A 53,241-nucleotide genomic window follows, 5' to 3' on the forward strand; every position below is an offset into this window, starting at 1 on the left:
TCTATAAAAAGTAGTACCATCATCTGGCTTGAATCATGTGTGCATGATTCCTTATTGCATTGTTTAGTTTTCAAAGAACACTCTCGCATCAGAAGCCTTGGCTTCGTGAGGCGACTCGTTTAGTATATCTTTTTCACAAGGTGATGTCAAGAACTTTTATTTTTATTTTCAAAGCTCTAATTCAGCCTTATGTATTAAGTTATACATGGGGTCGTTACCTTCACTGTCCATCTCTGCGTTACTGGTGACGACTTGTCCTATATTACACGCTTTTTATTCTGATGTCAACAAATATTTGCAAAAAATTAAATAATTGATGAAATTATGTAAACTACCACACTGGCAATCAGGGCATTAACCACATTCATTTCTATGCCCATTCCAAAGAGATTAACCACCCAAATTGCAGCGGAGCCAACAATAAGGCCTATCACAATGTTCTTGATAATCTTAAAGGGCAACGCAATGAGCTTGCCAATGATATATACACATATTGCCAATGCAACAAATCCAATAAATGTCAGCATATTTTTGCTCCTTAATAACACGTTGCAGGCTGACATCCGCCAGCCTGCAATCAAAAATTACAATTCAATTCTGTTTTCCATTGCTCTGGAAAGAGTAACCTCATCGGCGTATTCCAAATCGCCGCCCACCGGCAAGCCGTGAGCAATCCGGGTCACCTTGACCCCAATTGGCTTCAGGAGCTTGGCTATGTACATAGCCGTAGCCTCTCCCTCCACATTTGGATTTGTCGCCATGATTATTTCCTTCACCCGGTCGTCCTGCAGTCTATTTATGAGCTCCTTGATTCTGATATTCTCGGGGCCAACTCCCTCCAGTGGCGATAACGCCCCATGAAGTACGTGATAAACTCCCTTGAAATCCCGCATCCTTTCCATAGCCGCCACATCCTGAGGCTGCTCCACCACACAGATAACCGAATGGTCCCTGGATTCGGATTTACATATACGGCACGGATCCTCATCGCTTAAATTAAAACAGACCTTGCAATAACCGATTTTTTCCTTGGCCCGCATAATAGCTCCAGCCAAACCTTTTGCCTTTTCCATATCCATGTCAAGAACATGGTACGCCAGGCGCACGGCTGTCTTGTTTCCAATGCCCGGCAGGGCACGGAAATGCTCTATTAATTCAGCCAAGGGTGCTATATACTGCATGGATTAAAACATTCCCGGAGGCAGACCAAGACCACCAGTGAGCTTGCCCATCTCGCTGGCCATCATATCGTCAACCTTCTTGGAAGCCTCGTTGAATGCTGCTGCCAACAGGTCCTGAAGCATCTCTACATCCTCAGGATCAACTGCTGCCGGGTCAATTACAATACCCTTTACTACCTTTTCACCGTTCATGGTAACCTTTACGGCACCGCCACCAGCAGTAACATCTATGGTCTTCTGCTTCAGCTGCTCCTGCATTTCGGCCATCTGCTTCTGGAGCTTCTGCACCTTCTTCATCATGCCGTTCATGTTGTTCATGCCACCCATACCACCAAACATTATCTATTTCCTCCTTAAAAAATCGAAATTTAATTTGTAAATATCATACGCTAATGCTATCAAAATATAGATTATGCGTCAAATTCAAAATCTACTCCAGCTCCTCCGGATGTACAAAGCCGTCACCGAAGACATCTACCGCCTTGTCCAGCCGTTCCTTGGCCTCATCCTCCAGCTCGCTGATGCCAAAGTCATCATCCGTTGGCGGAGGCACATCCTCCTGAATATCCCCTGCCCCAGGGTCAGGCTCCGGCACGTTGGCCACCTCCTGACAAAACAGGCTGAGATTCATACCGCTGACCGTATTGAAGGCCTCCTCGATATTTTTCCGATAAAGCCGCTCCAACAAGCCCTTAATTACTCCTTTAGGTGTACCCAGAACAAACTGGGAGCTGTTTATCCCCATAAAGGTACAATTCTGAATGCAGGCCAGAACCTGATCCTTGCCAGTAACCCGCAAGTGCTCCAAAGTCTTCTGCCAAAGCTCCATACCATCGCCGGTGATATTGGCCGCCACCTGTATCGGCTTGGCCTGTACTGCGGCCGTCTTTGCAACAGCAGGACCAGCATCCGGGCTTGCAGTTGCCCCGTTGCCCCCCGCCGCCGGAACACCGTTTTTCAGAAGTCCCATCACATGGGCCAGTTTAGCCTCCAGCTGGGCAATGCGGCTGTCCTCCACCGGCTGATGGCTGACCACTGTCTCACCGGAAGCTGCAGCCTTCATCAATACATCCCGCTGGCAAAGCTCCAGCAAGGCCGCCTCTACGGCAATCCGCGGCTGTGGTGACCACTTAACCTCGTTGGCCGCCTCATGAATGCGGCGAATCATCCAGACAATTTCCTCCTGGGTAAATCCCGCCGCCTGCTTTTTAATCTGGTCATTTTCCTGGCTGTAATAATCCACGCCATCCACCAGACCAGCAGCCTTGAATATCATCAGTCCTCGAAAATGCATGCCCAGCTCTCCAAGAACCTGCTGCAGATCCTTTCCGGCCCTTATGATTTCATCCACCATGGTGAGAACCTGGGCTGCATCTCTTGATTGCAGGCCTGTCACCAGCTTGTCCAACCATTCCTTGCCCACCAGCCCAAGAAGCTGCTGTACCCGGTCTATAGTAAGGCTTTTCTCCGACAGGGCAATGCACTGATCAAGAATACTTAAGGCATCACGCATGCCACCATCAGCCTTGACAGCAATCATCCGCAGGGCCTCATCCTCCGCCTCAATATCCATATCAGCCACAACCGTCTTCAGACGATTAAATATATCATCCACTGTAATGCGCTTAAAGTCATAGCGTTGACAGCGAGACTGAATTGTGGGCAGCACCTTGTGGACCTCAGTGGTGGCCATTATGAATACCACATGCTCAGGCGGCTCCTCCAAGGTCTTCAGCAATGCATTAAAAGCATCCTGGGTCAGCATGTGGACCTCATCGATAATATATACCTTATACCGGCCGTTAACCGGTGCAAATTTTACATTTTCCCGTAAATCCCGAATGTCCTCAATACCGCGATTTGAAGCAGCATCAATTTCAAACACATCCATGGAATTGCCGGAATTTATCCGCCGGCAGGCCTCACACTGATTACAGGGATTAATAGTAGGCCCCTGCTCACAGTTAAGTGCCTTGGCCAGAATCTTTGCCGTACTTGTTTTGCCGGTGCCCCGCGGGCCGGTGAACAAATATGCATGTCCTATCCTGCCGCTGGTTATGGCATTTGCCAAAGTCCGGCTCACGTGGTCCTGTCCCACCAGATTGGCGAAATTATCAGGACGCCATTTTCTATACAAGGCCATATAAGCCATATCCCTGCACCTCCTACACATACAGAAACATTATACCATAAAATGCTAACTTATTCAGATGGAGGTTTAGCTCCACCTGAATTTAGTTGAATTTTACCCAGGGCTTTACGGTTGCTTAGCTCCCGCCTAAAAGGAAAGAGCCTTAGCAACCGTTAGCATCGGATACTTGCCTATTTTTAGGCATAAAAAAAGCCCTACCAAAAGGTAAGGTAAAGTCTTTCCAACATTGGGCCACAGTACCCAGGCTACCTCACGGCACAGACAACGATTCACTTATCGCTGCTTCCTTCCGGACCTGACGAGGTTCATGAGGCTGCCTTGCGCGAGACCAAGACACTGCGGTCCAATCTTAGAAAGACCGCTATTTCAAGGTATAAAAATGGCGGAGAGTGAGAGATTCGAACTCTCGGTACAGTAACCCGTACACACGCTTTCCAGGCGTGCTCCTTCAACCACTCGGACAACTCTCCACTTGTTTGAATAAGTAAAAAAACTATTCAGTTGCTGTCGGCTCATCACGACAAGACATAGTTTAACAAACAAAAACTCTCTTGTCAACATTTTTTTGCAAAAAAAGTAAGGGACTTTTACATATAGAAAAGCCCTTACTCTCTCCTATAATTTTCACCTTAATACATGAATTCATCCTCTGCCAAATACAGCACAAAGGAACCAAATTCTGTGACAATACGCATAGCCACCAGACTGCTTGCTGCAGGACAAACATTACGACCGATCTTCGGCATATCCAGATCCATGTCCACATCCTGCCCGGACTGTTCCACGATATACAGACCATTTATAACATTTGCAAACTCTGCCAGGCTATCCTCCGCCATCTCATCAATCGCGGTAAAGCTTTCATTACTGTAACGCCTTGCCATTTCCAGGAAGGCCTTGTCGTTGCACAAAATGGCAGCAGACACTGAAAGCGCACCGCCCATAGTTTGAGAAACAATGATAGAATCCTCTATAACCGGTTCAGCCGGATCCGTAAGCACAACTGCATCGGTATCCATGAAGCGCTGCAAGGCACCAACAAACATCTCTGCATATTTGCCGTAAACCTCACCTACAGGATTCAGATCCTCATAGGAGCTGACAATTTTCTTTACGGCATCAACCACAGGATGAACGTCATCCGAATCGCATTCCCTGAAACACCGATTAATAGTTTTTATATCCGCCAGCTTTTCATCCAGCAGGACCTGGGCGATATTGGCCGCCTGATCTGGATTCTCAATTTTTAAGGATACTATCTGGTCCTCTGACAAAAAGCCCTTGTCCGTCAATGCCTTGGCAGCATCTTCTTCACCCGCCAATTCATCCACCTGTGCCTCTGTCAACAGACCCTTTTGGACAGCCAAAACATGCAGCTGAGGAATAGCGTTGGCTGATTTGGGCATTACATGACCGATATTGCTGGATTCCAAAACACCGGCATTTAACAAATACTGCGAAAAGTATCTATTTCCCATTCTCCTCAACCTTTCTGCGGATTCTCTCAACAGCCTGTTTAATCTGATCTGAAGTATACGGCTTCTGAATGAAATCCAAGGCTCCCAGTTCCAGAGTTTCCTTCAGCTTCTGGGATGTTCCAGCAGAAGAAAGCATGATAATAGGAATGTCAGGATTTACCTCTTTTATAACCTGGAGGGCCTCAATACCTCCAACCTCAGGCATAACGATGTCAAGGATAACACCATCGGGCTGCTCCTGAAGATCCTTCATAATGGCTTCCTTACCATTCTCTGCCTCAATAACCTCACATCCCAGCTGTTCCAGCTCTGCGCGAAGCTTCTTTCTAAGCAGTTTGGAATCATCAGTAATAAGGATTTTTAACTTATCAGCCAATTATGCCACCTCCCTTTCCCATATATGTAGATTATACCATAATTGATTAGTTTAAGTCATTTTATAAAATTCTATGTTTTAAGAAATATTCCTGCTGAATTCCTTATAAAATAAGTCAATTTTTATCATTTATTTTTCCAACGCAAAGACAGCTCCCCGATTGGAGAGCTGCCCTTAAAAAGGAATTGTGTTTATTGAAAGTTAATGTTCTGCTTAGTCCTTGCCGGCAATACCAGGAGTAGTCATGGCAGCAGGTGCCAAAATCTTTTCTACCTGCTCCTTGGTGAGCATACCCTTTTCCAAAATTACTTCTCTGATAGGACGGCCGGTAGTGTATGCTTCCTTGGCCAGCATAGCGGAATTTTCATAACCGATATGAGGCAGCAATGCAGTTACGATACCAACACTTCTGTCAATCCACATCTGGCACTGCTCCTTGTTTGGCTCCAGCTTCAACAGGAGCTTATCAACGAAGCCATCAATAGCATTGGTCAGATAGTTCATGGAATTGAACATATTGAAGGCCATAACCGGCTCCATAACATTCAGCTCAAACTGGCCATTCTCTACACCGAAGGTAACAGCCAAATCATTGCCGATAACCTGATAGCAGGTCTGGTTCAGAACCTCGGCAATAACAGGGTTTACCTTACCAGGCATAATGGAAGAACCAGGCTGACGCATTGGCAGCTTCAGCTCATAGTAACCGCAGCGAGGGCCAGAAGCCATCATACGGAAATCGTTACACATCTTGATGATAACAAGCGCAGTGTTCTTCAGTGCAGAGGAAACATCTGCGAAGCCATCAGTGTTGTTGGTGGCATCAATCATGTTCTCAGCAGTCTTGTAGGTCTCGCCGGTAACCTCACTAAGAGACTTGGCAACATTAATAATGTACTGAGGCTCTGCGTTCAGACCGGTACCAACAGCAGTACCACCCATGTTTACATAGTGAATGGTATCAAGGGCATGCTGAATGCGGTCAATACCACGACGGATGGAAGATGCATAGGAATACATTTCCTGGCCAAGGGTAATTGGAACAGCATCCTGCAGGTGAGTACGGCCCATCTTTACAATGTCCTTGTACTCCTCACCCTTCTTCTCCAGCTCATCAACCAGACGGTTCAGAGACTTAATCAAAGTCTTGCCCTTATGGTTGAGGCAAACCTTAATTGCAGTTGGGAATGTATCATTGGTGGACTGTGCCATATTACCATGATTGTTTGGAGAAATGATGTCATAGCGGCCCTTGGCTTCGCCGGTCATCTCCAAGGCACGGTTACAAAGAACCTCGTTCATGTTCATGTTAAAGGAAGTACCTGCACCGCCCTGAATAGGATCTACAGGGAACTGATCCAACAGCTTTCCTGCGATAATCTCGTCAGCAGCGGCAATAAGAGCCTTACCAATCTTCTCCGGCATACGGCCAGTGGACAGATTAGCCAGTACAGTAGCCTTCTTAACCTTTGCCATGGACTGAACAAAATCACTGTCTACCCGCTGCCCAGTAATCTTAAAATTCTCAATGGCACGTAAGGTCTGTACACCATAGTATACGTCATCTGGAACTTCCAATTCGCCTAAGAAGTCGTGTTCTTTTCTCATTTTCTTCTCTCCCTTTTACTTTGTTTTTTGTCGTTCGCGTTTTTGTATTTTGTATACAAAACTCCTTGATTTGAGAATAGCACCTTATTATGCAAATTGCAAGAGATTTTGCAAAAAATTCTGTCAATTTTTGCATAATAGGAATCATCTCCTATTTAAGACAAATATAACTTCAAACATTAATAAGCAAGTTACTTTACATAGGGAGCAAAATATGGGTCCAAATATGATTCAAATGATATTCTGCACACAAAAAGCCCCATGCGACATCTCGCGAAGTCGCATGGGGCTTGCTTTCATCTGGTGCGAATGGCGGGAGTCGAACCCACGGCCCTCTGCTTATGGTATAGATTATCACGATGCAACAGCTCATGATAGATGATGAATTTTACTACTTCTCTTGGAACACTTGGGGAATTTAGCAGTGAATTTATGAATATCCTGCCCCCGCTGTGATAAACCCCAAAATATCCTTTACAAGGTTTTGGTGTCCATTCCACAAATTCAATTCCACCGTAGCTTCCGCCAAACATTTCATCCACTACTTCCATATAAAGCTGCTGAATGTTATAGACCGGCTCCATCTTATATTCCTCCTAACATAATTGATATTCGACATTGAAGCTGCACTTCATCTTACAACCTCATTATGTCGTGGATTAGGAGTTATAGGAGTGGGTGAAAGGTCCCGAATTGGGAATAAAAAAACTGCCGCATACAGCTATGCAGCAGCTTTAGAAATCACCAGATTTCCTTCATCCATTGTCTGTAGTTTGCTTCCAAAAACTTTATGATTAAATTAAACATTCCGTAAATTTCATCACCCAGAGTTGCAAAATCCTTCTCCTTGTCGCCGATGGTCGTCATGCACACATCCATAATCAATGCGCCGTTGCGATCATAAAACAGCTTGAAGGGCTTGTAGTTCATGTTCTGGGTATTGGTCATATAAAGAAGCTGTACATCCTTATCCTGTTTCAGAGCGTTGTTAAGAATCAAAACCCTTATCACGGTAAATGCCGAGTCATCCAATATAACCATGAGAGGAAGCTGCTGTCCCTCCACCTGAATGTGGGATTGGAAGGTCACCGTATTCTGCTCGTCATCAGGTACTTCCTCCACCTGAAATACCGTAACCTCCTTCTCCTTCAGATACTTTTTAAAAACTTTTGCTTTGGTATTCATAAAAAACTCCTTCCCCGTAAGAAATCCGCCTGTCAATTTTTTAGACCGACAAGCGGATTTTCTTACTATTTGTACTATTCTTTTACTTACTTTAATATTAGATGAACTTTTAGAAGGTATAGGCTACACTAACGCTGCCCATTACCCCCTGCTTCTTGCCGACGAAGCAGGTGAGATTGAGGTCTACTCCCCATGGGTTGTCAGCACTCGGACGCATAAAGGTTCCGATTTCACCGCGGACTCTGCCGCCGCCAATATCAGCACCACGAATGCTGAGACCGTTTACACGGCCAGTGGCCTTACCGTCCATCTCATACTCATAAGCCAGACCGCCGTAGAAGTTCCACCGGTCATTCCTCTCGGTGTAGCGTGTCCCTATCCGTACCAGACTGCTGGTAACGGCATCAAGGCTGTAATCAGCACCAGCCACCGTAAAGTCTGTACCATTTCTGCGGTTGTAGAAATACTTGGCATAAACATCCAAAGAGCTGTTCTTATCCAGCTTCAGCTCCCTGCCCACACCAACATGGAAGCCGAAATAGTTAGTGTCGGTGTTGTAGCTGTAGGCATTGTTCATGTTATCCCGCAGGAGATTGTGGGCATCCTCATGAACTGTACCGGCACGGAGGCTGCCCTCCACATAGAGGCCCTTAGGAGTATACCACTTGGCCAGGAGGCCACCGCCGGTATAGCGGGTGCTGCCGTCGCCAGGCTGAGTAGCATCATTGAAGGTAGTATAGTTGCCGTTTCCATACTCGAAGAAGGCACCATACTCAAAGGAGGACTGCTTCTTCACGTTCTTGTGGCCCACTGCCAGAATTGCATTCCAGGTACTTACATCAATATGGCTGCCGGTTTCCTGGGTCAGCTTGCCGCCACCCAGCTTGGCAAAGGAAGCCACGCCGTCAGTGCCGGTATTAACAGGCAATGCCAGCCCGTCAGTAGCTGCGCCGATGTAGTCATTACCAACATTGAGAACCGTCATGGTAGCCTCTGCACCCATCAGAACGTTATGGGTCTGCTCAGTGGCCCTTACGTCTTTTACGTTGTAAACCACATTGCCCTTTTCATCAAGGGCCACCTTACCGGTTCCCTCTACTGCTATACCAATGGTAAAGTCGGAATCCTCATTGACCTTGGTTGCCTTGTTGGTCACTGTGGTCTGATCAAGAAGGGTCATGGTATCATCCTTGGCCACTACCTTGACCCCGGTGAAGGTCACCTTGTTGGCGCTTACAGTGGTATTTGACAGGTCGCTGGCAGTACCATCAGTAATGGTAACCGCAGACTTGCTCTTGCTCCAAGGAACCACGGAGAAGTCCATGGCCTCAAAGTTGGAGATATTCTTTACCAGCTGGTCGCCGCCGGTCCATGGGGTATTGTTATAACCAATATTCAGTGTATTGCCGTTGTACTGCAGATTGCCGCCTAAAAGGCCAGTGGCGGAAACATCTGCGGTACCAAAGAGATTAACTGTATTGTTCTGGGTAGTGCCGCTTACGCTGTAACCACCATATACGCCGCCATCAATGGTAACGCCCAGGGTTGCAGAAGTAATGGTATTACCCTTTACGGTGCCACCGCCAAGATTTACGGTGTTGTTGTTGGCTGTAGAGGTTCCGCCATAGCCGCCAATAACGCTGCCATTTACCGTACCACCGGTCAAGGTTACCGTATTGCCAGTAGCCGTGGTGGTGGCAAAGCCGCCGATAACGTGCTCAGTTACGTCACCCTTCAAGAGGGAAACGCTGTTGTTTAATGCCTCGTCACAGCCACCGCCGATAATACCAAGAACAGTACCTTCATGGAAGTATACCAGGTCATTGGAGGAGCGGATCTTGCTCTTGCCGCCGTATACATAGTCATCAATGGCTGCTTTCTTTACGGTAACAATATTGCCGTCAGCAGTGCCGTTCTCACTGTAGCCGCCATAAACCGCACCCTTCACTGCCACATTGCCGTCAAGGGTTACATTGTTGGAGGCTGCCACACCGGTGCCATCGGTCTTGCCGCCGTATACGCTGCCGCCTACACTGCCGCCGGATACAGTTGCCTCATTGGTGGAAACAGCACCTTCCTTGCTGTAACCACCCATTACGCTGCCACCAACATTGCTGTTGGTAACATTAACAGTATTCTGTACAGAAGTACCGCTTTCACTCTGGCCGCCGACCACGGAACCGCCTACAGTACTTCCATCAACAGTTGCCTTGTTTTCATTGGAAGTGCCCTTGCCCTCGTTCCAGCCGCCGATTACATCCTTCTCTACCTTGCTGCCGCCAGTTACAGTGGTTTCATTCTGGTTGGTATCGCCATTCTTGCTATGGCCGCCAACTACGTTGCCGCCTATCTCGCTGCCGCCGGATACAGTAGTCTTGTTTTCGTTGGAAGTGCCGTCACCGTTGGACTTACCACCGGTAACATCACCGCCCACCTTGCTGCCTTCAGTAACGGTGGTTTCGTTCTTGTTGGCATTGCCCTTTTCACTCTGGCCGCCGGTTACGTCACCATCTACCTGGCTCTTGCCTTCTACAGTGGTTTCATTGTCTGTGGAGTCGCCGTTGCCGCCGGAACGGCCGCCAGTTACGTTACCACCAATCTTGCTGCCGTTCTTGATGTCAACCTTGTTTTCCTTGGTTTCACCGTCGCCATCGGTCTTGCCGCCGTTTACATCGCCGCCGACTTCAGTGCCATCCAACGTGGTCTCATTGCCCTTGGAGCCGCCGCTGCCACCGGAGTGGCCACCGTTCACATCGCCGCCGATCTTACTGCCAGTCAGGATCACGTGGTTTTCTTCGGTATTGCCGCCGCCATCAGTCTTGCCGCCGTTTACATCGCCGCCGACTTCAGTGCCATCCAACGTGGTCTCATTGCCCTTGGAGCCGCCGCTGCCACCGGAGTGGCCACCGTTCACATCGCCGCCGATCTTACTGCCAGTCAGGATCACGTGGTTTTCTTCGGTATTGCCGCTGCCACCAGTCTTGCCGCCGTTCACATCACCATCCACTGTGCTGTCTTCCAGCGTGGTCGTGTTGCCCTTGGAGCCGCCATGGCCACCGAGGGTTTCACCACCGGTTACGGTGCCGTGGATTGTACCTCTCTTGATAATGACCTCGTTTTCCTCGGTGTTGCCGGTATCGCTCTGGCCACCGTTGGCATCACCGTCTATTTCACTGTCTTCCACATTCAGCTTGTTCTTGTTGGCATTGCCGTTCTCACTGGTACCACCGTTGGCATCACCGCCGGTGCCGTCATCGTTCTTCTGGATATGGGAGTTTTTAACCTTGGTTTCATTATCCTTGGCCTCGCCGTCACCTTCGGCCTTGCCGCCCGGAACATCGCCCTTATGAGGATTTTCGCCGTCTATTGTGGTCTCAACCTTCACGGCCTCCACAGGTGCCACCTGCTCATCAACGCCGCGGTCAACCACATACATCAGGCTCTTCGTAGCACTGTCCCAATAAGCATGGCCCTTGCCGGTCTTGCCGTTGTCCAGGGTAAAGATGCCCGCACGGGTCTTGTTGACGCTGTCACCAAAGTTGGATACCAGCTTCATGGTATCACCCTTGTTGAGAGTGCTTACCCCTGTAAAGAATACATTTTCTGCATTTACAAAGGCATCACTATAAGCGATTTCTGTATTTGGACGGGCATAGGTGCTGTTCCAGCCCAGCTTGCCAACGTTAAGGTCAGAGGCCTTGTTGGAGGATACTGTGTAGAGTACATTGCCGCCAGTGGCAGACACATTGCCCGTCACTGCGCCCTTGACAGTCAGACCCGGATTGGCTGTGTAGGTGTAATTCAGCTTGCCGGTATCCTGGGCCCCAATATTATTCAAAGTATTATTGGCCTTCACCAGTGTCATGGAATCATTGGCAGCTGCCGTCTTTTTCTGGTCATCGGTCATGGTTACACCAAAGCCGGATTTATCCAGAGTCTTTACATTGGAGAAGTTGTACATGGCCTCGTGCTTATCCACCAGCACTGCACCCTTGTTATAGGTGACCTTGCCCAGCCCGATAGTGTCTATGTAGGCCGCTCCTACGCTATACTGGAGAGCCGTACCGTCACTGCTGGCCTTCACGCCCTTGGCCTGCTTGCCGGATATGGTGATATTTTTCTCAGTTTCGCTGTAAGTGCCGCTTGGCTGATAAGCAATAGAGCTGTCAATTTTGGCATCACTAAAGAAGTCTGAACCAGCGGTCAGGATGTTATAATCATTTATCTCTATAGGAGTATTAAAGCCGCTGCCAGTAACGGTAATGCCACCGTCCAGTTTCGACCAGCTGGCATCCACGGCACCAGTAGTGGTGGAACCGTCCCACTTGGAGATATCCACGCTGTCCAGTGTCTTTTTGTTTAGTTTATATTGAACTGCATTGCCTAATGTGCTTACTGTACCGGTCAAAGTACCGGAGAGAGTAGCTGCTTTATCTATGCCATAGCTAACCTTCTGGCTTACTTGGGAGCCCTTTACTGTAAGACCCTCCTGCAGTCCATTGGCACCGGTGAGCAATTCCCAAGTAGCCTCAGCATCATTAACATTAATGGTATTTACCTTATCCCCTGTAAAGGTGAATGTCAGCCCCGAGGCATCTACGCCATTGTTTCCGACATTATTGAATGTATAGCCTGTGCCTGTAATGTTGCGGCCAGTGCCCCATTTCATTTCACCCAGGGTGATGGCATCTACGGACATGGACTCGGCATAGTATTTCAAGGTTGCGCCGCTGTCTTCCGTCTTAATACCGCCAGTTTTATTTCCTGCCAGAGTCACGCCATTTTGGGTATCGTCAGTAATCCGCTCACCGCTTTTGTAAGCCTTGGACCCGGATACGGTGCCGAAAGTGTTTGCCCCCAAGTTGTTAAAGAGGGTTTTATCTTCCGCCAGAGAAGCAAAATTCCCTGTCTCCACCGCTATGTTGGTGCCTGTCCAGCTGGTAGGAAGGTTCATATTTTGCGTACCCGTCCAGCCATTAAGGTTCATGCTGCTAATGGTACCGCCAGTAATGGTACATTTTACATCAGTGCCAGATACCCCTACTGTACCCGTACCAGTACCTTTATAGGCAACACCATTGGTGTCGGTAAATTCCGCCGCCACGCTGGCATTGGTTGGCTGGGTTATCCCCACTGTACCAGAAAGATTCTTGGCACCAGTAATAAGATTAGTAGACGCATCAGGTGCTGTTGCTGTCCCCGTAAGGGTCAGACCAGAAGCGTTGATATTTGTTACTCCAGCGAAGTCATAGGCTGAGGTGGCTTCCCGTGGGGTATCCCATTTCATATCTCCCAAGGAAACAGTATTCACATCAAACTTTTCAGCATAATAAGTCAGCTTTTTGCCGCTGTCCTCGGCCTTTACACCGCCAGCTCTGTTGCCGCTCAGAGTAACCCCATTGACCGTATCATCGAAGGTGCCAGCATTTGTATATTTGATTGAAGCGTCAATGTTAGCATTACTGAACAGGTCTGTATTTGCAGTAAGAATATCTATGGAATCACCCGGATCTAGTTGAGGTTTAGTAAAAGCCCCCTCTACTGATGTACCATCTGCTTTTTTCGTCCAGCCAGTAAGAGTAGGAGTACCCGCCGTGCCTTCCCAAGCTGCAAGATTTATACTATTAATTGACTTACCAGTGGCAGTATAGCCAATTGTATCGGCCGACCGCGTAATATTACCACTAAGGATTGCACTGAGAGTTGCTCCATTAACAGTCTTTGTAAAATATTGTGTATGGCTGATAGGGTCCAAAGCTGTCATGCCCGTAGCATTAGCCAACAGCGTCATGCTGCCGCTGACATCCTCTGGATTGGTGAAGGCAAGATTGGTTTTATCTATGGTAGTACCTGAACCAAATTTGTATTGATTGGCAGTCAATGTCCTCGGGGTTGTTCCCCACGTAACATTACCAAAAGTCACCTTAGAAATGTTATTGGCAATAGTGTACGTGATTGCAGTTCCGCTATTCGCTACGGTATGTGTACGGGTGCCATCTAATCTGACAGTAGTTGACGCCGTATCATTGGTGATATTAGTGGATTTAACATCTTTTGAGGTATATGCTTTGATATCAGCAGCCGTATTGTTGTAATTTAGCTTTATACTTCCCAGACCACCATTTGTAGCCGAAAGCAGTGTCATGGTACCATAATGGGAAATGTCAGTATCACCAAGAAGATTAGATGAACCGTGAATATCCAGTGTAACCTTATCTCCACCACCTATTGTACCAGCTGTGAGTACTGTTCTGTCCTTTGAAAAGGCAAAATCGCTGGCAGTGGCAATCTTGTCAAAACCGGCAACATTATATTTTACAACATTATTTTGGGCATTTTTCCCTAAATTAAGAGTATTGTTGGTGTAAATTGTTTGTGTACCACCAACCCTGCCTCCAAAAATCTGGGCAATATTTATTGTTCCGTTAAGGGTTACACTATTGCCTGTAGCTGTCTTACCATTAGTCTGAGCGTTCCCAGCAATAACTTCAGTGTAATCCGTATCAAATGTACCACCTGATAATATTACCTCATTGCCAGTAGCATCTCCTGTCTCAGCATATCCACCATATATATACTGAAACGATCCAGACGAAGCCGGCTTAATAGTACCATTCGATATTGTCACTCTATTTTTCTTAGCATCGACTTGACCAAATCCACCATAGATTTTACCATTAATTTGAGCAGAGCTTCCTGAAATTGTAATTTTGTTATTGAAAGCACTTGATGTATAACCGCAGCCACCATATACATCGAAGTTTACTTTACCGCCGGTGATGGACACGGTGTTTCCATTATTCGAATTATTCTCATCACCAGCAATACCATATAAACTATAGCCACCAAAAACATAATCCGCTGTGCCGGCTGTCATGGAAAGACTATTTTTGGTGACATTTGAATATAATCCTCTTGCAAGTCCTCCATAAACCATATACACTTTGGCGTTGCCGCCGGCAATCCAAATTTGCCGATTGGAAACACCCTCAGACGGGTTATTGGAGAATCCACCAGCAAGCTCATAGCTATTCCAGGCTATCATACTAGAGTTATACTTTATTTTATATGCATCACTAACCGCATAAAAAATATAATGCTCAATCGTATTATGAGTATACGTTCCAGTGTTACACCATGTATCCGAAGTAAAATCGCTCGGGCCCTGTAAAGGACCTATTTCTTTCTCTGTAGGATCTGCCTCGGCCACAGGCCCAAAAAGGCTCCCGCCGCCCAATATAAGTGCCGCCATGATAAGACGGGTCAATTCCTGCTTGCTTTTCTTGCTTTTCATATTACTCCCCTCCCTGGGCTATTTACCGCTCAAAAACACAAAAAGCCTCCCCTCAGGCCGCCGGCAAGCCGCAAGGGCTCACCAGCCTCCTGAGAGAAGGCTTATTTACATAGTTATATACTTGTTGATAAGTGTCTACTGGAGTTGAACAGTTACCCCCCCCGCGAGGACAGACTCAGGCACAAAAAAACCGCCCTGCACGTTGGTTGTCAATAGCTTCTGCGCTTTCATGCCCTGTCACTCCCTTCGGGTAATTTTAAAATACACTTATTTTTGTACATCTTCGACATTGAAAACAAAAATCCTGCAAAGTTAATAACTATTATACATAATTATCCGATGCTAACTGGTGCTAAGACTCCTTCTTCTTAGGTGGGAGTTAAGCACCAGTAACGCCCTGGGTAAAATTCAACTAAATTCAGTTGGAGTCAAAACTCCATCTGAATAAGTTATCATTTTATCGGAATAAAGGCGGGGTTTCTTAAAAAAGCTCCCAGCCGAAGCTGGGAGTCATTTGAAAATCCAAATATTAAAAATAAAAATTTTGAAAGTAGATATCCAATACAATTTTCTTTAATAAAATTTAAGGTATAAACTTGGTATAAAATGACTGTACCAAGTATTGCGGACCTCAATATTTATACGATTAGCGCAGTTATCAGCATTTACTATCCAAAATTTATAGCTATATCCTTAGGTACCATGAATTCACATCCCTTAGAAAACTAAAATATCTTTCCGTTTCTTTTACTTTTTTCGACATCAGATGACATAATCCTCTAAATCAGAGTTGCTTAGATAATAAGCCGTTCTATAATTTTATTTCTTGTGTACCTTAGATTATATTTCAACTGCTCTAATCTATCCAAATCAAAGAGTGGATTGGCTGTAAATACTTCATCTATCAGGGCATCCACCTTATCAGGAGAAAGTTTATCCAGTTCGAGGTTTGCGGTCTTTATGAGTTTTAACTGCTCCTCCTGTGTTTCCTTAAATGGCTTTGAAGGCTGCTTACGGAATTTCATCTGTTTATTGATTTTCTGATACCACAGGCTGTTTCCATTATCAAATATTGGAGCCATACCCAGGAATTTCTGAGTATTTACATCCCTAATAAAACCAAAATTACCATAGTGACGGTCTGAATTATGAATTAGATAATCAAAAGCAAACATATTATCAATTTCTTTTGGCTCCACCACTATCTCCAGTTTTTCCATGCACCTCAGAAAATGCTGATAAGAGTCCTCATGGTTAAGTTTTGGTAAGACACTTCTTACTTCCAATGCCGGTACATATTCAGTATCCGTAGTTATAAAAGTCTCACAGGTGCAATAAGCCTGCTCTGCCTCATCATCATAAACCAATTTATAGTCTACATGAGGCAACCCAAGTTCTGTCAGCAGCTTTGAAGCAAATACCTCGTTATAGGGCTGCTGGTCGTATGGCGCAGTCCCCTCTTTATACAGAATACGCTTGTTATCTTCAATGCACCAAAACTTAGGCAGTTCACCGTTTGAACTGCTGTCTGGTGAATAACTTGATTCCCCAAATTTTATTGATTTGAAACTCTGCTTTTTGAAATCGTTTTCAAACAGGTTCACATCTTCCCAGTCCAGCTCAAAGCCTTCAGGCTTGAACCAGTACTGGTCTGAAAGATTAAGGCCAAGGTTTTTAAATGAAATTGCTGCAGGTGTTTCTACACCATAGGCATTCAGCATAGCAGCCAAATCCTTGCGATTTACCGAAACACTGCGGTTATCAATCCAGTTTTTCAATGCAGAGGTGCTATCATGACTGTACTGAACGGATAATGGCAAATATTCCACATTAATTGTGGCAATCTTGTCTTGAATCCAACCAGAAACGGTATCTATATTAAAACTGCAAACAGGAATATCTTTGCACATTAAAGTTATTTTCATATAAGCCCTCCTTTCAATAATTGTTACCACAACTATTATATAATTTTTGTGACAACGGTACAAAGTCAAATTCAGTCACAACTTGTGACCGTCTTATATTCTCAAATTTAATAAGCATGATTTTCTGATAACGTACCACTTAATACTGAAACGCACTTGCAAAAACACTATAGCATCCTAGATTTTTTTTGTCGATACCGTCCACAGAGTACATATTGTACATAGTTTAATGATGTACCTATTGATGTACCAGAGCATATTTACCTGGTAAACCATGATAATTATCAAAAACATAAAAACCTCGAAACCAGTGTAAATACTAGCTTCGAGGTTATTTTCATCTGGTGCGAATGGCGGGAGTCGAACCCACGGCCCTCTGCTTAGGAGGCAGATGCTCTATCCATCTGAGCTACATCCGCAACAGTGTTATTGTACACTTTCTATATTCTTCTTGTCAATTTGAAATAAGTCTGCCGTAAAGTTGATGTCCTCCAGCTGTCTCTGTCTTGTCTCAACACCAAGGGTCAATACCACCAGTGAAACCACGATAAGCACCCCGGCAAACATCATGAATACGTTGCCAATGCCCAGCTGATTTGCCAGCATAATACCAACCAGAGCAGGGGCAATCATGCCACCGATACGGCCAAAGCCGGCGGCCCAGCCGCTGCCCAGGGCACGCATGGAGGTTGGATACAGCTCCGGAGTATAGGTATAAATAACACCCCAGGCACCAAGATTAAAGAAGGACATGGTGGCACCCCATACCAGCAGGGTGTCAGGAGAGGTGGCATTGCCAAAGAAATAGCTGGCTACACCACTCATAAGCAGGAAGATGGAAAGGGTGTACTTGCGCCCAATTACATCCACCAGCCATGCCGCACAGTAATAACCCGGCAGCTGGGCAATGGTCATAATAAGCACATACTCAAAGGTCTTTACCACCGCAAAGCCCTGCTGGAATACGATGGATGGCAGCCACATGAAGATACCATAGTAGCTGTACACAATACCGAACCAGGCCAGCCACAGCATAATGGTACGCTTCACATAGCTGGTGCCGAACAGTCCCAGAAGGCCAGGAGTCTTTTCGGTACTGCTGCCCATTTCTGCAGCTGTCAGCTCCGCATCAAATGGCTTGCTTTCCACATGGAGCTTTTTCTCCAGATCCAGAATAATCTTCTTGGCCTCATCAATCTTATTCTTGGAAATAAGATAACGGACGGACTCCGGCATGTGGAGTCTGATAAGGAACACATACAGGGCAGGGAGAGTACCAATGACAAAGGCAATCTTCCAACCAAACTGTGGAATAATCAAATAGGAAATGCAGGCAGCTACCAGCCAGCCGATGCCCCAGAAGCTCTCCAGCAGTACGATAAACCGTCCCCGCAGCTTGGTTGGTGCATACTCAGACATGAGGGTTGCAGCCACCGGCAGCTCACCGCCCAGGCCGAAGCCCACCAAAAATCTGAAGAACAGCAGGGACTCGTAGCTCCATGCCAGGGCGCACATCCCCGTGGCCAGGGCATACATCAATACTGTAATGGTAAATACCTGCTTGCGGCCAATACGGTCAGCCAGAGTTCCGGAAATAACAGCACCCAGGGCCATACCAATGAGACCGATACTTCCGATCCAGCCCATCTGCTCAGGGGCAAGGCCCCACTCCTTGGCCAAAACCGGCAGAACAAAGGCAATAAGGCCGGTGTCCATACTATCAAAGAGCCACCCCAGGCCGGTTACCAACAATAACTTATAGTGAAAGGAGCCCACAGGCATCCTTTCCAGTCTGTCTAAAATCATACATTACATCTCCTCATACAGGTGTCATGACAGTTATAAATACACTGACATAAAATTTACACCTATATAACCAAAAATGCAAGAGAAATAATTATATTTTACCAAAATTTCACAAAAATAATAAAAATCCCCTGACTCACATCAGGGGATTAAATACAAAATTTATTTTTTGGCTTTTCTGACATAGACTCTGGCATAGTCCACATCCTTCAGCAGCTGCCATTCCTCTGTCTTAAAATCCTTCTCAAAGACATTGTACTTCTTCTCATGAAGAATCAAGTACACATCCTTGTCCTCAGGAATTTCTTCCAGGGCCATGAAAGGCATTACATTCTTGGCGTTCCAGCTCTTGCCGTCCGGCAGCTGTCCCGGAATATCCGCGGCATGACTCAAGTTATATGCTATCTTGTCTCCGTAGAACACAGCCGAGGTTTTATAGTCGCCATAGAGTGTCAGCACATCATCATCCTTGATCTGGTCCTTATATACGGCCGCTACCTCCTTGTAGGAATAGCCCTTGGTATTACATACGGGAGCTGCCACCGCAAAGGTCAGCACCGCATATACCACCAGCATAACAGCTACAGTACGCTTCACCAGTGTTTCCCTGTCATAAAGATAGCAGGCCATAAGAATGGCAATTGGCAGTAAGCCCGGCAAGGTATAGGTGGTATACTTGGTGGCCATGCACTGATAGAAAATATTTACTACCAGAGCCCAGGTCAGCAGAAAGCCCGCCGGCATATCCAGCTGAGGAAGCTGCTGGCGTCTGAAGTATTTCACAATAACCGCCGGCAGAGTCCAGCACCAAGGCAGACAGCCCGCAAAGAAAATCATGATGTAATACCACCATACATTCCACTGCTCATGCTCAGACTGGGTGGCCCGCAGGAAATTGTGAACCCCCAGGAAGTTATTGATAAAATCCATGCCATGAATGACATACATGGCATAATACCAGCTGCCGGCTGTAAGAATGTACAACAGCAGACCGGAAATCCACTTTATCCGCAATATTTCCCGGAAATCTCTCCTGATACAGAGATAAACAATAATTATAAAACCAGGAAGCAATAAACCGATAGGCCCCTTGTCCAGAGTAGCCAGACCGGCCAGAATATAGCATAAATAATACCAGTTTCTCTTTCCCGTGCTGTAGCCCATATAAAAGGCCATCAATACACCGTTGAAAAAGACAAACAAGGTCAAATCAGTAATGATGGTCTTGGACAAAAGCCAATATTCAAAGCAGGTTCCCAAAATACCGGCAGCAATCAGACCAGTTTTTCTGTCATAGATGGTTTTGGCAAACAAATAAGTCAGCATAAGTCCCAGGGCACCAAACAGGCTTGGGGAAAATCTGGCCGCAAACTCATTTACCCCAAATATCTTATAGGCAGCAATCAGCTCCCAATAGAAGAAAGCCGGCTTATCATACCAGTAGTTGCCATAAATCCGTGGAGATATATAATCCCCGGAACGCAGCATTTCCAATGCAGTAAGTGTGTAATTGGACTCCACCGGGTCAGTTACCGCAATGGCCCAGTTCCCCAACAAATATAACACCAGGCCTACAATTCCAATAATAGACAGGTCCAGTTTTGTATTATCCATTAAGTACTCCTTTTATATAAATCAGACATCCACACGGCGAATGTCAGCACCCAGTCCAATGAGCTTGGACACCAGATTATCGTAGCCACGGTCAATATGATGGATATAGCCAACAGCCGTCTCACCCTCAGCCACCAGGCCGGCCAATACCATTGCAGCACCAGCCCGAAGGTCCGTTGCCTTAACCTGACAGCCCGTAAGGGAGGATACCCCCTCCACTGTGGAGGTTCTGCCATCCACCTTGATATTGGCACCCATGAGCTTCAGCTCTTCAACATGCATGAAACGGTTTTCAAATACAGTCTCAGTAACCATGCCGGTGCCTTCAGAAACTGTCAGCATAGCCATAAACTGGGCCTGCATATCCGTAGGAAAGCCCGGATATGGCATGGTCTTGATATCCACTGCCTTGGTCACCTGATCGCAGGTCACCCGAATGCCGTCAATATGTTCCTCGATGGTTACGCCAGCCTCCTTCAGCTTGGCAATAACAGGCTTTAAATGCTCGGAAATAGCATTTTCAATAAACACATCACCCCTGGTCATGGCCGCAGCCACCATATAGGTGCCTGCCTCAATGCGGTCAGGAATAATAGTGTAATTCTTGCCGGTGAGCTTTTTCACACCATCAATTTTAATGACATTGGTGCCGGCACCGCGGATTTTGGCACCCATTACGTTGAGATAATTTGCCAAATCAATGATTTCAGGCTCCTGGGCAGGATTCTCAATAATGGTCTGTCCCTCTGCCATTGAAGCCGCCATAATAATATTTTCAGTAGCACCAACACTAGGGAAATCAAGATAAATACGGGCACCCTTCAGGCCATTTGGCGCCTGGGCCTCAATGAAGCCATGACCAATATTGATCTCTGCACCAAGAGCCTCAAAGCCCTTCAGATGAAGGTCGATTGGACGGGTACCGATGGCACAGCCACCCGGCATGGAGATTTTCGCCTTGCCGCAGCGGGCCAGCAACGGACCAATTATAAGGAAAGAAGCACGCATTTTCCGTACCAGATCATACGGTGCTTCACAGCTTGTAATCTCGGAGCTGTCCACCATAAGGGTATTCTTATCCGCATCAAACTCAGCCTTAACCCCCAGCTGCTTTAAAACCTCAGCAAGGGTATGAACATCGTCAAGAGCCGGAACCTCCTCCAAGCGGCTTGGGGAATCCTGGCCCAGCAGGGTCGCAGCAATAATAGGCAGTACCGCATTCTTGGCACCGCTGATTTTCACCCGTCCCTTAAGACGCTTGCCACCATTTATAATCAATTTTTCCATTTATGTAAATCCTCCTAAAATAGGCATAGTTCTTGAACATAGCACACTTAATCATAACACGGATATAAGGCGCATGCAAGTAGGAAAAATACCCTTTTCCCTTATAAAACACGGGCTGGGAAAAATAAAAAACGGGACCGCCTAAGCAGTCCCATTTCATACTTTATTTATTTACGCTTTCGTAGATTTTCATAACATCCTGTTTGTCCATCGGGTGGAAAACACCGGCCTTTTTGGTACCATCGGAGGTACAGATATTGGCAAGCTTTTCGATTTCATCAGCATCCTTCACACCGATTCCCAGCTTGGTAAAGCTGGTTGGCAGACCAATCTGCTCAAAGAATTCCATGGTCAGTCGGATACCGGCTCGGGACCGTTCATACACGGTTCCGGCATTAACGCCCCAAACCCGTTCTGCGTACTGGGCAAAGCGCTCCGGATTATCCTCATAGACGTATTTGGCCCATGCCGGCCACATTACCGTCAGGGAGGCACCGTGGGTTACATTATACAGACCGCTTAACACATGACCCAGCTTGTGGGCAGAAAACTCCTTTTCTCTTCCAAGACCCGTAAAGCCGTTATGGGAAACGCTGCCGCACCACATTATTTCACTCATGGCCTCATAATTCTTGCGATGGGCCACGGCAATACGGCCCTGCTGAATAACATTCTTCATGAGGGCCTCGGCAACCAGATCAGTGAAAAGATTGCCCTCCGTATGGGTTATGTATCTCTCCAGGGTATGCATAAGAATATCCGCCACGCCGCAGGCAATCTGGAATGGTGGCAGGGTAAAGGTAAGCTCAGGATTCATAATGGCAAAATCCGGGCGAATGATGTCACTGTGGGCACCGCCCTTTTTGCCGGTACCATCAATGGTAAGCACTGCCGAATCACTGGTTTCGCTGCCAGCTGCCGATATGGTCAGCACTACACCAATAGGCGCACTGCTTTCTATACTGCGGCCCTTTTCCCAATATTCCGCAATATCCACATCAGGATTTGCCACGCCAACAGCCACGGCCTTGGCGGTATCAATGACGCTGCCACCGCCCACTGCCAGAATCATATCTGCATCAAAGTCGATGGCTTCAGCAGTTGCCTCTTTGGCAAAGGACAGAATCGGATTTGGTTGAACACCCCCCATGGCCTCAAATTCGATATCTGCCTCATTAAGATTATCCTCAATCCTCTTCAGGAGACCGCTTTTTTCGATACTGCCGCCCCCATAAAGCAAAAATACCTTTGTGCCACCGTACTGCTTGATTTTGTCTGCCAGCTTGTCCTCAGCCCCCTTACCGAAGACAATTTCCGTTGGACAATAAAACTCAAAATTCTGCATAAAATCCCCCCTCATATAAAAAACTGCCGACCGGCACAGACAATGCACCAGCCGGCAGAAAAATATCAGCCGATATTAAAATTACAGAGTACCGAAAATTCTATCGCCGGCATCACCAAGGCCTGGAACGATATAACCCTTTTCGTTGAGGCGCTCATCAATAGCCGCAACGTATACAGGAACATCCGGATGCTCCTCATTGATAACCTTGATACCCTCAGGAGCTGCTACCAGACACATGAGAATCATGTGCTTTGCCCCCTTATTCTTCAACTGGGTAAGAGCTGCTGCGGAAGAACCGCCGGTAGCCAGCATAGGATCTACAACAATAAGAGTACGCTCAGCCACATCACCTGGCAGCTTGCAGTAGTACTCTACAGGCTTCAGGGTTGCCGGATCGCGGTACATACCAATGTGACCAACACGGGCAGATGGAATCATATTTACAACACCATTTAACAGGCCCAAGCCAGCACGCAGAATTGGCACAACGCCTACCTTCTTGCCGGCCAGAACCTTGGCCTTGCACTTGGCCACCGGAGTTTCAATTTCAATCTCCTCCAGTGGGAAATCCCGGGTTACCTCATAGGTCATAAGCATAGCAATCTCTTCCAGCAGCTGGCGGAAATCCTTGGATGGGGTTTCCTTCTTGCGCATAATGGTAAGCTTGTGCTGGATTAATGGATGATCTACTACTGTTGCTTTAATATCAGACATATTTCTCCTCCTAGAGACTAAGTTTAATGTAATTATCAGAGTACATTAATTATAACATATTTCAATTAAAATTACTCATATAATGGATATTTCCTGCAAAGAGCCGCAACCCTGTCTCTGGCCTGGGCCTTTGCTGCCTCATCCTCAGGATTGTCCAGGGCCAGGGCAATGATATTGCCCACTTCCACCATATCCTCTTCCTTGAACCCACGGGTGGTAAGGGCCGGAGAACCAAGGCGGATACCGCTGGTTACGAACGGACTAAGCTTCTCAAATGGAATGGTATTCTTGTTGGCAGTGATGCCCACTTCATCGAGAACATTCTGGGCTATCTTGCCGGTGATGTTCTTATTGGTCAAATCTACCAGCATCAAGTGGTTGTCGGTGCCGCCGGATACAATTCTGAAGCCCTTTTCTGTAAGGGTCTTGGCCAGAGCACTGGCATTCCTGATAATCTGCTGGGCGTATTCCTTGAATTCCGGAGAAAGAGCCTCCTTAAAGGCCACAGCCTTTGCGGCAATAACGTGCATGAGAGGACCACCCTGAATTCCAGGGAAAATTGCCTTGTTGAACTTCTTGCCAAACTCCTCATCCTTGCAGAGAATCAGGCCGCCCCGTGGACCACGGAGAGTCTTGTGGGTGGTAGTGGTTACTACATCTGCATAAGGAATTGGAGATGGATGCAGGCCTGCTGCAACCAGACCGGCGATATGGGCAATATCCACCATGAGATAAGCCCCTACAGAATGAGCTATTTCAGCCAAACGTGGGAAATCAAGGACACGGGCATAGGCGGAAGCACCGGCCACAATCAGCTTAGGCTTGCACTCGTTGGCAATTTTCTGGATTTCGTCATAATCCAGCTGCTCTGTATCCTCGCTTACACCGTAAGGAACAATCTTGAAATACTTTCCGGACATATTAACAGGGCTGCCATGGGTAAGATGACCACCATCGGTCAGGCTCAGGCCCATTACAGTATCACCTGGCTCCAAAAGTGCAAAGAATACTGCCATGTTGGCCTGGGCACCGGAATGTGGCTGTACATTGGCATATTCAGCCCCAAACAGCTTCTTGGCCCGATCAATGGCCAGCTGCTCAATCACATCCACATGCTCACAGCCGCCATAATAACGCTTGCCAGGATAACCCTCTGCATATTTATTGGTAAGAACACTGCCCTGAGCTGCCATAACAGCTGCACTGACTATATTTTCAGAAGCGATAAGCTCCAGCTTATTGCGCTGGCGGCTTAATTCCGCATCAATAACCTCAGCAATCTCCGGGTCCACAACTTTCAAATCATCCATTAAGCTCATGACAGATTCCTCCTCAAAATATGGTAGGTATTATTTATTTTCCAACGCCATCATCTTGTTGATGCGGCGAATATGGCGCTCACCATGAGAGAACTCGGTAGTAACCCAAACCCGTACAATTTCCCCTGCCGGGCCATAGCCGGTCACCCGGCCACCCAGGGCCAGTACGTTGGCATCATTGTGCTCTCTGGACATGCGGGCAGAAAAAACATCGCCGCAAAGAGCCGCACGGATGCCCTTTATCTTATTGGCCGCCATGGAAATGCCAATGCCGGTACCGCACAATACGATACCGCGGTCAGCCTCACCGCTGACCACCTTGCCACATACCTTTTCTGCTATTTCAGGATAATCCACGGACTCAGCATTATAGGTGCCCACATCCTCTGTTTCAATATCCTTAAACTCGGCCAGAACCTTAAGGACCTCTGCCTTAAGCTCCACCGCACCATGGTCACAGCCAACTACGATTTTCATTATCTGAATTACTCCTTATCAAACTTTATTTTTCACACAACGCCATTGTATCATAGTTAAATGATAAAACATATTAATTTTTAGGCATCTGCACAGGCCATAATTTCTTTTTCACTGATGGCCCCGTGGCGGATAATCACCGGCTCATCCCCGGTGCAGTCCACAATGGTGGATTCAATGCCCAGATTACACGGGCCCCCATCCAAAATAAGCGGAATGAGCCCCTTCATATCGTCGTATACCATCTGTGCCGTGGTAGGACTTGGATGGGCAGATATATTGGCACTGGGCACTGCCAGAGGCACACCGGCCTCCTTAAGCACCGCCAAAGCCACCTCATTATCCGGAATTCTGATACCAACAGTATTCTTGCCACCGGTCACCCGCTTTGGAATGGTGCTTTTACGGGGCAATACAATGGTAATGGGGCCTGGACAGAACCTCTCAAACAGCTTCAATGCCATATCCGGCACCCGGGCCGCTATGTCCTGCACCATGTCCACATCCGCCACCTGCAAAGAAAAAGCCTTGTAATAAGGCCGCTCCTTGGCATCGTATAAGGCTTTTACTGCCACCTCGTCAAGACCGTTGGCCGCCAGGCCGTAAACAGTTTCTGTGGGAATTGCCACCAGCTGACCCTGACGCAGCATGGCTGCCGCCTCTTTAATGGCCTCCTGCTGCTCCGCCACATTATTTATAGAAATTATTTTTGTTTCCATAAAATCACTACCCTGTCAATTCCCGCCAAATCCTTGAGGACTTCACAACGGCCCCAGCCATGCTCCTCCCCCAGCTTCCTAAGGGAATCCGCCTGATTTATGCCAATTTCCAAGGCCAAAAAGCCGTCATCCTCTATCAGTTCACCAGCCTCAGCCACAAGGCGGCGGTAACAGTCCAGCCCGTCAACGCCGGCTGCCAGGGCAGACAAGGGCTCATAATCCTTAACATTGGAATCCAAGCCCGCCATATCCCCCTCCGGAATATACGGAGGATTGGATACTATAGCCGTAAATTTCCTGTCTTTTATTGGCTCCAGCAGATCCCCCTGGTAAAATTCGATGCGGTCAGACAGCCCCAGACACTCAGCATTTTCCCTGGCCACTTCAATGGCTCCGGGGGAAATATCCACGGTCACGGCCTTTAGCTCTGGCAGATAATTTAGCAAGGAAAGGCAAATAGCCCCGGTTCCGGTGCCAATATCTGCAATGGTTCCCAAATCATCCCGGCCGATTTTCAGGCGGGAAATCACGGCTTCCACCAAAATCTCCGTATCTGGGCGGGGAATCAGGGTAGCTTCCGTAACCTTGAAGTCCAGTCCCATAAAATCCTTGTGTCCCACAATATAGGCCACCGGCTTATGCTGTACCCGTTCCTTTATGAATACCTTAAATTGAGCCAGCTCCTCCTTCGTCAGAGGCTGGTCAAAATGAACGTAAAGATGGATACGCTCCTTCTGCAAAACATGGCAGAGCAGCACCTCACCATCTAATCTGGGGGTATCCAGCCCCGCCTTGGCAAAGTACTCCTCAGTCCATTTCAGCAATTTTCCTATTGTCCAAATTTCGTCCGCCATACGTTCCTCAAATATCTACAAAAAATTAATCTACCTGTTTCATGCGTTCCGCCTGGTCCGCTGTAATGAGTCCATTTAAAATCTCATCCAACTGGCCATCCATAACGGAATCCAGCTTATGGAGAGTCAGACCAATACGGTGGTCCGTCACCCGCCCCTGCGGGAAGTTATAGGTTCTTATGCGCTCACTTCGGTCTCCGGAGCCCACCTGACTCTTGCGGTCTGCGGCAATGGTATCCGCCTGCTCTTGCTGGGCCTGCTCCAATACCCGGGCCCTTAACACACGCATTGCCTTTTCCTTGTTTTTCAGCTGGGATTTTTCGTCCTGACACTGCACCACAATTCCCGTTGGCAGATGGGTGATACGGATAGCCGATTCAGTCTTGTTTACATACTGGCCGCCGGCACCGCCTGCACGATAGGTATCAATGCGCAGATCCTCGTTGCGGATGTCCACGTCCACCTCATCGGCCTCCGGCAGCACTGCCACCGTTACCGCCGAAGTATGAATACGGCCGCCGGACTCAGTAACTGGCACCCGCTGTACCCTATGGGTACCGCTCTCATATTTCAGCTTGCTGTAGGCACCATAGCCCTCAACAGCAAAGGATACCTCCTTAAAGCCGCCGATTTCCGTGGCATTGGCATCCATAATGTTAATCTTCCAGCCCTGGTTTTCGGCGTAGCGGGAATACATGCGGAACAAATCCCCCGCAAAGAGAGCTGCCTCTTCGCCGCCAACGCCGCCGCGGATTTCCACAATAACATTCTTGTCATCGTTAGGGTCCTTGGGCAACAGCATTATAGGCAGCTCCTGGTCCAACTCCTCCTTCCGCTTTCTGAAATCTGCCAGCTCGTCCTCCACCATGTGGCGGAACTCGTCATCATCAATGCCCTCACTGAGCATTTCCTTGTTGTCCTCAATGCCCTGGCAGACAGTCTTGTATTCACGGTAGGCCTCAATAATGGGCTGCAATGAAGAATGCTCCCGATTATATCGCTGCCACCTATTCATATCCTCCAGCACAGACGGATCGCTGATAAGGGATTCCAGCTCCAGAAACTTGTTCTCCACCGCCTGCAGTTTATCCATAATATTCATGTATATTTTCCTCTTTACCGCTTGTATATATAAAATGAACTATCAACGAAGAAACAAATGTCTTGAACAATAGGTTGAATAGCGTTACAAAACTTTTTGTTGCCATACTTCTGTATTAGTGGAAAAATCATTTGTCTGAGCGTAGCGAGTTATGATTTTTACACTATATAAATGCAAGAAAAAGTTTCAGCTATGAGACCGTGTGAAAGACATTGTTTCTATGCTTCCAGTATATAATTGCCGGTACCGGCCGGAATTTTATCCTCCGGCAGCACTGCCTTTACAGACTCAATGGCCACCTCTATCATGTCATCATCAGGCTCCCTGGTGGTCATATGCTGGAGCCACAGGCCCGGCTTAATGGCCCAGCCCAGCACGCAGTTATCGGAGTTGGCGGACAGCTTGATAATCTCATAGGAGATACCCGCCACCACCGGCAGCAGTACCACACGGCTGAGAATGCGCAGCCACAAATCCGGCCAGCCCAAAAAAGCAAAGACAAAAATACTTACCAGCATAACGATGAGCAAAAATGAGGTACCGCACCGCTTATGCAGTCTGGTATGCTTTCTCACGTTTTCAACAGTAAGGGCCTCTCCTGCCTCAAAGCAGGCAATGGTCTTATGCTCAGCCCCATGATACTGAAAAACCCGCTGGATGTCCTTCATCATGGAAATTCCCCCTATATAGCCAATAAAAATCAGCAGCCGCAGGGCCCCTTCCATCAAATTCAGAAAAACAGGATCATCGGTAATAAAGTGAAACAGCTTGGCCGCCCCAGTAGGAATGGCCACAAACAAAACCGCCGCCAGCACAAAGGCAAAAGCAATGGTTCCCGCCAGCTCCCTGTCCGTCAGCTGCTCATCCTCTTCCCCTGCCATCTGGGCAGAATAGGATAAGGAACGCAGGCCCAGTACCAGGGACTCCCCCAAGGAAACACAGCCCCTCAGCATTGGCTTTTTCAAAATCGGAAACCGCTCGCTGATGGAATTGATTGGCTTGACTTCCACTTCGATTTTTTTATCCGGTGTACGGACTGCCGTGGCAACCTTTTCCGGCCCACGCATCATGACACCCTCAATGACGGCCTGGCCGCCTACACTGATTTTTTTCTCGCTCATATTACTTTCCTCATAAATCTATATCATTTTCTGCCAATGGGCAGAAAGAACTTTTCAAAAATATTTCCACATATACAAATGAGCAGAGCATTTCTGCCCTGCTCATTGATAATTGAGTTATTACTTTGCGTAACGCTTGTTGAACTTCTCAATACGACCACCAGCTGCGATATCGCGCTGACGACCAGTGAAGAAAGGATGGCACTTGGAGCAAACATCAACTCTCAGCTCCTCCTTGGTGGAACCGGTAGTAAAGGTGTTGCCGCAACCGCAAATAACCTTTGCCTCATGGAATTCTGGATGAATACCTGCCTTCATTCTATACACCTCGCTTTTCCCCATAATTGGGAGAATTACAAGTCCTCTCTGCGAAGACTTGGTCCGACGTTGCTTCCCAAATAGGGGCAAAGCCGAAAAAATCAACTTTTTAGACGCACTGCGCCTAACTTGTGATATTATAACACACCGACTATACCCATGCAACATTTTCTGCAGAAAAAATTCTTGAAAAAAAACTGCTTTTCTACCATAATATGTAGTAGACTTTTTTGAAGCAATATTAAGTATTTGTATATAGAAAGGTACGAGGTAGACACTTTATGAACAGCAACGACCCTACAATTACCTGCAGCATCTGCAAGCGAAAGGTAGTGGCCAAAACCCAGTACGACGTGCCAATTTACGACCCACGTTCAGGCTTTTCTCTTTGTGCCAACTGCATAAAGGATATATATCACCTTATTGAGGACCACAAGGAGGAGGAAGAAGCCCAGCAGCACATTGAAACGGAAAAAGCCATCAACGAAGAGCTGAACCGTATCAGGCCTCATCTGGTAAAGGAGTATCTGGATCAGTTTATCATCAACCAGGATCAGGCCAAAAAGGTGCTTTCCGTGGCCATCTACAACCACTACAAGCGGATGAAATACGGCTTCCAGCATCCGGAGGACGACGGTGACGATATCGAAAAATCCAACGTAATTATCCTGGGGCCATCCGGCTGCGGTAAAACCGCCCTTCTCTCCCATCTGGCCCGCATGCTGGACATTCCATTTGCCGTAACTGATGCCTCCAGCCTTACTGAGGCCGGCTTCGTAGGTGCCGACGTGGAGGTAGCTGTCCGCAACCTTTATTACGCCGCCGACAAGGACATCAGCCGCTGTGAGCACGGCATTATTTATCTTGACGAATTTGATAAAATCGCCCGCAAATCCGGTGAAAACAACACCATCACCGCGGACCCGGGCCATGAAGGCGTTCAGCAGGCCCTGCTGAAAATGCTGGAAGGCAACGTGGTGGAATTCACTGCCCGTGGCCAGCGCAAGCATCCTGAGGCCCCAACCATCAAGGTGGATACCAAGAACATTCTCTTTATTGTAGGCGGTGCCTTTGTGGGTATCGACAAGATTATTGCCAAGCGCCTGAGAAAGAATGATGCCAATATGGGCTTCAACTCCAAGGTAGAGGGCAAGAACGACAAGCCAAAGTTTGATGAGCTGATTCACCAGACTACGCCGGAGGACCTGATGAAATTCGGCATTATTCCGGAAATAATTGGCCGACTGCCAATTATCTGTACCCTGGAAAATCTTGATGAGGATGCTCTGTTGCGGATCCTCACTGAGCCAAAGAATGCTCCTGTAAAGCAGTATCAGAAGCTCATGGAAATGGACAATGTACAGCTGGAATTTGATGAGGACGCCCTGCGGGCTGTAGCCAAGAAAGCCATTGAACGCAAGACCGGCGCCCGTTCCCTGAAGGGCATCATCGAAGACACCATGCTGGATGTAATGTTTGACATCCCCCGCTCCGATGACAACCGCAGGGTTACCATTACTGCAGACTGCATAAACAATGGTGCGGAGCCTACCATTGAAAAAATCTGATAATAAATAAAAGAAGCTCAGTCATGACCAAACATCGTGGTCAAAGACTGAACTTCTTTTTTATTGTTTAAAATATCAGCTTTCCGAATGACGGACCAGCTCACCCCGAAGGGCCTTTTCAATGCTTCTGTACAGCTCTTCCACATTAATAGGCTTCGTAAGATGGGCATTCATGCCATGCTCGAAGGATTGGCGTATGTCCTCATCCCGGGCATTGGCCGTCAGTGCCAAAATTGGCACCTTTTTACTGTCGGATTTTCCGGAGGTTCTTATTTTCTTGGTGGCAATCAGGCCATCCATGTACGGCATCCTTACGTCCATCAATATGAGGTCATAGGTACCCGGTGCATTGGACATGTACTGACTCAAGGCCTCCTGGCCATTTTCTGCCGTATCAACCACCATGCCCCTGGCCAGCAGCAGCTGCTTGCCAATCTCCAGATTTATCTCATTATCCTCAGCCAGCAGCACTCTCCGGCCACGGCAGATATCTTCCTCATCGTCCTTAGGCTTATATGTAGAGGTAGCCACATCCAGATCCACATTTATGCGGAAGGTGGTTCCCACACCCTTGGCACTGTCAAAGTCTATAATGCCACCCATTTTCTTGACGATATGGTTACAGATGGCCAGCCCCAACCCGGAACCGCCATAAATATTGCTGTTGCCTGTATACTCCTGGGAAAATGCCTCAAACACCTTCGGCTTAAATTCATCCTCTATTCCCACCCCTGTATCCTTTACGGAAAACTCCAGGGACTGGCGGCCATATTTCTCGGCAAGGCACTTAACACCAAGGGTGACACTGCCAAAGCGCTGGGTAAATTTAATGGCATTGTTAAGGACATTCTTAAGGACCTGACGCATTCTGTCAGCATCAAAGCGGAAGCACTTGGCCACATTAGGGTCCAGCTCCAGCTGGAAATTTATCTTCTTGGCATAGGCATCAGCCCTGGCCTTCTCTGCCACCGTATCTATAAACGGCTGGAAAAGAACTACGTCACTGTTGAGCTGAATACTGTTCTGCTCCACATGGGACAGGGCCAGCACATTTTCAATCATGTCCAGCAGTATCTTGGAAGAATCCTCTATCTTGTCAAGGCAATACTTAACATAGTCCTTCTGATCGGAGCGGTCCTTACCCAGCCCCGTCATACCCACAATGGTATTCAGTGGAGTCCGTATCTCCCGGCTCATCTGGAACAGCAGCTGTGACTTGGCCTTGCTGACAGTTTCCGCATGCTTCAAAGCCCCCCGCAGGGCATCCTGCATCTGACGGTTTTCAGTGGTAATCTCGGTAATATCCGTCTGAACCGCCACCAGAGTGCTCTTTTCCTTCCTGTCCAGATAGCGAAGGGTCAGCTTCTTGTACTGCAGTGGACTGCGAATATCACGGTACATCTTGAAGGTGCCGGTAAATTCACCAAACATGTTAACCGTCTCAACAATATTGGAAAGCTGCAGCATTCTGTGGCAAATGCTCCTGTCCTCCTCCGGCATATGCTCATCAATAAGCTCACCGATTTTCTCATCGTAATCAAAAACCAGCTCCCCATCGTCATCAAAAAAGGAACAATTATGTCTTACGATACGCATTTTGCCGGAATTAACATCAATGTAACCGATAAAATCCGCATTATCGTGGATGGCCCGTTCAACAACCAGGCTCTCCATATCAGCTCCGGCCATTCCACTATTAGTTTCTTTTTCCTTTACATTGTTTTCGCTCATATAAACATTCCCACCTATTTAAAATTGCTTTCACAAACAGTTTTAAAATATGATTATCCAATATCACGTATTGCCAGGCCTGACTCCTGCAAAAAAGCCGCCAGCCTGTTGACGCCACTCATTATATCCCTGTAATGCTCCGGGGTTAGGGACTGAGGACCATCCGAAAGGGCCTTGGCAGGATCCGGGTGCATCTCCATCATAAGCCCGTCCGCGCCGGCAGCCACTGCCGCAAAGGCCATCGGCTTCACCATGCGCCATTTACCGGTGCCATGACTTGGATCCACAATGATAGGCAAGTGTGACAAATGCTTGACTGCTGCTACCGCACTCAAATCCAGGGTGTTCCGGGTATATTCCTCATAGCTTCTTATACCACGTTCACACAGAATAACCTGCTCGTTGCCCTCGCTCATAATATACTCGGCTGCATTCAGCCACTCATCTATGGTGGCTGATATACCACGCTTCAGCAGAACAGGCTTCTCCTGCCGCCCCACTTCCTTCAGGAGGCGGAAATTCTGCATGTTCCTTGCTCCCACCTGCAGTACATCCACATACTCGGCAACCTTTTTTACGTTCTCAACCTCTGTAACCTCTGACACTATTCTAAGCCCGGTACGTTCCCTGGCCTCGGCCAGATATTTTAGCCCCAGCTCCTCCAAGCCCTGGAAGGAATATGGCGAGGTTCTTGGCTTGTAGGCACCGCCCCTTAAAAACTGGGCACCACCTGATTTTACAATGTCGGCAGCCGCCATTATCTGTTCCTTGGATTCTACGGCACAAGGACCGGCTATGGCTATCAGATTGCCATCACCGATTTTGATTCCATCCACATCAATGACAGTAGGCTGTGGATGATACTCACGGCTGACCAGCTTATAACTCTTGGAAATACTCACTGCTTTTTCTACACCTTCAAGTGACTCCACGTTAAGACAGCACATCTTTTCACGGTCACCTATAACACCTATTATTGTCTGGAACTCTCCCTCCATAATCTTGGCGGACAGCCCGTTGTATTCAATTGCCCTGATAACATCCTGAATGCTTTTTTCATCAGCACCGGAACGCATAATAATAACCATCAAATACCTCTCTTAGTTTACTATTATATCACTTACATACCCCATCCGTCCTGTTATCTGCATAAATAACAGGGAAACGGCCCGGATTTTTCAGCCATACACTCTTACGGCGGATGCCCTGCATGGCCGCATCCAGATTAACGAACCGCTTCGGAACATCCACATCAAAAAAGAAAATGTACTCTCCCAGACCTGTTCTGGCCGGACGGGACTCGATTCTGGTCATATTTACGTCTCTGGTGGCCATTTCCAGCAACACCTCGCAAAGTCGGCCTGCATCCTTGCCGTCAATCTGGCAGATAATAAGGGTCTTTTCCTCTGGCAGCTCTGCCCTGTAATCCTTGCGGGCCAGCTGATAAAACCGGGTGGAATTATTCTGCCGGTCCTCTATGTTGTGAGCCAAGGCCACCAGACCGTTCATCTCTCCGGCTCTCTCCGTACAGATAGCCGCCCAGCCACTGTCGGCCGGCATGTTGCCTACATGGGTGGCGGCAGCAGCACTGCTTACCACGGCCTCCTGCTCCGCTTCAGGATAGTGATTCATCAGATATTCCCGGCACTGGGCCAGAGGCTGGGCATGGGACAAAATTTTGGTTATTTTCGTATCAGTGCTTTTTGCCATGAGGTGATTGTGAACCCCCCAGATCAGCTCACGGATAACCTTCAGCCCGTCGCTGTTGGCCAGGGTATCAAGAGTGATATTTATGGAGCCCTCAATGGAATTTTCCACGGGCACCAGACAGGTATCCACTGCCCCTGTCTCCACTGCATGAATAGCCGTATAAATATTGTTCAACGGTACCAGCTCACACCGTTCCGGAAGCTGTTCATTCAGATATAATGCCGCCGCCTCACTGTGAGTGCCAACGGGACCCAAATAACCTAATTTTTCCACTTACAAACCACCCATCTATACAATAAAAACATAATAAAATTATTGTAACATTTTAGAATTATTATATAATTATTGCCAATTTTACGCAATAATGTTACATCTTTACGTACAATATATTGACATATGTTTTTCACATTGCTATATTTTGATATAACTTTTCTGATATAGTATCCATTAAAATTGTTTATATTGTCAAAAATGTTTGATAAATTTATTAAATATTATAAAAATTCTGTTATAATCTAGTTAAGAGTCCGTCATTGGATTATTCTGATGGATTGCCAAGTGTATTATTTGAGTAATTGGAGGGGAGAAAATGAATTCCGAAATTACTATCAAGCTGCCACGGTGTAAGGGGTGCGGTATCTGTGTGGCTTTTTGCCCTAAACAGGTTCTTGCCGTGGACGAGCTGGGAAAGGTAATGGTAGTAAATGCCGATGCCTGTATCGCCTGTGGTCAGTGCGAACTTCGTTGCCCAGATTATGCAATTTTTGTAGATAAGAAGGTGAAGGCATGAGTAAAGCGAGATTAATGCAAGGTAATGAAGCCTGCGTAGAAGGCGCGTTAGCGGCAGGCGTACGCTTCTTTGGCGGTTATCCAATTACACCTTCTACAGAGGTTGCAGAAGGTATGGCCAAGCTGCTGCCAACTGTTGGCGGTAAGTTTGTACAGATGGAGGATGAAATTGCCAGCATGGGTGTTGTATTGGGAGCATCCCTGGCCGGCAAAAAGGCAGTTACTGCTTCCTCCGGTCCTGGTATTTCCTTGAAGCAGGAGCTTATCGGTTATGCTGCTGCCGCTGAAATTCCGGTTGTAATTGTAAATGTTCAGCGTGTGGGTCCGTCCACCGGTCAGCCTACAGCCCCTTCCCAGGGTGATGTTATGCAGGCCCGCTGGGGTACCCATGGTGATCATCCAATGATTGCCCTGTCTCCTTGGAGTGTCCGTGAGGCCTTCGATACTGCCGTTATGGCCGTAAATTATTCCGAACGCTTCCGTACTCCTGTTATTCTCCTGATGGATGAAATCGTCGGTCACTTACGGGAAAAGGTGGAGCTTCCTGAAGCATCGGCCATCGAAATCTATCCACGCCGCAAGCCATCCTGTAGCCGTGCAGAGGGCTACGAGCCATTTACTCCTGACAAGGATCTGGTGCCTAATACCGCCAACTTCGGTGAAGGCTACCATATTCATGTAACTGGCCTTATCCATGATGACACCGGCTTCCCTATTGGCAGCCCTAAGATTACCCGTGAGGTTACCAAGCGCCTCCACGAGAAAATTGATATTGCACGGGATGAAATCACCCATGTAGAGGAATACTTCATGGATGATGCCGAATATGCCGTTGTTGCCTTTGGCGGTACTGCCCGTACTGCTTATGAGGCTGTTGCCAATGCCCGCAAGAAGGGTATCAAGATTGGCCTTGTTCGTCCCATTACCATCTGGCCTTTCGCTGACAAAGCCATAAAGAAAATCGCCGAGAAGGTTAAGGGTATCCTGGTGGCTGAGCTGAATTATGGCCAGCTGGTAGGCGAGGTTGAACGTGTTGTGGCTGGCAAGTGCCCTGTAGAGCTCTGTGCTAAATATGACATGACTATATTTGAGCCGGCTGAAATTGAAGCTGGTATTGATGAGCTTGTAGCAGGAGGTAAGGCATAATGGAAAGATCTTTTGAAAAATATTTTCGTCAGAATCGCCTGCCACACCTCTGGTGTCCAGGCTGTGGTAACGGCATTGTTATGAAGGCTATTGTTCAGGCCATTGAAAAGAAGGGTCTGGACCAGGATAAAACCGTAATCGTATCCGGTATCGGCTGCTCCTCCCGAGCTTCCGGCTATATGGATTTTGATACTCTCCATACAGCACATGGCCGTGCTATTCCGTTTGCCACCGGTATCAAGCTGGCAAATCCTGAGCTGAATGTTATTGTTATCACCGGTGATGGTGACTGCACCGCCATCGGTGGCAATCACTTCATTCACGGCTGCCGCCGCAATGTGGATCTGACAGTTGTACTCTTCAACAACAGCATCTATGGCATGACCGGTGGTCAGGCTTCTCCTATGACACCTACCCACAAGAAGGCTACTACCGCCCCTTATGGTGCCATTGACCGCAACTTTGATGCCTGCCGTCTGGCTGAGGCAGCCGGTGCCACCTATGTAGCCCGCTCCACCGCCTTCCATGTTCAGCATCTTACTGATATGATCGCCGGCGGTCTGGACAACAAGGGCTTCTCCTTCGTGGAGGCTATCTGCCAGTGTCCTACTTCCTATGGACGCAAGAACAAGATGGCTGATCCGGCCAAGATGATGATGTGGATGCGTGACAATGCTGTTATGAAAGCAGCCTGGGACAAGCTTCCAGAGGATAAGAAGACTGAGGAAAAATTCCCTATCGGCCTCTTCTACAATGAAAGCGAAACAGATTATGCAACTGCATACAACGAGGTTATTCAGATTGCAGGAGGTGCTGATAAATGAGAAAGCAGCTTAGATTATCCGGGTCCGGTGGCCAGGGTGTAATTACCGCCGCCATTATTTTCGCCGAGGCAGCTGTTGCCGAGGGCAAGGAGGCTGTACAGTCCCAGTCCTACGGTCCAGAGGCCCGTGGCGGTGCTTCCAAGTCTGAGGTTATTATTGATGACCAGCCTATTTTCCATCCTCATGTAGAAGTGCCTGATCTGGTACTGGCCATGACCCAGAAGGCCGCAGACAAGTATTATGCCGACCTTAACCCTGAGGGTGTTCTTGTATTGGATACAGATCTGGTACCGGAACCACCTAAATTCAAGAATATTATTCGTATTCCTATTACCAAGCTGGCAGTGGAGGAAATCGGAAAATCCCTCTTTGCCAACATTGTTGCTTTAGGTGCACTGGTTCGCATAACCGGTCTGGTTGATTTTGAATCCATCAAAAAGGCCGTTGCCAACCGGGTACCACCACACACTGTAGAGCAGAACATGAAGGCTCTTCAGGTGGGCTGGGACGCTGTTCCTGAACAGTAATATCTGATATCAGAATAAACCAAAAATCCTCTGGCATTGTGCCAGAGGATTTTTTTATGAATATAGTTTAAATTAATCTTTTGGTTTTAATGTACCATTCTGATAGGCTGTCAACAGATTATAAAGGTCAGTAATCTGCTCCTGAATAATCCTGCCCTCGTCCGTATCCCCCACGCTGGTGTTCTTTGCCTGCAGTTCCAGGGTCTCGGATACGGATTCAATATCCTTGTTGTTCTTCAGGGCTTCCTTTACATCCGCCACGGTCTGATGCTCCAGCAGTCTGAGACCACGGGAATTGGAAATCAGTGTATAGCCGGAAATACCCGTCTTATTATGGTATGCCCTGCAGAAACCACCGTCAATAACGATGGCCTTGCCGTTGGCCTTTACCGGGGTTTCACCCTTCTTAACCTTAACCGGAACATGACCATTGATAATATGTCCTTCCTCAGGGTCCAGGCCGAATTCCTCAAGAATCTTTTCGCAGACCTCTTCCTTGTTTATCAGCTTATAATACGGATCCGCCGGCTCCTTCCAGGTGGACTCATCCACCAGGAACATGCGCTCAAAGGTGCGGAACTCCCGGCCGCTGATAGGTGAAAGAAGGCCGCTCCACAGGAACCACATGAAGTCCAGAGCCCGCTGGTCCTTGCCGGATTGGGCCTTTCTGGCCAGCTGGTCCACGAAATCAAGGTAAGCCCGCCCCTTGTACTTCTTGCCGTCAAAGGTAATTTCCTTGAAGGAGCCATCATTATTGAGCGGCACACAGCCATGGAACAGCAGATTACCATTGAAGCATGTGTACACGCTGCCATGCTTGTAGAGGTAATCCACATGACGGCGCAGTGGCTCACTTTCAATAAAGAAGGACTTGAGATGATCCATAATGGCTGCCTCTTCCTTGGTCAGCTCGTATGGATTATTCGGATCAATGGTCGGGAAGTAGGCAGAGGACAATTCATATTTCTTGCCATCCTTCTTAAAGCAGGAGGTCTTATAGTCCACGTGCTCCAGCAGCAGGCGGCTGTCCATCTGGAAATCAGGATTACGCTTGATGAGCTGTCCCTCCAGCTTGAACATAATCATGGACATGGCCTTTTCCGAAGCCTTCAAAGGACTCTCATCAGGATAAATCCTGTGGGCAAAGAGAGACAGCGGACGCAGACTGATGGCATAGCCCTTTTCCAGTACGTCGGTATTATTGTATCTGAGGCTGTTTCTTACTACGCCGGCAATACACACATCACTGCCGCAGGCCGCCCCCATCCACATAACATCGTGATTGCCCCACTGAATATCTATGGAAGGATAGTTCATTACCATTTCCATAATGGCGTCAGGACGGTTGCCTCTGTCGAAGAAGTCACCCACTATATGCATGTGGTCAACTGCCAGACGCTTGATCAATATGGTAAAGGCTATAATAAAGTCTGATGCCCCATCCACCTGGACAATCATATTCAAAAGCCGCTTATGGTAAATAAACTGGGCATGGTCTGCCTCAGGATGGGTATTCAAAAGCTCCATAATAACGCTGCGGTAGCGCTTCGGCACAAAGCTGTTCACCTTGTCCAAAGGATACTTGTAGCTCATGAGCTTTACAACCTCAAGAAGTCTGGCCAGGCTTTCCCGGTACCACTCAGGATTATTCCGGCGCTTGTCCTTCATCTGCTCAATCTTTTCCTTTGGATAATAGATAAGGGTGCAGAACTCTGCCTTTTCCTCATCCGTCAGCCGGGCCCCGAATACATAGTCAACCTTCTCCTTGATAACGCCGGAGCAGTTGTTGAAAATGTGATAAAACAGCTCATACTCGCCATGGAGGTCACTTAAAAAGTGCTCAACGCCCTTTGGCAGGCTGAGGCTGGCCTGAAGGTGAATAAGGTTGGAATAAACAGATTCCTTGGTAGGATACTTCTCTGCCAGCAGCCTTAAATATCTTTGCTTCTGCTTTTGCAAATTTGTGATTGGTGCTTTCATCAGTAAAGTGCCTTTCTTTTTTACAGCTAAAAACTAAGGGGAAAACGCTCCCTTTTCCTTAACTCCTATTGTACTAAAAAAAGGGACTGAATTGCCAGTCCCTTTTAATGTTTTAGTGTTATTGGAGCAGACTCAGGAACCATGAGGAATTGCTCATGGACTGAGCAAGCATGGCCTGGGCGGCCTGCATCTGAATATTGTAGCTGGTATACTGTGTAATGGCCTTGGCCATATCCGCACCGATAATGGTGGTCATTGAATCGGTAACATTGGTCTGCTGGGTCACCAGATTGGTATGGGTGTAATCCAGCCGTGACTGCATGGCACCTACGCTGGTCTGCTGATCCAGAAGGCGGTTAATGGCATTATCAATAACATTGATGGCCGCATTGGCATCCTCCTGGGTGCCCACACTGAGATAGGAACCATCGGAGCCCTGAAGTCCCAAAGCCCGTGCGCTGGCATCACCCAATGCCATGTGCATATCCTGGGTAGCGGCAGAGCCTGTATGCAGCACCAGGGAATTATCCCCTCTGGTATCTGCTGCGCCAATGGATTCAGTGAAGCTGTCCAAATCGGAATTGGTAGCCTTCTTTACATTGCCCTCCGCATCCGTAATGGAAATGGTAAAGCCGGCAATGGCGCCTGCTGTTCCGGCCTGGGCTGCCTTGACGGTGACAGCATTCTGGTCGTCCACAGTATGAACCTCCTTGCCGCTGGAATCAGTGCCAATCACTGAGGTGGCCGTAGCCATGGAGGAGGTATCGAATACATCTCCTGCCCCGGCCTCATTGGCCTTCTTGAAAACATCCTCCAGGGTATAATCCCCGGCAGTAAAGGATGTGGAATAGGTCTTGCCATCCTTTACGAAGGAAACATTTACTGTATCCGTGGCATCAATATTGAGGCTGTCCCCCTGACGGCGGGTAAGGTCAGTGAGCTTGGTCGCGCCTGTGGTATCAAGGCCCAGACTATTATTGGTATAGGCCTGACTGGTCTCCAGGGTTGCCCCCTTATTGGAACCATTCAGCAGATACTTGCCGTTATAGGTTACCAGAGCATTATCGTTGATCTGGTCGATATACTGATTAAGCTCCTTTTGGATGGTAGCCCGGTCGCTGTCCTTTGCTGTGGAATTAGCAGCTGCAATGGCCTTTTCCTTCATGGTGGTCAGAATTTCCAGGGTATTATCCATGGCACCGCTGGCCACATTAAGCATACTGTTGCCGGTCTGAACATTGGAAGATGCCTGTCCCAGGGCACCAATTTCCACATCCATACGCTTGCCAATAGCCCAGTATGAAGCATCATCCTTGGCTGAGTTAATTTTATTGCCCGTAGCAACCTGATTGGCACTCTTTAATGCCTTGCTGTAATTCATATTCAGCGTGTTAAGGAGTGCAAGCTGCTGTGCATATGAACCGATGGTAGCCATATATATTACCTCCTTGCCGATTACTGACGTATCATCCGTGATACTATATGACATAATTATCCTTGTGTCATATTATCGACATTTTCTATAGAAATATTAAGCTGAAAATAAAATTTTCATGGAGGATTTTTTTATTTTTTTGAAGGAAAAAAATAACCAATTGAGTTATAATAGTGTGTATGAGACTTAACTCCAAGGGGAGGATTTTTTAATAATGAAACACGTCGACTGGCAGGAAATGCTTGTCCAAGGTCGTAGAAGAACCAAAATACAGCGGATTGTGGGTATTATCAGTCTTGCTGCCATTTTGGGATATGTGTTCTGGTATTTCTTTTATGCCTCAACACCGGAATATGCATTAAATAAGCTGCAGCAGGCCTTTAAGGCAAAGGACTTGGCCACAATTGAAAAGTACTGTGACATGGAAAGCATCACGGGGAGAGCCTATGATGACCTTACCCGGGATATGTTTGCCCATGACAGCCACCTCACTGACGAAACCAAGGTTATGTTTGAGACCTTCTATATGAAGATAAAGCCGCAGGTGGTCAGCGAGACCAATGCCCTGATTTTGGACTTTATCCCTTCGGGCCAGTGGGCTGTTCCTACGGGGAACAACATTTTAAAGGGACGCCAGCTGGGCATAGATTATGAATATCTGGTGGAGCGTTCCCAGCTCCGCAATACGGAGTTCATAAAGATTGACAGTGTAAAGAAAACCGGCAGCCATGAAGCCATTGCCAAAATTGCGGTGAGGGACACCTACACCGGCACCCTTTTTACTCTCCATGTTCTTATGGTGGAGCGTGATGGTGAATGGAAGGTATGCGAAATCAAAAACTATCGGGACTATCTGGATTTCCTGAGCCCAATTCAGGAAAATGGCCTTAAAAATTATATTCAGGCTACCTCGGATATAATTGAAAAATACAATGATATTCTCGACAGCCAGCAGACACACTTCAAGAGGCTGGACAAATCCTCTGACGGGGTGCTGACGGCCTCCATGCGCAGCAAGATGGTTGCCTACATTCGCTCAGACATTATTCCGGCCCTGGAAAAGCGTCAGCAGGAGCTGGATAACATACCAGTAAACGACGGTGGCCAGTATTTGGCAACACAGAGAAAGGAATCCTCCAGACTGACTGCAGAAGCCTGGAGACACTTTATCGAGGCCCTGGAAACTGATTCACCGGATGAATATAATATGAGCAAGTCCTTCCAAAAGGATGCCATGGATATTGATTACCGCATTGATGATGTGGTGAAGAATACCGCCATCAGCAGCGGCAAGACCTCCACCATTCCATAAGATGATAACGGGAGCTATAACAGATTGCGACAGCATTTTGTTATAGCTCTTTTTTTATTGCCTGTTTTATTTTTGGAAATAGATTTTTGCAAAACATACAAAAAATATATGTTTTTATAAAAAATTGTTGCAATGTGAAAATAAATATTGTATACTTTCAAAAACTGATTAAACATACTTTTTAGGTAGGTTAATGAACTACCAATGGGAGGAATGGAAAATGGCAAACAAGATTTTATCTCCTCAGGAAAAGAGGATTGAAGATAACAGGGGGCAGGTGGTTTTTTCCAAAAATAGCCGTATACAGCGTCTGTATGACAGCTTTCAGGGCTCCCGCTCCAGCGTAGACGTGCAGCGGGCCAAGTACTTTACTGAATCCTTTAAAACCACTGAGGGACAGTCCCTGGTACTGCGCTGGGCCAAGGCCCTCTACCATGTGGCAGAAAACATCGATGTAATCATCAATGATGACGAGCTGCTGGTAGGCCGGGTGGGTGGCCAGGGCAAATATGGCCTGATCTATCCGGAGCTGGACGGCTGCTTTTTGCAGAGCTTTGCCCAGCAGGCAGCCAACCGGGTGGAATCACCTTTTGAAATATCCGATGAGGACCTGCGCATCATTCAGGAGGAAATAGCCCCTTATTGGGATGGCAAAACCTATTATGAGGATTTGGCCCGTTCCCTGCCGGAGGATGTGCTGAAAATAACCTACGACCCGGTGGATACTTTCACTTCACGCTTTATTGCCAACGAGACCTCCTCCATGAGGTCTGCCCTGCAATGGGTTCATGATTTTGGCAAGGGAATTGATCAGGGCTTTGAAGCCATCAAGGCAGAGGCAAAGGACAAGCTGGACCGGCTTAATCCCTTTGACCCCCATGACAGCATCGATAAGGCAGAATTCTATCAGGCCATTATCATAGTATCTGATGCCATCATCCTTTGGGCCCAGCGCTACAGCGATGAGGCAAAGCGGCTGGCCGGTGCTGTCACTGATGACAAGCGCCGTCAGGAGCTTCTGGAGATTTCCCGCATAGCGGCCAAGGTTCCCCGTTACCCGGCAGACAGCTTCTATGAAGCAGTACAGTCCCAGTGGTTTATCCAGCTTTTCTCCCGCCTGGAGCAAAAGACCGGTGCCACCATTTCCAACGGCCGCATGGACCAGTATTTGTATCCATATTATAAGAAGGATATGGATGCGGGCAAAATCACCAAGGACTTTGTCAAGGAGCTGTTCCAGTGCATGTGGCTGGGCATGGCTCAGTATCAGGACCTGTATGTAAGCCCTGCCGGTGTTAAGTTCAACGAAGGCTATGCTCATTGGGAGGCTGTTACTGTAGGCGGCGTAGATCAGGAAGGCAATGATGCCGTAAACGATCTGACCTATATCCTTCTGGAAAACAAACGGGAATTTCCGCTGAATTATCCGGATTTGGCAGCCAGAATTCACACCGGTTCCACCAGGGAATATCTGGATCAGGTGGCCACCACCATCCGTGACGGTGCCGGCTTTCCGAAGCTCCTTAATGATGAAGAAATCATTCCCCTGCTGGTGGCCAAGGGAGCTGATATAGCTTCCGCCAGGGATTATGCCGTATCCGGCTGCACCGAGGTACGGATGCCAAATCTGGACACCTTTACCACTCCATGTGCCTTCATTAATCTGGGGGCCGTACTGGAGCTGACCCTTAGAAACGGGCGCATGGCCAAGTACGGCAATGAGCTGCTGACAGTGGAAACCGGCCAGCCGGAGGATTTTGCCTCCTATGAAGACTTTGAACAGGCCTTTATTGCCCAGGAACGGTTCATTTTGCGCCAGACCTTCCGCCAGCAGTATATTGCCAACCGTACCAGACCGAAGCATTTTGCTTCTCCCCTTGGCTCTGCCCTTCATGCCCTGTGCATGGAGCATGGGCTGGACCTTCACAGTGAGCATATTCCAGGTGGCGTAGACTTGGGCTACTTTGATTTTATCGGCCTGGCCTCCGTGGCAGACAGTCTGGCCGCCATTAAAAAGAATATATATGAAAACAAAACCTTAAACTGGCAGCAGCTGTTGGCTGCAATAGAAGCAGATTTTGAAGGCTTTGAGGATATCCGCCAGCGTCTGCTCCATTCACCGGCTTATGGCAACAATGACTCTTATGTGGATGAAATTGCCAAGACTATTGACCGGGTGGGGGTACAGTTCGCCAAGGAAAATGCCCGCTATCTGGGTGTAAATATCGACCTCAGATATGTTTCCCAATCCGCCAATGTGCCTTTCGGCAAGGTGGTGGGTGCATTGCCAAATGGCCGTAAGGCCGGTACTGCCCTGTCAGACGGTTCCTCTGCTTCCCAGGGGGCCGATATTAATGGACCAACAGCAGTATTGTTATCCAACTTCAATACCAAGAACACCAATTATATTAACCGGGCCTCCCGCCTCCTGAACATTAAACTCAGTCCATCCACTGTAGCCGGGCAGGACGGCAATGAAAAGATTATTGCCATGATAAGGGCCTGGTGCAAGCTGAAGCTGTGGCACCTGCAGTTTAATATCATTAATCGGGAAACCTTGCTGAAGGCCCAGCAGACCCCAGAGCTGTACCGCAGCCTGCTGGTAAGAGTAGCCGGCTACAGTGCATATTTCGTTGAGCTGTCACCTGACCTTCAGGAGGACATCATTCAGCGGACAGAGCATGAACTCACTGCATAAAATTCCCCCGACAAGGAGGTGCTTGGATGGAAGAAGGAATTATAACCAACATTCAGCATTTTTCCACTGAGGATGGGCCGGGCATCAGGACAGTGGTTTTCTTTAAGGGCTGCCCCTTTCGCTGTAAATGGTGTGCCAACCCGGAAACCCAGCAATTCCAGCCTGAGCTTGGCTGGAGTGCCGGTGCCTGTCTTAAATGTGGCAGCTGTGTAAAGCAGCTTAAGAAATATAATATCTCCATAAAAAATGAGGAGATATCATGGGACAGCGGAAGCAGCTCCAGGAAGCTGCCCTCTTACAAAGACCTGGAGCTGGCATGTCCCACCAAGGCACTGCATCTGATCGGTAAAAAATACACCGTAGATGAGCTTATAAAAATATTGCTGGAACAAAAGCCATTTTTTGATGAAACAGGAGGGCTGACTATCAGCGGTGGTGAACCCTTGGCCCAGCCACATTTCGCCTTGTCCCTGCTGGAGCAGGCACAGGCCAATGGCATAAAAACCGCCATTGAAACCACCAGCTATGCCGCATGGGATACGGTGGCCAATATTGCCCGGCACATTGATTATTACATGACGGACATTAAGGTTATGGACAGTGATGTACATAAAGAATGGACCGGCCTGCCCAATCAAAAAATACTAAGTAATATAAAAAGATTAATTCAGGAATTTCCCCATATTCATTTTCGCATCAGAACCCCTGTTATTCCCGGGGTAAATGATAATCCAACTGCTATTAAAGCTATCGCTGATTATCTGAAGCCCTTTGAAAAACGGAGAAAGCTGGAATGGGAGTTATTGAAATATCATCGGCTGGGGCTGCCAAAATATGCTTCCCTCCATCGCCCCTATCCTATGGGCGAGGTGGAATTGCCCCAGGATAAATTCGAAGAATTACACCGCTTAGCCGATTCCTTATTTAAGTCAATTATCTAAAAGTGAGGTGTTGTTTATGGTTAATCGTGCTTTTCGCAGTACAGGCTATTTTATTGAATATCTTGCCCTTTTACTGTCAATATTGTCAGTGTGGACCGTTATGGCCCGGCAGGGACACCTGAATACCATTATTCTCCCGGCTCCTAATTCCATTTTGGAAACAATTATTGATCTGGTAGCTGATGGTGCCTTGTTTACCAACATGTTTATCAGCGTATCCAGAGTGCTGCAGGGCTATTTTCTGGCTGCTCTGTTGGGTATTTCCTTAGGCATTTTAATCGGTCTGTCCAAGCATCTGGACCGCATAACTGAACTTATTATTCAAATGATAAAGCCTATACCCCCAATTGCCTGGATTCCACTGGTTATTCTCTGGTTTGGTATTGGTGAATCCGGTAAGGTTTTCCTTATTTTCCTGGGAGGTTTCTTCACCATTCTTATTAACGTCGTTGATGGCATTCATCAGACAGACCCGAAGCTGGTGGAGGTGTCCCGCTCCATGGAAACCCCATTCTGGAAGCATATAGCCCTCATGGTTATTCCAGGTGCCGCCCCTAATATTTTCACCGGGCTGCGGACCGGCCTCAGCTCCTGCTGGATGTGCGTTGTGGCCGCAGAGCTGGTATCATCCACTACCGGCCTTGGGTACCTTATTATGGACGCCCGGCAATTTGGCCAGACTGACATAGTAATCGTTGGTATGCTGACCATAGGTATTGTTGGCAAGCTGATGGATTCGTTACTCAGATTTGTGGAAAAGAAAACACTCCGATGGATTTAAGGGGAGGTACAAATTATGGGAAAAAATGCAGAAACTGCCCTGCTTAAGCAGGAGCCATATTTGGTAATTGACCACGTAAATAAATATTTCGTGCAGAAAAAGCAACGTCTCAATGTTCTTGATGATATTAATTTTTCCATGGCCAAGGGAGAAATCCTATGTATAGTCGGGGCCAGCGGCTGCGGCAAGAGCACTCTGCTTCGGGCCATTTCCGGACTGGACAGCAACCATGGGGGACAAATCATAATTGACGGCAAGGAGGTAGTTGCTCCTTCCAAAACCAGAGGCATCGTCTTTCAGGAGCATCGTTTATTTCCCTGGCTTACAGTTGAACAGAACGTAGGCTATGCCCTGACAGTCATTGACAAGGAAGAAAAAAAGCAGCTGGTTCAGACCTATATCGAACTGGTGGGACTCAAGGGCTTTGAGAAAGCCTATCCCAAGGAGTTATCCGGCGGTATGTCCCAAAGAGCCGGCATCGCCCGGGCTCTGGTCAATAAACCAGAAGTATTGCTCCTGGATGAGCCCTTTGGTGCCTTGGATGCCTTTACAAAAATAGCCCTGCAAAAGGAATTAAAGCGAATTCAGCGAAAAGCCGGAACCACCATGGTAATGGTTACCCATGACATTGAAGAAGCAGTATTCTTGGCAGACCATATCATTGTACTGGATTCCAAGCCTGGCCGCATAAAGCTGGAGCTTCATGTGGATCTGCCTGTGCCCCGTAACCGCAACAGCTACGAGTTCCTGCAGGTGAAGAAGCGTATTTATGAAGAGTTTTTCCAGGATGAAAAACTTCCTGAGGATTACAGCATATAAAATGAAAACATTATATACACGGAGAAAGGAAGCGAGTAATATGTTATTAGGTGTTAAAAAAAGAGTAAATAAGCTGGTATCAGTAGCCCTGGTGGCTTCACTGACCGTAGTAGGTGGTCTGTTGGGAGGCTGCGGCTCGGAGCAGGCAGCCAAAGGCAAGCAGGCCAAGGAGGTAAATATTGCCATTCAGCCATCTGCAGCCTTCATTCCTTTGTTTGTAGCCAAAGAAAAAGGCTGGATAGAAGAGGACTTAAAGGACAAGGGCGTAAAGGTTAACTGGAATAATTTTGAGTCCGGCCCTCCAATGAATGAGTCCCTGGCTTCCGGCAGCTCTGATCTGGGCGTTATTGGTGATGTGCCAATCGTGTCCGGCATTGCCGCTGGCCAGAAGAACGAACTGGTGGCCATTACCTGCCAGGCACCGCTGTCCTATGCAGTATTGGCCGGCAAAAACAATCAGCTGTCCAGTCCGGCTGAGTTCAAGGGCAAGACCATAGCCACTGTTGTAGGCTCCACAGGCCATAACCTTACACAGAAATTCCTGACCTCCGGCGGCTTGTCCATCAATGATGTTAAGCTGGTCAATATTTCCGCCGGTGATGCTGAGGCAGTGCTTGTAAATGGTGAAGCCGATGCTGTAGCCATTTGGGAGCCAAACGTAACCCGTCTGGAAGAAAATGGCACTGGCCGCATTATAAGTGACGGCAGCAAGGTTGGTCTTCTGGGTGTAAACGGTCTGGTGGCCAGAGCTGAATTTGCCAAGGCTAATCCTGAGGTTGTTTCCATCATCATTAAAAATTACGCCCGTGGCGTAAAGGAGCTGGCTAATCTTGATAATGATACCCTCAATAAGATTGCAGCTTATTTGTCCTTAAAGCCTGAACAGGTCAAGAAGGTAATCAAGAAGTTCAATTATACTGTATTGATTGACGACAAGGATATTGCAGGCCTGAACGACACCATCAAGTTCCTGGTAAATATTGGCCGACTGAAGGAAGAATATGATATCGCCAAATATGTAAACCGCGATTACATTAAGGCGGCTAATGTTGACCAGTACTTAAAGTAAATTTAGAGGAGAGTTGCCCATGAATGTTACTGACCCAGAAATCTGGCGGCAAAAAATTCGCAATGAGTTTAAACCAGCCGCAGAGAAATTTTACGCCGGAGAGCTGAAAAGAAATGAATACAAGGGCATTTCCGGAATCTTTGGCAGCTATGCCCAGGCCGGTGATGAGAAAAAGCAGAGCATGATTCGCCTGCGGATGACTGCCGGTCGTATTACCAGGCCGAAGCTGGCCTTTATTGCTGATGCAATAAAAAAACATAAGGTAAACAAGATAAAGTTTACCACCTGCCAAACGGTACAGCTGCATAACCTGGCCCTGGCTCCGCTGCTTGATATTATGGAAGGTGCTCTGGGGGTCGGTATCATTACCATTGGTGGCGGTGGTGATAATCCCCGCAATGTAACCTGCTCTCCATTATCCGGACTGGACCGCTATGAATATTTCGATGTACAGCCCTATGCCGAGGCTGTGGGCCAATACGCCATGAATTTTATCAAGGCCGGCCTGCTGCCCCGAAAGCTGAAAATTGGCTTTTCCAGCTCCCCAAAGAATATCTCCCATGCCACTATCCGTGACCTGGGGTTTGTGGCCAGACCAGATGGCAATTTTGATGTATACAGTGCCGGCGGTGTTGGCCCAAATCCCAAGGTTGGCATCAAGGTTGGAGAAGGGGTTAAGCCTACAGATATCTTCCTCTATGTGAAGGCCATGGTTAATGTCTTCAAGGAATACGGCAATTTCCAAAACCGTGCCAAGGCCCGCTCCCGTTATATCCCGGAAGCTCTGGGTGGAGCGGCCAAATACCGCAAGGCCTTTAAAGACAAGCTAAAGGAAGTGGAAGCTGAACGTAAGAACGGCAGCACGGAATTTGCCTTTACGGTGGAAACGCCAAAAATAAGGAAAACCGGCAAATCCGTTATAAATCATCCAAGGGCCCTGCCACAAAAGCAAAAGGGGCTCTACAGCGTGGTTTACCACCCTATCGGTGGTACTCCTGATCCTCAGACCTTCCTGAAGCTGGCTGAGGCTGTAGCCATGATAAACCAGGCAGAAATTCGCCTCAGCCCTGATGAAACAGCCTATATTGTTAATCTTACCGGTATTGAGGCCAGAAAAATCATTAAGCTTACGGCCCACGATACTGCTACCACCACCTTTGAAATGGCCTCTGCCTGCATTGGTGCAGCAATATGCCAGTCGGGAGTAAGGGATTCCCAGGCTCTTATTCATAAGTGTGTGGAAGCTGTACGTCAGGCAGGCCTTCCGGACGGAGCCTTACCACCAATTCATATCTGTGGCTGCCCAGGGTCCTGTTCCACCCCACAGCTGGTGGCTATAGGCTTCAGAGGTGCCATCCGAGATAAGCAAAGTGCATTTTTGCTCACTATTAATGGACAGGCTGTGGAAGGAAGGGAAGTATTCGGCCAGGAGCTGGGGCTCCTGTTTGAAAAGGATATTCCACAATTCCTGATAGATCTGGGTACTGCCGTTGCCTACACCGGTCTTTCCTACAATGAATGGATTTCCCTCAATCCTGACGGAGTTGCCACAATAGCTGCTCCATATCTTCCATAAGTATTTACCATAAGTATTTCCATAAAAATAACCCGTAGTGATTCAAATGAACTCACTACGGGTTTTTCAATGTCAAAAATTAAAACTCTTTCTTGGCCTTTTTCTTTTTGCTGTACTTGTAATAGGTAACCGCTACCACCAATACGAGGATTACACAGAAAGCAATACTGATTTCGTGGCCAACCTCCATCATTACCTTCCAGCCTTCACCCAGCATCATACCGATTCCCAGAATCAGCATGGTCCAAGGCAGGGAACCCACAAAGGTGTAGAAGATGAACTTCTTCATATCCACATGGGCAAAACCGGCAGGCAGGGAAATAAAGGTCCGGACCACAGGAAGCATGCGGCTGAAAAATACCGCCTTTACACCATACTTATCAAACCAGTCCTGGGCAATATCCACATGGGATTTCTTCATAAAGAAGTACTTGCCGTACTTGTCAACGAAGGGACGGCCACCCAGATGACCTACATAATAGGTAAGAATGGAACCAACCATACCGCCTATCATACCGGCAACAGTGGCCATAAAGAAGGTCATGCGGTCTATATAGATCAAATAGCCGGCAAAGCCCAGAATCAACTCACTTGGAATTGGAATACAGGCATTCTCCAAGCCCATAAGTACTGCTACTGCAAGATACCCCCACTGGTCAATGAAGCCCAAAAAAACATCAGCAAATTGTGACATTGTAACATCCTTTCAGTTATATACAAAATACAAAAAAAGAGCCCCACATCGGACTCATCAAAACTATATGGTGCCTCAGAGCGGAATCGAACCACTGACACGGGGATTTTCAGTCCCCTGCTCTACCAACTGAGCTACCGAGGCAAAAATGGCGACCCGAAGGGGACTTGAACCCCTGACCTCCGCCGTGACAGGGCGGCATTCTAACCAACTAAACTACCGGGCCGTTATCAGTAAAAAAACACGAGATAAACTCGTGGAATTGTTATGGTGGGCGCTAACGGGATCGAACCGCTGACATTCTGCTTGTAAGGCAGACGCTCTCCCAGCTGAGCTAAGCGCCCATAACCGCAGGAAACATATCCTGCTCACAACATGAGTTATTATACATGAAAGGAAAAAAATTGTCAACAAAAACAGGCCCAATATTTTTTATTGAGCCTGAAAAATACAAATACGCCTCTATCCAATTAATCCAGGGCTGCCTTAAGCTCCTTGGAAGCCTCCACAACCTTGTTAAGGCTTGCATTGATACGCTCAGCAGCACCAGCCTGCTCACGGCCCATGGCCTCAATGGCATTGATGGATGCAGTAATATCTGTAACTGCCTTGTTCATTTCGTTCAAGGTCTTCTTAATGCTCTCAGTAGCGTTACGGGACTGCTCAGCCAGCTTACGAACCTCCTCTGCTACAACCGCAAAGCCACGGCCCTGCTCGCCTGCACGGGCAGCCTCGATGGAAGCATTAAGGGAAAGAAGGTTGGTCTCCTCTGCGATCTCAGCAATAATACCAAGTGCCTTAATGGTCTCAGCATTTTTCTCTGCCAGCAGCTTTGCCTGCTGAACAGATTCCTGACCAACATCATTAAACTTGGCTGCACTCTTTCCAAGAGAAGTAGTTTCATCAAAAGCAGCATCTGCATAGCTGGCGATATCCTTAATCAAGGTGCTCTGAGCTTCATTATCTATTGCCATATCAAATATCCTCCCTAAAAATATTCATGATTAATCCAACGATAACTGTGTCTAAATTCTAATATTCGACATAGATTGAATGATACCTGCAACTGGAATAAAAAAAGACAGAAAAATTTGCGGGCGGCATGCGGGAAAGAAGATACTGTATTGAGCATATTAAAGATGCGGGTGGCATGCGGGTGATTTCATGAATAAGCAGAGCGTGAATTGTCACATCTGAAGAAATATATTTGAACCGATATGAAGTGGCTGACGGCTGCGTAGCCCGTCAATACAATGACGAAGTACTACCCTGACTTGATGTGACACTAGCGGCGCTTATGAATGAAACACCCCATGACAGGCCCCGTACTTGATTTCTTATATCGAAGCCATGCCACTGTCCCAGGCCGACCGCGGAGCAAGACGGGATGGCACCCGTCTTGTTCCGGTGAATATGCCACCGGGCTTAAACGCCGCGGAACAACACAAGCAGGCGCTTGTCTTGTTCCGGTGAATATGCCACCGGCATATTCACCCCCAGCCAAGTACTTTCGGCGGACAAACTATGAAGCACATAAACGCCGAAACGGACTGAGAAGACAATAAAAAAAGAGCCATCTCATAAGAGATAGCTCTTTTTTAACTGGCAACTTCCTATCCTCCCAGGCCGTCTCCAGCCAAGTACTTTCGGCGTTTATGTGCTTAACTACTGTGTTCGGAATGGGAACAGGTGGGACCACATAGCCAACGTCACCAGATATTCAGTTGTGAGTATGTACCCACAAAACTATACAGAAACAAGCT

At 47.5% G+C, this 53,241-nt stretch carries 42 protein-coding genes, 5 tRNA genes, 1 rRNA gene and 1 other RNA gene; 12 read left to right on the forward strand and 37 right to left on the reverse strand.

Features of this window, described 5'->3' with window-relative positions; all coding sequences use genetic code 11:
• Window positions 1-305: 305 nt before the first annotated feature.
• The 26 genes from D081_RS11185 to rpmE form a co-directional block, all read right to left on the reverse strand.
• Window positions 306-527, reverse strand: a complete 222-nt coding sequence (locus D081_RS11185; protein WP_143272202.1) for a pro-sigmaK processing inhibitor BofA family protein — start codon at window positions 525-527, stop codon at window positions 306-308.
• A gap of 57 nt (window positions 528-584) precedes the next feature.
• Window positions 585-1,181: a recombination mediator RecR gene (gene recR, locus D081_RS11190; protein WP_085024258.1), complete on the reverse strand. Its 597-nt coding sequence runs from the start codon at window positions 1,179-1,181 to the stop codon at window positions 585-587.
• Between the two features lie 3 nt (window positions 1,182-1,184).
• Window positions 1,185-1,520 (reverse strand): YbaB/EbfC family nucleoid-associated protein, encoded by a 336-nt coding sequence (locus D081_RS11195; protein WP_085024259.1) that lies wholly within the window; start codon window positions 1,518-1,520, stop codon window positions 1,185-1,187.
• A gap of 91 nt (window positions 1,521-1,611) precedes the next feature.
• Window positions 1,612-3,333 carry a DNA polymerase III subunit gamma/tau gene (gene dnaX / locus D081_RS11200; RefSeq protein ID WP_085024260.1) on the reverse strand — a complete coding sequence of 574 codons (1,722 nt, stop codon included), beginning with the start codon at window positions 3,331-3,333 and terminating at the stop codon, window positions 1,612-1,614.
• Between the two features lie 235 nt (window positions 3,334-3,568).
• An RNA gene (ffs, locus tag D081_RS11205) (signal recognition particle sRNA small type) lies at window positions 3,569-3,668 on the reverse strand.
• A gap of 45 nt (window positions 3,669-3,713) precedes the next feature.
• Window positions 3,714-3,803, reverse strand: a tRNA-Ser gene (locus D081_RS11210).
• Window positions 3,804-3,962: 159 nt separating this feature from the next.
• The gene (locus D081_RS11215; RefSeq protein ID WP_143272203.1) at window positions 3,963-4,811 is read right to left on the reverse strand and encodes a chemotaxis protein CheX; all 849 of its coding nucleotides are present in this window, start codon (window positions 4,809-4,811) and stop codon (window positions 3,963-3,965) included.
• Window positions 4,801-5,187, reverse strand: a complete 387-nt coding sequence (locus tag D081_RS11220) for a response regulator (RefSeq protein WP_085024262.1) — start codon at window positions 5,185-5,187, stop codon at window positions 4,801-4,803. Before D081_RS11220 ends, D081_RS11215 begins: the two co-directional genes overlap by 11 nt.
• Before the next feature lie 213 nt (window positions 5,188-5,400).
• Entirely contained in the window at window positions 5,401-6,795 is a 1,395-nt protein-coding gene (locus D081_RS11225; protein ID WP_085024263.1) for an aspartate ammonia-lyase, read from the reverse strand.
• Between the two features lie 296 nt (window positions 6,796-7,091).
• The gene (locus D081_RS11230) at window positions 7,092-7,379 is read right to left on the reverse strand and encodes a hypothetical protein (RefSeq protein ID WP_085024264.1); all 288 of its coding nucleotides are present in this window, start codon (window positions 7,377-7,379) and stop codon (window positions 7,092-7,094) included.
• A 157-nt stretch (window positions 7,380-7,536) separates the two neighbouring features.
• On the reverse strand, window positions 7,537-7,980 hold the full coding sequence (locus D081_RS11235; RefSeq protein WP_085024265.1) for a hypothetical protein: 444 nt from the start codon (window positions 7,978-7,980) through the stop codon (window positions 7,537-7,539).
• Between the two features lie 109 nt (window positions 7,981-8,089).
• Window positions 8,090-15,274, reverse strand: coding sequence for a hypothetical protein (locus D081_RS11240; RefSeq protein ID WP_085024266.1), 7,185 nt, complete (start codon window positions 15,272-15,274; stop codon window positions 8,090-8,092).
• 794 nt (window positions 15,275-16,068) lie between these two features.
• Window positions 16,069-17,199, reverse strand: a complete 1,131-nt coding sequence (locus D081_RS11245; protein ID WP_085024267.1) for a HipA domain-containing protein — start codon at window positions 17,197-17,199, stop codon at window positions 16,069-16,071.
• A 342-nt stretch (window positions 17,200-17,541) separates the two neighbouring features.
• Window positions 17,542-17,618: transfer RNA gene (locus D081_RS11250), tRNA-Arg, on the reverse strand.
• Window positions 17,619-17,625: 7 nt separating this feature from the next.
• Window positions 17,626-19,005: an MFS transporter gene (locus tag D081_RS11255; protein WP_085024268.1), complete on the reverse strand. Its 1,380-nt coding sequence runs from the start codon at window positions 19,003-19,005 to the stop codon at window positions 17,626-17,628.
• A gap of 162 nt (window positions 19,006-19,167) precedes the next feature.
• Window positions 19,168-20,619: a glycosyltransferase family 39 protein gene (locus D081_RS11260; protein WP_085024269.1), complete on the reverse strand. Its 1,452-nt coding sequence runs from the start codon at window positions 20,617-20,619 to the stop codon at window positions 19,168-19,170.
• A 21-nt stretch (window positions 20,620-20,640) separates the two neighbouring features.
• Window positions 20,641-21,906, reverse strand: coding sequence for a UDP-N-acetylglucosamine 1-carboxyvinyltransferase (murA, locus tag D081_RS11265; protein ID WP_085024270.1), 1,266 nt, complete (start codon window positions 21,904-21,906; stop codon window positions 20,641-20,643).
• 163 nt (window positions 21,907-22,069) lie between these two features.
• Window positions 22,070-23,251, reverse strand: a complete 1,182-nt coding sequence (locus D081_RS11270; RefSeq protein WP_085024271.1) for an iron-containing alcohol dehydrogenase — start codon at window positions 23,249-23,251, stop codon at window positions 22,070-22,072.
• Between the two features lie 81 nt (window positions 23,252-23,332).
• Window positions 23,333-23,968 carry a uracil phosphoribosyltransferase gene (gene upp, locus D081_RS11275; RefSeq protein ID WP_085024272.1) on the reverse strand — a complete coding sequence of 212 codons (636 nt, stop codon included), beginning with the start codon at window positions 23,966-23,968 and terminating at the stop codon, window positions 23,333-23,335.
• A gap of 71 nt (window positions 23,969-24,039) precedes the next feature.
• Window positions 24,040-25,287: a serine hydroxymethyltransferase gene (glyA, locus tag D081_RS11280; protein ID WP_085024273.1), complete on the reverse strand. Its 1,248-nt coding sequence runs from the start codon at window positions 25,285-25,287 to the stop codon at window positions 24,040-24,042.
• Between the two features lie 30 nt (window positions 25,288-25,317).
• Window positions 25,318-25,764, reverse strand: a complete 447-nt coding sequence (rpiB, locus tag D081_RS11285) for a ribose 5-phosphate isomerase B (protein WP_085024274.1) — start codon at window positions 25,762-25,764, stop codon at window positions 25,318-25,320.
• Window positions 25,765-25,844: 80 nt separating this feature from the next.
• On the reverse strand, window positions 25,845-26,483 hold the full coding sequence (locus tag D081_RS11290; RefSeq protein WP_085024275.1) for an L-threonylcarbamoyladenylate synthase: 639 nt from the start codon (window positions 26,481-26,483) through the stop codon (window positions 25,845-25,847).
• The gene (gene prmC, locus D081_RS11295) at window positions 26,468-27,337 is read right to left on the reverse strand and encodes a peptide chain release factor N(5)-glutamine methyltransferase (RefSeq protein WP_085024276.1); all 870 of its coding nucleotides are present in this window, start codon (window positions 27,335-27,337) and stop codon (window positions 26,468-26,470) included. The genes D081_RS11290 and prmC overlap by 16 nt, the downstream gene beginning before the upstream one ends.
• Before the next feature lie 25 nt (window positions 27,338-27,362).
• A complete protein-coding gene (gene prfA / locus D081_RS11300; RefSeq protein ID WP_085024297.1) occupies window positions 27,363-28,433 on the reverse strand; it encodes a peptide chain release factor 1 in 1,071 nt (356 codons plus the stop codon).
• Between the two features lie 224 nt (window positions 28,434-28,657).
• Complete coding sequence (locus D081_RS11305; protein ID WP_085024277.1) at window positions 28,658-29,560, reverse strand: DUF1385 domain-containing protein; 903 nt, start codon at window positions 29,558-29,560, stop codon at window positions 28,658-28,660.
• A 120-nt stretch (window positions 29,561-29,680) separates the two neighbouring features.
• Window positions 29,681-29,878 carry a 50S ribosomal protein L31 gene (gene rpmE, locus D081_RS11310; protein ID WP_085024278.1) on the reverse strand — a complete coding sequence of 66 codons (198 nt, stop codon included), beginning with the start codon at window positions 29,876-29,878 and terminating at the stop codon, window positions 29,681-29,683.
• 281 nt (window positions 29,879-30,159) lie between these two features.
• On the opposite strand from rpmE, the gene clpX reads away from it, so the two are divergent.
• On the forward strand, window positions 30,160-31,446 hold the full coding sequence (clpX, locus tag D081_RS11315; RefSeq protein ID WP_085024279.1) for an ATP-dependent Clp protease ATP-binding subunit ClpX: 1,287 nt from the start codon (window positions 30,160-30,162) through the stop codon (window positions 31,444-31,446).
• Between the two features lie 75 nt (window positions 31,447-31,521).
• Here clpX and D081_RS11320 read toward each other — a convergent pair whose 3' ends face one another.
• Genes D081_RS11320 through pheA form a run of 3 tightly spaced genes read right to left on the reverse strand, consistent with a single transcriptional unit; the run spans window position 31,522 to window position 35,160 of the window.
• The gene (locus tag D081_RS11320; protein WP_085024280.1) at window positions 31,522-33,177 is read right to left on the reverse strand and encodes an ATP-binding protein; all 1,656 of its coding nucleotides are present in this window, start codon (window positions 33,175-33,177) and stop codon (window positions 31,522-31,524) included.
• 53 nt (window positions 33,178-33,230) lie between these two features.
• Window positions 33,231-34,265: a 3-deoxy-7-phosphoheptulonate synthase gene (gene aroF / locus D081_RS11325; RefSeq protein ID WP_085024281.1), complete on the reverse strand. Its 1,035-nt coding sequence runs from the start codon at window positions 34,263-34,265 to the stop codon at window positions 33,231-33,233.
• Window positions 34,266-34,293: 28 nt separating this feature from the next.
• Window positions 34,294-35,160 (reverse strand): prephenate dehydratase, encoded by an 867-nt coding sequence (gene pheA, locus D081_RS11330; protein WP_085024282.1) that lies wholly within the window; start codon window positions 35,158-35,160, stop codon window positions 34,294-34,296.
• Between the two features lie 316 nt (window positions 35,161-35,476).
• On the opposite strand from pheA, the gene D081_RS11335 reads away from it, so the two are divergent.
• Genes D081_RS11335 through D081_RS11350 form a run of 4 tightly spaced genes read left to right on the forward strand, consistent with a single transcriptional unit; the run spans window position 35,477 to window position 38,173 of the window.
• Complete coding sequence (locus D081_RS11335; RefSeq protein WP_027397891.1) at window positions 35,477-35,677, forward strand: 4Fe-4S binding protein; 201 nt, start codon at window positions 35,477-35,479, stop codon at window positions 35,675-35,677.
• Window positions 35,674-36,822, forward strand: coding sequence for a 2-oxoacid:acceptor oxidoreductase subunit alpha (locus D081_RS11340; RefSeq protein WP_085024283.1), 1,149 nt, complete (start codon window positions 35,674-35,676; stop codon window positions 36,820-36,822). The genes D081_RS11335 and D081_RS11340 overlap by 4 nt, the downstream gene beginning before the upstream one ends.
• On the forward strand, window positions 36,822-37,646 hold the full coding sequence (locus D081_RS11345) for a 2-oxoacid:ferredoxin oxidoreductase subunit beta (RefSeq protein WP_085024284.1): 825 nt from the start codon (window positions 36,822-36,824) through the stop codon (window positions 37,644-37,646). Before D081_RS11340 ends, D081_RS11345 begins: the two co-directional genes overlap by 1 nt.
• The gene (locus D081_RS11350; protein WP_085024285.1) at window positions 37,643-38,173 is read left to right on the forward strand and encodes a 2-oxoacid:acceptor oxidoreductase family protein; all 531 of its coding nucleotides are present in this window, start codon (window positions 37,643-37,645) and stop codon (window positions 38,171-38,173) included. Before D081_RS11345 ends, D081_RS11350 begins: the two co-directional genes overlap by 4 nt.
• Window positions 38,174-38,245: 72 nt before the next feature.
• Here the strand turns inward: D081_RS11350 and D081_RS11355 are convergent, their stop codons facing one another.
• Window positions 38,246-40,153, reverse strand: a complete 1,908-nt coding sequence (locus D081_RS11355) for a fructose-1,6-bisphosphatase (protein ID WP_085024286.1) — start codon at window positions 40,151-40,153, stop codon at window positions 38,246-38,248.
• Window positions 40,154-40,271: 118 nt separating this feature from the next.
• Entirely contained in the window at window positions 40,272-41,588 is a 1,317-nt protein-coding gene (locus D081_RS11360; protein ID WP_085024287.1) for a flagellin, read from the reverse strand.
• Window positions 41,589-41,802: 214 nt separating this feature from the next.
• Between D081_RS11360 and D081_RS11365 the strand changes: the two genes are divergently transcribed.
• The 7 genes from D081_RS11365 to D081_RS11395 all read left to right on the forward strand — a co-directional run bounded on the left by D081_RS11365 (window position 41,803) and on the right by D081_RS11395 (window position 50,784).
• Entirely contained in the window at window positions 41,803-42,900 is a 1,098-nt protein-coding gene (locus D081_RS11365; RefSeq protein ID WP_085024288.1) for a hypothetical protein, read from the forward strand.
• Window positions 42,901-43,120: 220 nt separating this feature from the next.
• Complete coding sequence (locus tag D081_RS11370; protein WP_085024289.1) at window positions 43,121-45,598, forward strand: pyruvate formate lyase family protein; 2,478 nt, start codon at window positions 43,121-43,123, stop codon at window positions 45,596-45,598.
• Between the two features lie 26 nt (window positions 45,599-45,624).
• On the forward strand, window positions 45,625-46,539 hold the full coding sequence (locus tag D081_RS11375; protein WP_085024290.1) for a glycyl-radical enzyme activating protein: 915 nt from the start codon (window positions 45,625-45,627) through the stop codon (window positions 46,537-46,539).
• A gap of 16 nt (window positions 46,540-46,555) precedes the next feature.
• Complete coding sequence (locus D081_RS11380; RefSeq protein WP_085024291.1) at window positions 46,556-47,320, forward strand: ABC transporter permease; 765 nt, start codon at window positions 46,556-46,558, stop codon at window positions 47,318-47,320.
• 15 nt (window positions 47,321-47,335) lie between these two features.
• The gene (locus tag D081_RS11385) at window positions 47,336-48,139 is read left to right on the forward strand and encodes an ABC transporter ATP-binding protein (RefSeq protein ID WP_085024292.1); all 804 of its coding nucleotides are present in this window, start codon (window positions 47,336-47,338) and stop codon (window positions 48,137-48,139) included.
• A gap of 40 nt (window positions 48,140-48,179) precedes the next feature.
• Entirely contained in the window at window positions 48,180-49,208 is a 1,029-nt protein-coding gene (locus D081_RS11390; RefSeq protein WP_158087664.1) for an aliphatic sulfonate ABC transporter substrate-binding protein, read from the forward strand.
• A 19-nt stretch (window positions 49,209-49,227) separates the two neighbouring features.
• Window positions 49,228-50,784: a nitrite/sulfite reductase gene (locus tag D081_RS11395; RefSeq protein WP_085024294.1), complete on the forward strand. Its 1,557-nt coding sequence runs from the start codon at window positions 49,228-49,230 to the stop codon at window positions 50,782-50,784.
• 79 nt (window positions 50,785-50,863) lie between these two features.
• Here the strand turns inward: D081_RS11395 and D081_RS11400 are convergent, their stop codons facing one another.
• From D081_RS11400 to rrf, 6 genes are all read right to left on the reverse strand, one after another.
• Window positions 50,864-51,478, reverse strand: coding sequence for a DedA family protein (locus D081_RS11400; RefSeq protein ID WP_085024295.1), 615 nt, complete (start codon window positions 51,476-51,478; stop codon window positions 50,864-50,866).
• A gap of 68 nt (window positions 51,479-51,546) precedes the next feature.
• Window positions 51,547-51,622: transfer RNA gene (locus tag D081_RS11405), tRNA-Phe, on the reverse strand.
• Between the two features lie 5 nt (window positions 51,623-51,627).
• A tRNA-Asp gene (locus D081_RS11410) sits at window positions 51,628-51,704 on the reverse strand.
• Window positions 51,705-51,746: 42 nt separating this feature from the next.
• Window positions 51,747-51,822, reverse strand: a tRNA-Val gene (locus tag D081_RS11415).
• A gap of 126 nt (window positions 51,823-51,948) precedes the next feature.
• Window positions 51,949-52,452 (reverse strand): methyl-accepting chemotaxis protein, encoded by a 504-nt coding sequence (locus tag D081_RS11420; RefSeq protein ID WP_085024296.1) that lies wholly within the window; start codon window positions 52,450-52,452, stop codon window positions 51,949-51,951.
• 626 nt (window positions 52,453-53,078) lie between these two features.
• Window positions 53,079-53,195: ribosomal RNA gene (rrf, locus tag D081_RS11425) — 5S ribosomal RNA — on the reverse strand.
• Window positions 53,196-53,241 lie beyond the last annotated feature (46 nt).

The sequence above is a fragment of the Anaerovibrio sp. JC8 genome (assembly GCF_002100115.1).
In the GTDB taxonomy this organism is placed as follows: domain Bacteria; phylum Bacillota; class Negativicutes; order Selenomonadales; family Selenomonadaceae; genus Anaerovibrio.

Excerpts from the sequence above, each read along its gene's own strand:
- D081_RS11185 (WP_143272202.1), bottom strand. The coding sequence starts at position 527 with ATGCTGACATTTATTGGATTTGTTGCATTGGCAATATGTGTATATATC.
- recR (WP_085024258.1), bottom strand. The coding sequence starts at position 1,181 with ATGCAGTATATAGCACCCTTGGCTGAATTAATAGAGCATTTCCGTGCC.
- D081_RS11195 (WP_085024259.1), bottom strand. The coding sequence starts at position 1,520 with ATGTTTGGTGGTATGGGTGGCATGAACAACATGAACGGCATGATGAAG.
- dnaX (WP_085024260.1), bottom strand. The coding sequence starts at position 3,333 with ATGGCTTATATGGCCTTGTATAGAAAATGGCGTCCTGATAATTTCGCC.
- D081_RS11215 (WP_143272203.1), bottom strand. The coding sequence starts at position 4,811 with ATGGGAAATAGATACTTTTCGCAGTATTTGTTAAATGCCGGTGTTTTG.
- D081_RS11225 (WP_085024263.1), bottom strand. The coding sequence starts at position 6,795 with ATGAGAAAAGAACACGACTTCTTAGGCGAATTGGAAGTTCCAGATGAC.
- D081_RS11230 (WP_085024264.1), bottom strand. The coding sequence starts at position 7,379 with ATGGAGCCGGTCTATAACATTCAGCAGCTTTATATGGAAGTAGTGGAT.
- D081_RS11235 (WP_085024265.1), bottom strand. The coding sequence starts at position 7,980 with ATGAATACCAAAGCAAAAGTTTTTAAAAAGTATCTGAAGGAGAAGGAG.
- D081_RS11240 (WP_085024266.1), bottom strand. The coding sequence starts at position 15,274 with ATGAAAAGCAAGAAAAGCAAGCAGGAATTGACCCGTCTTATCATGGCG.
- D081_RS11245 (WP_085024267.1), bottom strand. The coding sequence starts at position 17,199 with ATGAAAATAACTTTAATGTGCAAAGATATTCCTGTTTGCAGTTTTAAT.
- D081_RS11255 (WP_085024268.1), bottom strand. The coding sequence starts at position 19,005 with ATGATTTTAGACAGACTGGAAAGGATGCCTGTGGGCTCCTTTCACTAT.
- D081_RS11260 (WP_085024269.1), bottom strand. The coding sequence starts at position 20,619 with ATGGATAATACAAAACTGGACCTGTCTATTATTGGAATTGTAGGCCTG.
- murA (WP_085024270.1), bottom strand. The coding sequence starts at position 21,906 with ATGGAAAAATTGATTATAAATGGTGGCAAGCGTCTTAAGGGACGGGTG.
- D081_RS11270 (WP_085024271.1), bottom strand. The coding sequence starts at position 23,251 with ATGCAGAATTTTGAGTTTTATTGTCCAACGGAAATTGTCTTCGGTAAG.
- upp (WP_085024272.1), bottom strand. The coding sequence starts at position 23,968 with ATGTCTGATATTAAAGCAACAGTAGTAGATCATCCATTAATCCAGCAC.
- glyA (WP_085024273.1), bottom strand. The coding sequence starts at position 25,287 with ATGAGCTTAATGGATGATTTGAAAGTTGTGGACCCGGAGATTGCTGAG.
- rpiB (WP_085024274.1), bottom strand. The coding sequence starts at position 25,764 with ATGAAAATCGTAGTTGGCTGTGACCATGGTGCGGTGGAGCTTAAGGCA.
- D081_RS11290 (WP_085024275.1), bottom strand. The coding sequence starts at position 26,483 with ATGGAAACAAAAATAATTTCTATAAATAATGTGGCGGAGCAGCAGGAG.
- prmC (WP_085024276.1), bottom strand. The coding sequence starts at position 27,337 with ATGGCGGACGAAATTTGGACAATAGGAAAATTGCTGAAATGGACTGAG.
- D081_RS11305 (WP_085024277.1), bottom strand. The coding sequence starts at position 29,560 with ATGAGCGAGAAAAAAATCAGTGTAGGCGGCCAGGCCGTCATTGAGGGT.
- rpmE (WP_085024278.1), bottom strand. The coding sequence starts at position 29,878 with ATGAAGGCAGGTATTCATCCAGAATTCCATGAGGCAAAGGTTATTTGC.
- clpX (WP_085024279.1), top strand. The coding sequence starts at position 30,160 with ATGAACAGCAACGACCCTACAATTACCTGCAGCATCTGCAAGCGAAAG.
- D081_RS11320 (WP_085024280.1), bottom strand. The coding sequence starts at position 33,177 with ATGAGCGAAAACAATGTAAAGGAAAAAGAAACTAATAGTGGAATGGCC.
- aroF (WP_085024281.1), bottom strand. The coding sequence starts at position 34,265 with ATGGTTATTATTATGCGTTCCGGTGCTGATGAAAAAAGCATTCAGGAT.
- D081_RS11335 (WP_027397891.1), top strand. The coding sequence starts at position 35,477 with ATGAATTCCGAAATTACTATCAAGCTGCCACGGTGTAAGGGGTGCGGT.
- D081_RS11340 (WP_085024283.1), top strand. The coding sequence starts at position 35,674 with ATGAGTAAAGCGAGATTAATGCAAGGTAATGAAGCCTGCGTAGAAGGC.
- D081_RS11345 (WP_085024284.1), top strand. The coding sequence starts at position 36,822 with ATGGAAAGATCTTTTGAAAAATATTTTCGTCAGAATCGCCTGCCACAC.
- D081_RS11350 (WP_085024285.1), top strand. The coding sequence starts at position 37,643 with ATGAGAAAGCAGCTTAGATTATCCGGGTCCGGTGGCCAGGGTGTAATT.
- D081_RS11355 (WP_085024286.1), bottom strand. The coding sequence starts at position 40,153 with ATGAAAGCACCAATCACAAATTTGCAAAAGCAGAAGCAAAGATATTTA.
- D081_RS11360 (WP_085024287.1), bottom strand. The coding sequence starts at position 41,588 with ATGGCTACCATCGGTTCATATGCACAGCAGCTTGCACTCCTTAACACG.
- D081_RS11365 (WP_085024288.1), top strand. The coding sequence starts at position 41,803 with ATGAAACACGTCGACTGGCAGGAAATGCTTGTCCAAGGTCGTAGAAGA.
- D081_RS11370 (WP_085024289.1), top strand. The coding sequence starts at position 43,121 with ATGGCAAACAAGATTTTATCTCCTCAGGAAAAGAGGATTGAAGATAAC.
- D081_RS11375 (WP_085024290.1), top strand. The coding sequence starts at position 45,625 with ATGGAAGAAGGAATTATAACCAACATTCAGCATTTTTCCACTGAGGAT.
- D081_RS11380 (WP_085024291.1), top strand. The coding sequence starts at position 46,556 with ATGGTTAATCGTGCTTTTCGCAGTACAGGCTATTTTATTGAATATCTT.
- D081_RS11385 (WP_085024292.1), top strand. The coding sequence starts at position 47,336 with ATGGGAAAAAATGCAGAAACTGCCCTGCTTAAGCAGGAGCCATATTTG.
- D081_RS11390 (WP_158087664.1), top strand. The coding sequence starts at position 48,180 with ATGTTATTAGGTGTTAAAAAAAGAGTAAATAAGCTGGTATCAGTAGCC.
- D081_RS11395 (WP_085024294.1), top strand. The coding sequence starts at position 49,228 with ATGAATGTTACTGACCCAGAAATCTGGCGGCAAAAAATTCGCAATGAG.
- D081_RS11400 (WP_085024295.1), bottom strand. The coding sequence starts at position 51,478 with ATGTCACAATTTGCTGATGTTTTTTTGGGCTTCATTGACCAGTGGGGG.
- D081_RS11420 (WP_085024296.1), bottom strand. The coding sequence starts at position 52,452 with ATGGCAATAGATAATGAAGCTCAGAGCACCTTGATTAAGGATATCGCC.